The organism is Methanosarcina sp. DH1 (assembly GCF_020804205.1).
Classification (GTDB): Archaea; Halobacteriota; Methanosarcinia; order Methanosarcinales; family Methanosarcinaceae; genus Methanosarcina; species Methanosarcina vacuolata.
In genome coordinates, this window is record NZ_WJBJ01000005.1 from 319,456 (window position 1) to 377,126 (window position 57,671).

Annotated in this window: 47 protein-coding genes, 2 tRNA genes and 2 pseudogenes (2 of these 51 only partly in view); 30 read left to right on the forward strand and 21 right to left on the reverse strand. The window is 40.1% G+C overall.

Features of this window, described 5'->3' with window-relative positions:
* The 5 genes and pseudogenes from ade to FXW07_RS03085 form a co-directional block, all read left to right on the forward strand.
* Nucleotides 1–336 carry the 3' portion of an adenine deaminase gene (ade, locus tag FXW07_RS03065; protein WP_229393709.1) on the forward strand. 1,320 nt of this gene lie to the left of the window's left edge, so 336 of the gene's 1,656 nt are visible here — the last part of the coding sequence; its start codon lies beyond the left edge, outside the window; it ends in the stop codon at nt 334–336.
* A gap of 119 nt (nt 337–455) precedes the next feature.
* Nucleotides 456–728: a hypothetical protein gene (locus FXW07_RS03070; protein ID WP_229393710.1), complete on the forward strand. Its 273-nt coding sequence runs from the start codon at nt 456–458 to the stop codon at nt 726–728.
* A 357-nt stretch (nt 729–1,085) separates the two neighbouring features.
* Nucleotides 1,086–1,370 (forward strand): hypothetical protein, encoded by a 285-nt coding sequence (locus FXW07_RS03075; RefSeq protein ID WP_229393711.1) that lies wholly within the window; start codon nt 1,086–1,088, stop codon nt 1,368–1,370.
* A 187-nt stretch (nt 1,371–1,557) separates the two neighbouring features.
* Complete coding sequence (locus tag FXW07_RS03080; RefSeq protein WP_229393712.1) at nt 1,558–2,532, forward strand: acyltransferase; 975 nt, start codon at nt 1,558–1,560, stop codon at nt 2,530–2,532.
* Between the two features lie 62 nt (nt 2,533–2,594).
* A pseudogene (locus FXW07_RS03085) lies at nt 2,595–2,777 on the forward strand (IS4 family transposase); the annotation flags it as partial.
* 82 nt (nt 2,778–2,859) lie between these two features.
* Here the strand turns inward: FXW07_RS03085 and FXW07_RS03090 are convergent.
* Nucleotides 2,860–3,036, reverse strand: coding sequence for a 4Fe-4S binding protein (locus tag FXW07_RS03090; protein ID WP_082091042.1), 177 nt, complete (start codon nt 3,034–3,036; stop codon nt 2,860–2,862).
* 1,412 nt (nt 3,037–4,448) lie between these two features.
* On the opposite strand from FXW07_RS03090, the gene FXW07_RS03095 reads away from it, so the two are divergent.
* The 6 genes from FXW07_RS03095 to FXW07_RS03120 all read left to right on the forward strand — a co-directional run bounded on the left by FXW07_RS03095 (nt 4,449) and on the right by FXW07_RS03120 (nt 12,976).
* Nucleotides 4,449–6,707, forward strand: coding sequence for an RND family transporter (locus FXW07_RS03095; protein WP_346655615.1), 2,259 nt, complete (start codon nt 4,449–4,451; stop codon nt 6,705–6,707).
* Entirely contained in the window at nt 6,704–7,843 is a 1,140-nt protein-coding gene (locus FXW07_RS03100) for a hypothetical protein (protein ID WP_229393714.1), read from the forward strand. Before FXW07_RS03095 ends, FXW07_RS03100 begins: the two co-directional genes overlap by 4 nt.
* Complete coding sequence (locus FXW07_RS03105; protein WP_229393715.1) at nt 7,836–8,894, forward strand: COG1361 S-layer family protein; 1,059 nt, start codon at nt 7,836–7,838, stop codon at nt 8,892–8,894. The genes FXW07_RS03100 and FXW07_RS03105 overlap by 8 nt, the downstream gene beginning before the upstream one ends.
* Nucleotides 8,895–9,151: 257 nt before the next feature.
* Nucleotides 9,152–9,598, forward strand: coding sequence for a universal stress protein (locus FXW07_RS03110; RefSeq protein WP_229393716.1), 447 nt, complete (start codon nt 9,152–9,154; stop codon nt 9,596–9,598).
* A gap of 843 nt (nt 9,599–10,441) precedes the next feature.
* Nucleotides 10,442–10,930, forward strand: coding sequence for a MarR family transcriptional regulator (locus FXW07_RS03115; RefSeq protein WP_229393717.1), 489 nt, complete (start codon nt 10,442–10,444; stop codon nt 10,928–10,930).
* A 462-nt stretch (nt 10,931–11,392) separates the two neighbouring features.
* Nucleotides 11,393–12,976: a NosD domain-containing protein gene (locus tag FXW07_RS03120; RefSeq protein ID WP_229393718.1), complete on the forward strand. Its 1,584-nt coding sequence runs from the start codon at nt 11,393–11,395 to the stop codon at nt 12,974–12,976.
* Nucleotides 12,977–13,227: 251 nt separating this feature from the next.
* Here the strand turns inward: FXW07_RS03120 and FXW07_RS03125 are convergent, their stop codons facing one another.
* Nucleotides 13,228–13,731: an amino acid-binding protein gene (locus FXW07_RS03125; protein ID WP_048119286.1), complete on the reverse strand. Its 504-nt coding sequence runs from the start codon at nt 13,729–13,731 to the stop codon at nt 13,228–13,230.
* Nucleotides 13,732–13,888: 157 nt separating this feature from the next.
* Between FXW07_RS03125 and FXW07_RS03130 the strand changes: the two genes are divergently transcribed.
* From FXW07_RS03130 to hisE, 3 genes are all read left to right on the forward strand, one after another.
* Nucleotides 13,889–14,695, forward strand: a complete 807-nt coding sequence (locus tag FXW07_RS03130; protein WP_229393719.1) for a YkgJ family cysteine cluster protein — start codon at nt 13,889–13,891, stop codon at nt 14,693–14,695.
* A gap of 160 nt (nt 14,696–14,855) precedes the next feature.
* A complete protein-coding gene (locus FXW07_RS03135) occupies nt 14,856–16,142 on the forward strand; it encodes a 3-isopropylmalate dehydratase large subunit (RefSeq protein ID WP_229393792.1) in 1,287 nt (428 codons plus the stop codon).
* An 86-nt stretch (nt 16,143–16,228) separates the two neighbouring features.
* Complete coding sequence (gene hisE, locus FXW07_RS03140) at nt 16,229–16,543, forward strand: phosphoribosyl-ATP diphosphatase (protein WP_048119275.1); 315 nt, start codon at nt 16,229–16,231, stop codon at nt 16,541–16,543.
* A gap of 128 nt (nt 16,544–16,671) precedes the next feature.
* On the opposite strand, the gene FXW07_RS03145 is transcribed toward hisE, so the two are convergent.
* On the reverse strand, nt 16,672–17,547 hold the full coding sequence (locus tag FXW07_RS03145) for a CBS domain-containing protein (protein WP_048119272.1): 876 nt from the start codon (nt 17,545–17,547) through the stop codon (nt 16,672–16,674).
* Nucleotides 17,548–17,907: 360 nt separating this feature from the next.
* Here FXW07_RS03145 and FXW07_RS03150 point away from each other — a divergent pair, with 360 nt between their 5' ends.
* From FXW07_RS03150 to FXW07_RS03165, 4 genes are all read left to right on the forward strand, one after another.
* A complete protein-coding gene (locus tag FXW07_RS03150; RefSeq protein ID WP_229393720.1) occupies nt 17,908–18,909 on the forward strand; it encodes an NOG1 family protein in 1,002 nt (333 codons plus the stop codon).
* A gap of 791 nt (nt 18,910–19,700) precedes the next feature.
* Nucleotides 19,701–21,182 (forward strand): hypothetical protein, encoded by a 1,482-nt coding sequence (locus FXW07_RS03155; RefSeq protein ID WP_229393721.1) that lies wholly within the window; start codon nt 19,701–19,703, stop codon nt 21,180–21,182.
* Between the two features lie 546 nt (nt 21,183–21,728).
* Nucleotides 21,729–23,099 (forward strand): MBL fold metallo-hydrolase, encoded by a 1,371-nt coding sequence (locus FXW07_RS03160; RefSeq protein WP_229393722.1) that lies wholly within the window; start codon nt 21,729–21,731, stop codon nt 23,097–23,099.
* A 171-nt stretch (nt 23,100–23,270) separates the two neighbouring features.
* Nucleotides 23,271–24,455, forward strand: a complete 1,185-nt coding sequence (locus tag FXW07_RS03165; RefSeq protein WP_229393723.1) for a DUF1015 domain-containing protein — start codon at nt 23,271–23,273, stop codon at nt 24,453–24,455.
* A gap of 129 nt (nt 24,456–24,584) precedes the next feature.
* Here the strand turns inward: FXW07_RS03165 and FXW07_RS03170 are convergent, their stop codons facing one another.
* The gene (locus tag FXW07_RS03170) at nt 24,585–24,857 is read right to left on the reverse strand and encodes a DUF1294 domain-containing protein (RefSeq protein ID WP_048119259.1); all 273 of its coding nucleotides are present in this window, start codon (nt 24,855–24,857) and stop codon (nt 24,585–24,587) included.
* A gap of 198 nt (nt 24,858–25,055) precedes the next feature.
* Here FXW07_RS03170 and FXW07_RS03175 point away from each other — a divergent pair, with 198 nt between their 5' ends.
* Complete coding sequence (locus tag FXW07_RS03175; protein WP_229393724.1) at nt 25,056–26,123, forward strand: YbhN family protein; 1,068 nt, start codon at nt 25,056–25,058, stop codon at nt 26,121–26,123.
* A 150-nt stretch (nt 26,124–26,273) separates the two neighbouring features.
* Here FXW07_RS03175 and queD read toward each other — a convergent pair whose 3' ends face one another.
* Together queD and FXW07_RS03185 are read right to left on the reverse strand one after the other, a co-directional pair.
* On the reverse strand, nt 26,274–26,645 hold the full coding sequence (queD, locus tag FXW07_RS03180) for a 6-carboxytetrahydropterin synthase QueD (protein ID WP_229393725.1): 372 nt from the start codon (nt 26,643–26,645) through the stop codon (nt 26,274–26,276).
* Between the two features lie 279 nt (nt 26,646–26,924).
* The gene (locus FXW07_RS03185) at nt 26,925–27,422 is read right to left on the reverse strand and encodes a serine protease (RefSeq protein WP_229393726.1); all 498 of its coding nucleotides are present in this window, start codon (nt 27,420–27,422) and stop codon (nt 26,925–26,927) included.
* Between the two features lie 940 nt (nt 27,423–28,362).
* Here FXW07_RS03185 and FXW07_RS03190 point away from each other — a divergent pair.
* The gene (locus FXW07_RS03190; protein WP_048119253.1) at nt 28,363–28,713 is read left to right on the forward strand and encodes a DUF2173 family protein; all 351 of its coding nucleotides are present in this window, start codon (nt 28,363–28,365) and stop codon (nt 28,711–28,713) included.
* Between the two features lie 854 nt (nt 28,714–29,567).
* On the opposite strand, the pseudogene FXW07_RS03195 reads toward FXW07_RS03190, so the two are convergent.
* Nucleotides 29,568–29,729 (reverse strand): annotated as a pseudogene (locus tag FXW07_RS03195) (IS630 family transposase); the annotation flags it as partial.
* A gap of 354 nt (nt 29,730–30,083) precedes the next feature.
* On the opposite strand from FXW07_RS03195, the gene FXW07_RS03200 reads away from it, so the two are divergent.
* Both FXW07_RS03200 and nudC read left to right on the forward strand, forming a co-directional pair.
* On the forward strand, nt 30,084–32,744 hold the full coding sequence (locus FXW07_RS03200) for a calcium-transporting P-type ATPase, PMR1-type (protein ID WP_229393727.1): 2,661 nt from the start codon (nt 30,084–30,086) through the stop codon (nt 32,742–32,744).
* 472 nt (nt 32,745–33,216) lie between these two features.
* Nucleotides 33,217–34,086: an NAD(+) diphosphatase gene (nudC, locus tag FXW07_RS03205; protein WP_229393728.1), complete on the forward strand. Its 870-nt coding sequence runs from the start codon at nt 33,217–33,219 to the stop codon at nt 34,084–34,086.
* Nucleotides 34,087–34,477: 391 nt separating this feature from the next.
* On the opposite strand, the gene FXW07_RS03210 is transcribed toward nudC, so the two are convergent.
* Nucleotides 34,478–34,939 (reverse strand): hypothetical protein, encoded by a 462-nt coding sequence (locus tag FXW07_RS03210; protein ID WP_052727898.1) that lies wholly within the window; start codon nt 34,937–34,939, stop codon nt 34,478–34,480.
* Between the two features lie 457 nt (nt 34,940–35,396).
* The gene (locus FXW07_RS03215; RefSeq protein WP_229393729.1) at nt 35,397–36,587 is read right to left on the reverse strand and encodes a HEAT repeat domain-containing protein; all 1,191 of its coding nucleotides are present in this window, start codon (nt 36,585–36,587) and stop codon (nt 35,397–35,399) included.
* A 481-nt stretch (nt 36,588–37,068) separates the two neighbouring features.
* Here FXW07_RS03215 and FXW07_RS03220 point away from each other — a divergent pair.
* Nucleotides 37,069–37,140: transfer RNA gene (locus FXW07_RS03220), tRNA-Gly, on the forward strand.
* Between the two features lie 380 nt (nt 37,141–37,520).
* On the opposite strand, the gene FXW07_RS03225 is transcribed toward FXW07_RS03220, so the two are convergent.
* The 4 genes from FXW07_RS03225 to FXW07_RS03240 all read right to left on the reverse strand — a co-directional run bounded on the left by FXW07_RS03225 (nt 37,521) and on the right by FXW07_RS03240 (nt 43,053).
* Nucleotides 37,521–38,642: a PGF-pre-PGF domain-containing protein gene (locus FXW07_RS03225; RefSeq protein ID WP_229393730.1), complete on the reverse strand. Its 1,122-nt coding sequence runs from the start codon at nt 38,640–38,642 to the stop codon at nt 37,521–37,523.
* Nucleotides 38,639–39,403, reverse strand: coding sequence for a hypothetical protein (locus FXW07_RS03230; RefSeq protein WP_229393731.1), 765 nt, complete (start codon nt 39,401–39,403; stop codon nt 38,639–38,641). The genes FXW07_RS03225 and FXW07_RS03230 overlap by 4 nt, the downstream gene beginning before the upstream one ends.
* A 116-nt stretch (nt 39,404–39,519) precedes the next feature.
* Nucleotides 39,520–40,347 (reverse strand): hypothetical protein, encoded by an 828-nt coding sequence (locus FXW07_RS03235; RefSeq protein WP_229393732.1) that lies wholly within the window; start codon nt 40,345–40,347, stop codon nt 39,520–39,522.
* A gap of 90 nt (nt 40,348–40,437) precedes the next feature.
* Nucleotides 40,438–43,053 (reverse strand): hypothetical protein, encoded by a 2,616-nt coding sequence (locus tag FXW07_RS03240; protein ID WP_229393733.1) that lies wholly within the window; start codon nt 43,051–43,053, stop codon nt 40,438–40,440.
* A 1,102-nt stretch (nt 43,054–44,155) separates the two neighbouring features.
* Here FXW07_RS03240 and FXW07_RS03245 point away from each other — a divergent pair.
* Nucleotides 44,156–45,229: a hypothetical protein gene (locus FXW07_RS03245; protein ID WP_229393734.1), complete on the forward strand. Its 1,074-nt coding sequence runs from the start codon at nt 44,156–44,158 to the stop codon at nt 45,227–45,229.
* 33 nt (nt 45,230–45,262) lie between these two features.
* A complete protein-coding gene (gene mgtA, locus FXW07_RS03250; protein WP_229393735.1) occupies nt 45,263–47,791 on the forward strand; it encodes a magnesium-translocating P-type ATPase in 2,529 nt (842 codons plus the stop codon).
* Nucleotides 47,792–47,846: 55 nt separating this feature from the next.
* Here mgtA and FXW07_RS03255 read toward each other — a convergent pair whose 3' ends face one another.
* From FXW07_RS03255 to FXW07_RS03265, 3 genes are all read right to left on the reverse strand, one after another.
* A complete protein-coding gene (locus tag FXW07_RS03255) occupies nt 47,847–48,056 on the reverse strand; it encodes a hypothetical protein (RefSeq protein ID WP_229393736.1) in 210 nt (69 codons plus the stop codon).
* A 351-nt stretch (nt 48,057–48,407) separates the two neighbouring features.
* Entirely contained in the window at nt 48,408–50,117 is a 1,710-nt protein-coding gene (locus FXW07_RS03260) for a radical SAM protein (protein WP_229393737.1), read from the reverse strand.
* Nucleotides 50,118–50,308: 191 nt separating this feature from the next.
* Nucleotides 50,309–50,381, reverse strand: a tRNA-His gene (locus FXW07_RS03265).
* Here FXW07_RS03265 and FXW07_RS03270 point away from each other — a divergent pair.
* Nucleotides 50,359–50,514, forward strand: a complete 156-nt coding sequence (locus FXW07_RS03270; protein ID WP_229393738.1) for a hypothetical protein — start codon at nt 50,359–50,361, stop codon at nt 50,512–50,514. The two genes, FXW07_RS03265 and FXW07_RS03270, sit on opposite strands and share 23 nt — an antisense overlap.
* Nucleotides 50,515–50,545: 31 nt before the next feature.
* Here FXW07_RS03270 and FXW07_RS03275 read toward each other — a convergent pair whose 3' ends face one another.
* Nucleotides 50,546–51,328, reverse strand: a complete 783-nt coding sequence (locus FXW07_RS03275; protein WP_048123740.1) for a sulfide-dependent adenosine diphosphate thiazole synthase — start codon at nt 51,326–51,328, stop codon at nt 50,546–50,548.
* 530 nt (nt 51,329–51,858) lie between these two features.
* On the opposite strand from FXW07_RS03275, the gene FXW07_RS03280 reads away from it, so the two are divergent.
* The 3 genes from FXW07_RS03280 to FXW07_RS03290 all read left to right on the forward strand — a co-directional run bounded on the left by FXW07_RS03280 (nt 51,859) and on the right by FXW07_RS03290 (nt 53,083).
* Nucleotides 51,859–51,999, forward strand: coding sequence for a hypothetical protein (locus FXW07_RS03280; protein ID WP_155400473.1), 141 nt, complete (start codon nt 51,859–51,861; stop codon nt 51,997–51,999).
* A 21-nt stretch (nt 52,000–52,020) separates the two neighbouring features.
* Complete coding sequence (locus tag FXW07_RS03285; RefSeq protein WP_229393739.1) at nt 52,021–52,581, forward strand: toll/interleukin-1 receptor domain-containing protein; 561 nt, start codon at nt 52,021–52,023, stop codon at nt 52,579–52,581.
* Nucleotides 52,582–52,729: 148 nt separating this feature from the next.
* Nucleotides 52,730–53,083: a hypothetical protein gene (locus FXW07_RS03290; RefSeq protein WP_229393740.1), complete on the forward strand. Its 354-nt coding sequence runs from the start codon at nt 52,730–52,732 to the stop codon at nt 53,081–53,083.
* 238 nt (nt 53,084–53,321) lie between these two features.
* Here FXW07_RS03290 and FXW07_RS03295 read toward each other — a convergent pair whose 3' ends face one another.
* From FXW07_RS03295 to FXW07_RS03305, 3 genes are all read right to left on the reverse strand, one after another.
* Entirely contained in the window at nt 53,322–53,516 is a 195-nt protein-coding gene (locus FXW07_RS03295) for a CxxC-x17-CxxC domain-containing protein (RefSeq protein ID WP_048119218.1), read from the reverse strand.
* Nucleotides 53,517–54,010: 494 nt separating this feature from the next.
* The gene (locus FXW07_RS03300; RefSeq protein ID WP_229393741.1) at nt 54,011–54,199 is read right to left on the reverse strand and encodes a DUF2795 domain-containing protein; all 189 of its coding nucleotides are present in this window, start codon (nt 54,197–54,199) and stop codon (nt 54,011–54,013) included.
* Between the two features lie 18 nt (nt 54,200–54,217).
* Nucleotides 54,218–54,406: a DUF2795 domain-containing protein gene (locus FXW07_RS03305; protein ID WP_048119213.1), complete on the reverse strand. Its 189-nt coding sequence runs from the start codon at nt 54,404–54,406 to the stop codon at nt 54,218–54,220.
* 1,142 nt (nt 54,407–55,548) lie between these two features.
* Between FXW07_RS03305 and FXW07_RS03310 the strand changes: the two genes are divergently transcribed.
* Entirely contained in the window at nt 55,549–56,580 is a 1,032-nt protein-coding gene (locus FXW07_RS03310; protein ID WP_229393742.1) for a calcium/sodium antiporter, read from the forward strand.
* A gap of 410 nt (nt 56,581–56,990) precedes the next feature.
* On the opposite strand, the gene alaXM is transcribed toward FXW07_RS03310, so the two are convergent.
* On the reverse strand, nt 56,991–57,671 hold the 3' portion of the coding sequence (alaXM, locus tag FXW07_RS03315) for an alanyl-tRNA editing protein AlaXM (RefSeq protein WP_229393743.1). 51 nt of this gene lie beyond the right edge of the window; the window shows 681 of its 732 coding nt (coding positions 52–732); its start codon lies off the right edge, out of view; it ends in the stop codon at nt 56,991–56,993.

The window sequence follows — 57,671 nt, forward strand, 5'->3', positions numbered from 1 at the left end:
AATATAATTGCAGTCGGAGCAACGGACGAAGATATAGTTGAAGCTGTCAACAGGCTGGTGGAAAACCAGGGGGGAATCGTTGTCGGGACCAAAGAAAATCTTATTGATCTTCCGCTGGAGGTTTCAGGCCTCATGAGCACTCTGGACGGAAAAGAAGTAGCTGCAAGGTACGAGCAGTTAAATGAAGAAGCCAAAAAACTGGGAACCTCGCTTATGTCACCTTTTATGACACTTTCATTTATGTCGCTTCTGGTAATTCCTGAACTTAAATTGGGAGATAAAGGCCTGTTTGATGTGACAAAATTCGAATTTGTCGAACTTTTTGTGAGGGAATAAGCAAAATTGGCCTCCTCTTCAAATTGTACGTGTAAGGATAAAAGCAATAACATGTTTTCAACCGCATCAAAAATATAATAGTTGTTCTATTTTCCCTAATCACCTTATGGAGTACAAAAATGGAACTCGAAGCTTTAAAACAATTGCTTGCTTCACTGGATATCAACCTTGATGAAATTAAAGATGAAAGATATGCCAAAGCTTTTCGCATTTTGTTTGCTATCATTGAAACCCAGAATGAAGAAATTGAGTTCTTCAAGGCAGAGGTCCAGAAGCTTCGAGATGAAATCAACTTACTCAAAAGTGAAAAAGCCAAACCTAAGATTCGTGGCTCTAAAAAGAATGAAGATATTTCTTCTGAAAAAGAGAGAGAAAATATAAAACTTACATAGGATAAAGAGTCTAAATCTAAACTGGACAAAATAGAGGTTCATCAAACTGAAACATGTAACGTTGATAGATCCATTTTACCAAGTGATGCGTATCTTGAAGGTTATAGAGACATAACAATTCAGGATGTATCAATAAAGCCTGTAAACACCAACTGCAGGATAGAGATTTTTAATTCTCCTTCTGAGCACAAAACATATGCAGGAAAATTACCACAAGGTATCAAGGGTGAATTTGGTCCCGGGATCAAGTCTCTTATAATCACTCTTAATCATGTTGCTAATGTTTCAGAGCCAAAAATACATGAATTCCTGGAAAATATTGGTACTCATATATCTAAAGCCACTATTTATCGAATCTTGACAAAAGATATTGATCTCTTTCATCAGGAGAAAGCCGAGATTTTTCTGGAAAGTCTTAAGGCTACGCCTTATCAGCAGATTGATGATACAGGTGCAAGAGTCAATGGTATCAATTATTATACTCAGATTCTTTGTAATCCTCATTATACTGCTTATTTTACAGTTCCAAATAAGGACCGGAAAACCATTTTAGATGTGCTTTTATGCGGAAAAGAAAAAACGTACTGCTTTAATGCTGAAGCATTTGATATGATGAAAACATTTAATGTTTCTAAAAGCTGACTGGAAAAGCTCTCTTCTTTAAAAACAAAATATTCAGCGACGAGGAAATGCGTCGAAAACTTGATTGTATTTTTTTGCATGGTAGAAAAACTACCAGGAAGAAGGTTCTTGAAGCCGGTAGAATTGCGGCCTATCTTTCCGCTCAATTTGAAGAGAATACATAAGATCACATGGAGATAATATATAAATGGTTGACGAGCCTACAATAACAGTTAAAGAGCATTATTCTGGGATAGATATCCTCAAAGGAATTCTTGTAATTATTGTTGTTATCGGTCATGTGCTCACCGGCAGCCTGAACAACAACATTGTAAGGTATATAATCTATGGTTGTCACATTCCATTATTTTTATCGGTCTCAGGGTTCCTAATCCGTAAAGAATGGATCAAACAAGTATCTATCAAAAAGCTATATAAAAAATATCAGTATAGAATGCTCACTCCTTGGCTATTTGCTTCAATTACATACATTGTTATTACAGGAACAGTTTCATTCAACACACTTATTGACATTTTTTTTCGGCCATATTTCCATTTATGGTATGTCTTATCCTTATTTATAATGATAATTATATTGTGGATAACATATAAGCTACATACCCCCACCTGGTTCATTCTGCTTGGTAGTTCCCTCATATCCCTATGGTGGCTCTATTTTTTCTTTTTGGGGAAATATCCAATTTGCGGCCCTAATCAACCTAATCCTTTATACTACCTGGGAGATATGAGGACTTACGCATATTTCCTATTCTTTTATCTGGGCCATATTGGAAATAAATATCAAAATAAACTCGGTGGAATGCACATACTACCCGTTGCGGCTTTTACCGGTTGCATTTATATATTCAATTTTTTTGACAAACTACCTGCGATAGTTGTGGCAGGATCTTTTATCGTATTAAACATCTCGCTAGCCCAATATTTATTAAATTATGTTGTTAAACTAAAAGTTAAAAAAATAAGATTGTTACAACCTATCGGAGTGCATAGCCTGTCTATATATCTCTGGCATGATATGATAATATTGACCACAACGCACTTTATAAGTAAATATACAGATAAATCAATATATTACACAATCACTTTCTTGTCTCTTGGATTATTTATTTACCTCATTATTTCAAAAGGGCAAAAATTCGGGCACTTTCCCGACGAAATGTAGTTTTGTTTTTAGCGTTGCAGGCAATGGACCCTCTGGACCTTGCAGCTTACACTTGCCGGTTTGAAAAGAGATATGAAAAAGAAGCAAATAAAATCCTATGCGACAGCAACTGGTACTATCGGCTCACTCCTGAACTTGTTGAGTTTCTTCATCCGTGTGTTATTCACGGCACAGAGAAGCTTGCAAAAGATCCTGGAAAAAAACACAGCAAAATGCTCGAAAATTATCAGGATATTCTCATTCAGGTTGGTTAATATATTAACTTCGACAACTTGATCTTGGCTTGTTTCTAGAGTAGCCCATGCATTCATATAAGTTTTCAGGGTTTTATATGATGGTAATTGCCCCATGTACGCATACATCTAAACATACGCCGCAGTCATTGCATTTATCTTCAATCACAAATGAAACATCATCGTCATTGAGGGAAATTGCACATGCAGGACATTCGCCTATACAGCTTCCACAACTAGCGCAGGACTCGGGATTGATTTTTGCTACCATGTATTTTCACTCCCAGTTTTATCAGTATGTTAATTTCATTCACTGAATTTTATATAAAGACCGTTGTAGGTTCTGGTAGTCTGAAGGCTAAATCAAATTTTCAGAAAGCATAGATGGCATCAGGTATTTGTATATCCGGAAGCCCATTTCCTTATTCTGACTTAATAATATAAAAATTTATACATTTTATTAATATTCGAATATTCTACTGTCAGCAGGTGATGAAATGATAAAATTAGAATCCTCACCTGGATAGAAAGAAAATAATTCTGCAGAGTCTGCAGAGTATAAATAATCTTACAGATTCGATGTTATCTGAAAAAATATATTCCTGCGCAGACTTTACAGCACCCAGGACTTAAAATCGTCACCAATAAAGTGTTTTATCCCAAAAATCGTTCTGTTTAGTAATTTTTTACTGCAGATATGCATCGTATACAGGCGACCCACTATTTCGCTTCAACTTCTAAATTTGTTTTTTTATAGAATCATTCTATATTACCAAAATGAAACTTAAATTTACTCAACATTTAATTTCTTGCGTTGCTTGCTGATGTATCACATATTAAACATTAAAATATATTTAAATCTGCGAAATAATTTCAGGATACCACAATTTTCTCAACACTGTTCTCAACACTGTTCTCAACAATTTTCGCAATTAGTGTTACTTAAAATTTTTCAAATAAGTTTCATATAATTTTCCCATATGTACTGGACATAAGATTAAAATACAATAAATTAGTTGATAATATCAATAGTTAGGAATTTAACTATTGACATTGTTCATAGTTTAGGTCAAATATCAGACCTTGGAGGCTAAATATCCATTTAGAACTAAAATTGATGTGGATTTCAGATATGAAAAATTCCTTCCCCATCTAAAACCAGATGTAGAAGGACTAGTGGTATAAAAATATGAGATGAAACAACGCTGAAGAAGACATTTCTCTTTATGAAAAGGGATGTTCTTGAGAACATAATTTTGGAACAGAGTTTCCAGAAAAAATTTATGAATAAGTTCAGGGAACTGAGCACTTTCGGAAAATGATCAGGAATACCGAAGAAAAGTGCTTGTCTCCCTGACAGATAAAAGACTTGAGTATTGTGATTATCTTGAGGAAGTCTTCAACGAAACCCTTAGTTTAATAGATCAATATGATACCGAGGATTATTTACATAGATTCTAGACGATGACGATTTTTAAAAAAACTATGCATTGACGGATTTGAATTAGCACAGAGCCTTTGGAATCAATCGCTATTTGTAGGCTCATATATACTTTACAACTATCTCCAAAAAAGTAGTGAGAGGGATATGCTATTAAAAGTGTTTTTGAAAAACTTGGAGTATTTGTCCATAACAACCGCATGACCATACTTCTGATTTTTTTTCTTCTCATCTTGATATCAATGCAGGGTGCACAGAAAATTACTATGGAATCAGGAACAGAAACCTTTGTAAGCAAAGATTCGAAACTGTATCAGGATTATGATCACCTTTACTCAAACATATTTGGAACCAATTCCATTATAGTGATGGTAGAGGGGAACAATGTAGAGTCTGCTGACATAATGAAATCAGTAGATCGGCTTGAACACCAGCTAGAGTCAACAGAAGGCATTGTTGGGATCACAAGTCCGACTTCTATTATAAAGGAAATGAATTACAAAAATACAGGAAGGTCTCAGGTTCCCTATACAGATGAAGAAATCAAGGAAATTATTGATGAAAATCCGGCTATATTCGGAACATTGATTCCTGATCATACACATATGTTGATCTATGTAACGATGGCCGGGTCCACCACAGATAATAAGCAAAAAGAAATAATAACGGAAACCGAAGAAGCTGTCAAATTTTCTGATTTTCCTCCTTCTTATAATCTCATAGTAACAGGTGATCCAGCCTATAAGATTGAAATGAGCGAGGCGATGAGCACCGGTATGGGACCATTGCTAGGACTTGCTGCCGTTTTTATGGTAATTGTATTAAGTCTTGTTTTTCGGCATGTTCGCTGGTGCCTCCTTCCTTTACCAGTGGTTCTACTAGGCATTGTTTATACTTTTGGAGCTATGGGCTTTCTGGGAATTCCATTATCAATGGTTTCCATGTCAGCTTTCCCAGTACTGATAGGGCTTGGTATTGATTATGCTATTCAGTTCCATAACAGAATTGAAGAAGAACTGAATAAAGACGGAAACAAGTCAAAGGCCATCATATCAACAATAAAGCACACAGGACCTGCTGTACTCATAGCGCTTACCATGACTGCTCTGGGATTTTTTTCCCTGTTTACATCCACAGTTCCAATGATAAAGGATTTTGGAAAACTTCTTACGATCGGCATATTAATGTGCTATTTAGCAGCCATGTTTGTCGGGGTAGTCACAGTTTATATTTTTGACGATATCTCAAACAATTTCCAATCGAAGAAAAGGAAAAAAGAACCAGAAACGACAGAAATAGATGCAGACCATGTTTCTTCCGACAAGTCAAAAAACAATCTGGTAAAACACATTCTTGAAAAGGTTAATAATTTTTCAATAAAGAATAATTTATTGGTACTCGGGATAGCAACTCTGCTCTGTATAGGAGGTATATATGCCGATGAGTCGGTGGGTGCCCAGACGGATACAACATCTTTTGCTCCCCAGGATCTGCCAGCCCTTATGGACCTGAACCATATGAAGGATATTACGGGGGGAACTGATACACTTAACCTCATAATAAAAGTAAAGGATACTGCTGATCCTGAAGTTCTAGAGTGGATTGACAAGTTCAGCGAACATGAAACTCAAAGGCAACATATTGAAAGCACTTCAAGCATCGTGCCTCTAATAAAAGAGTATAATGGAGGTACAATCCCGGAAACCCGAGACGAAATAGAGGCAATATACAATGAAATTCCGGAATCCCAAAAGGATCGATATGTGTATGGCAGAAATATGCTTCTCTTAAATTTAAACATTGGAAATGCCGTGTCCGACATAAAGACTACAGGGATTGAAGAGTTAACCGGAATAATAGAGAAGGATATTCAGTGGATGCAGGTTCCTCCAGGCGTCACAGTTACGATCACAGGTAACCCGGTGGTTTACATTGAAGTTCTGGGTGCACTTACAGACGGAAGAATTCTAATGACCTACCTTGGGCTGTTCCTTGTTCTGGGAGGACTGCTGATAGTTTACAGAGACTGGCTAAAAGCTCTCGCTGCCATTATTCCAATGTTTATAGTAACTGGCTGGTCAGGGCTTGTAATGAAGTTTCTTGGAATTCTATACACTCCTATGACTGCAACTATGGGGGCACTGATCATTGGAATAGGCTGTGAGTACTCAGTCCTCATGATGGAAAGATATTTTGAAGAAAAGGATCACGGAGCTGATCCTCTGCAAGCTATATACAGGACGAGTGACAGTATCGGTGCCGCACTCCTTGCCTCAGGATCGACGGTTATTGGTGGGTTTGCAGCTCTGACAATATCGCCTTTTCCTTTAATAGGTGACTTTGGAACAGTGACAGTTATCGATATCGTACTTGTCCTTATTGCAACCTTCATGGTATTTCCTCCTTTTATTGTATTAATGGATACCTGGAGGGAAAAAAGGAGAGGAATACAGGCTCCACAAGCAAAAGCAAATAATGTCAAGGGGGCCGACACCCAATGAAGAAACCCCAAAAAAACAGGTTACAGAAGATAATTAACACATTCTTTGTAGTTACAATTCTTCTTTCAGTTCTCTCAGTAACTGCATTTCCAGCCCTGGGGGAGGAGGATGAAACCAATTTCATCGCTCTAGATCATGGGTATACTGTAGATTACTACAAGAGTTACGGGGCTCCAGTAATGCAGGCGTCAATTACAGGAGATCCCGAGTTTAAAAGAGGGGAAACTGCAGATCTGAAGATAAAAATCGCAAATACTGGAATTATATCCGGTTTTCAAAGGCTGAATGCAAACCAGAAAAGGATAAACGACTCTACTGAGGAAACAATTGCACTTGCTGAGTTGGAAGAAGAAAAAGGAGCCACTACTGCAAAAGATATTGAAGCTACCCTTCAATCGGGAACAAAATACGTTGAAGTAGAATCTACAGCCAGTCTCCAGAGCATTGAAGACCTTGAAACAGGAAATACAGCAACCCTTAGCTATATCATCAAAATAGATAGCGATGCACCAGCCGGTAATTATGAACTTCTCCTGCCAGTGACCTATGAATATCCGGCAAATGTCAAAACTGTAACTGCGGATGCAATAAATCTAGGGCTTACGGATGTAGAGTTTGCAAGAGAGTACAAAACGAAAACAGAAACTCTCAAAATACCAATTTCCATAAAAAGTGAACCTAAATTTGAAGTGACCAATGTCTCTGGCAGCCTGGTGCAGGGTGAAACTAAAGTTATTGAGGTCACTTATAAAAATACAAGAGAAACCGTAGCAAAAGATGTTTTAGCCCGAATTATTGTTATGAGCCCTCTGAGCACAGAGAAATCCATAGTAAGGATAGGAGATATAGGCCCCGGCAAAGAAAAGACTGCCAGTTTCGAAATTTCGGCAGATCAGGATGCAATTATAAAAAAATACGGGATTAATAGTGAGATAAAATACGTTGACAAAGATGGAGACACTACTTTATCAGAAGGTATGAAGGTGAACGTACCTCTTGAAGCTGCAGAAAAAAAATTTAGCATCACAGGAATAGCAATTTTACTGATTATAGTTATCGCCCTTTACCAGATAATAAGTGTACACCGGAAAAGAAACCAGAATGATGAGAATGTATCAGGTGATGAAAATGAATAATAAAAATGGATTATTTATTACTGTTACAACCCTTCTGATCCTTTGCTCTGCAGTCCTGCCAGCAGAGGCAGCCTTACCCGAAAATTTTGATATCAGTAAAAACTACTACTCAGTATACGGAGGGCCTGACCTTAATGCAACACTTGTTGGGGACAACCAATTCTCAAGAGGAGATACCGCAACTCTTAATATAAATATGATGAACAAAGGTGAAATTTCCGGCTTTAAATCTGAAAAGGATGCAGATATTGGAAATTATGCAGATGAGATGCTCCAGCAGTCAGAGATGCAGTATGAGGCTCAGGCTACGACAGCTGTAGGCATTCTTGCGACCCTTAAATCCGATAATCCTGACATTAAAGTTAAATCTGAACCTCAAGAAGCTGGCACTCTCAAGCAGGGAAAAGAGAGCTCAAATCCCACAAAGTTTACAATTGAGATTAATAAAGACACTCCTGCAGGTATATATCCCCTGACCCTGGACCTTTCTTATCAGTACCAGAATAATGTCCAGGTAGGCGGAGACGATTTTGACAGTGTTACAGGCCTCGTAACAAATAAGGAAGTAGGCATCTGGTATGAAAATAAGACCCAGACGCAGACCATAAACATTGAAGTCAAAAAGGAGCCTTACTTTGAAGTTACAAAYGTAACAGGTGACCTTTACCCTGATGAAGGTGGGATGCTTTATGTTACATATAAAAACACAGGAGARGAAACTGCAAAAGATTCAACTGTTAGAATTAGTGCATCTGATCCCTTCAGTACCACTGATGACCAGGCTTACCTTGGAACTCTGAAATCCGGAGACAGTGAAGTTGCTGTTTTTGATATGGATGTAGACGAAACTGCAACTCCAAAACCATATTCTCTGAGCAGCGAAATTTTTTATGAAGACTCTGACGGGCATGACCAGACTTCGGATACTATCAAGATCAATACCGAAGTTCTGGAGGGAAAAAATTCTCTCCCGGGATTTGAGCTTGTGACAGGCATTACAATGGCTCTAGCCGCATTTTTTGTAATGTTCAGGAGAAAGAAACAGCATTGAAATAATTATCAGCATATAAGTAATACCCAGGTAGCCATCTAAAAAGGCTACAAACTTATTTTTGAGCCTATCACAAAACTCAAAATTGCTTCTCTGAATATTGTATTCTGGATTATCAATAGAGCTTATGATTCTGAAAAAGAATCCTAAAACTCTTACTGATGTGGAAATAATATTGGTTTTGGGACGAGCTCTTGAATAAAGAAATTAATTTTTTCTATTGATGTTTTATGTATAAAGCAAATGGGGAATAACATATGGAGAGAGCTTTTTACCGAAATATATTGATTGCAACGGATGGATCTAAAAATACACAGAAAGCCATTTCTTACGGAATCGAGATTGCAAAACTCAGCGAAGCGGCTGTCCATGCACTTTATGTTGTAAATACGTCTCCCATAATTTCCGATTATTGGACTATTGGTAAAAAAAACATATATGAAATAATTAGAAGTGAAGGGGAGAAAGCAGTATCTGAGGTTAAGAAGATTGGCGAAGCTTCAGGCGTGGAGGTAAAAGAAATTGTTTTAGACGGTTATCCGAGTAGTGTGATTACAGATTTCGCCGAGAATAATAATATTGACCTGATAGTGATGGGTACACTCGGAAAAACAGGACTTGATAAACTCCTAATCGGAAGTGTTGCAGAGAAGGTAGCAAGAAGTTCAAAGGTACCAGTTATGGTTGTCCGGGGAAAAGAGTAGAGCTGAAACTGTCTATCAAAGGAAATCTTTTGGGAAAAGAAACAAATCAGGACTTGGAGGCAGTAGTGCAAGTTGGGTATTAAAGCAGACAGCTTAACAGTGCTTAGATTCAAAATCGATTCCTTACTTCCTGGAAAAATCCGAGATCATTGGATCTATTCAAAAGTCAAGTTTATAAACTTCTTTCAGAATCGCAGTCTTAGTGCATCGATTCCAAAGTATGTCAGAAATGAATTTTTTGAAAACCACTGAAAGCACAGAAGACACGGAAATCAGTAGTAAAGGCGTGTTTCTTCCGTGCTTTCCGTGTTTTCCGTGGTTGTAATATCCAGATCGAATCACTATGCGACCGGCTGTGTTTTCCGTGTTAAAGAATTCCAGTGACTTGAAAATAATATTTGAGTCGTAAGCCGTAATTATTTCCTTATTATGTAATTATTTGAGAATCGATGCATTAGTGCATTGAACCTGTTTGAAAAAAGATTTATTAAAAGAGGAAAATAATGGGGAGAAAGCAGTGGGCGAAAGATTCAAATTTTTGGGCGAATGATCTACAAACGTTTTGCATTATTTATTTTCTAGATATATTTCAGGTGGTTTACAGTCCTTCCTTTAATTATCTAATCATGAATTACGTCACTGCATAATACAGGCGGCATTTGGATTCATGCCAATTATAAAAATGAAAAAATATCCCAAAACTGAGATATAAAATATCCAAAAGTCTTGCATCGGTATATCATCATATACTAGAGTGGACCCTTATTCTATACCGAAGATGTGATCTTACTGGACATCCTTTGTCTGTATCTGCAGTTACACGTTTAACATCCTGGAGGAAGCATGTCAGATATTAATGAGAGGAGAGAAATGGGGCTATTGATACTGGAAAGGGAAGTACTATTTAACAAATTGGTTGAAAGAAAATACTCAGAAATGATATCCAAAGCGAGATCGAGCAGACCCGAAAAGCTAGGCAGACAACAGTTTAATGCTATTTTGATAATTGGCACGATGGGGGAAATGATTCCTTCATACCTCGGTCTGTGTATGAATATGGATAGGAGTAGCCTTTCAAGAATGATAGATTCCATGGAAAAAAAAGGAATGGTCTATAGAAAGACAGATATTGAAGACAGAAGAAAAGTCATGATAAATTTAACCGAAAAAGGAGAAGAGTACTATGAAATTCTTAAGAAGAAAGTGGAAGAGACTCAAGCTTCTACAACGGATCTCCTTGACGAACAGGATCTCAAAGAATATAAAGCCTGCATAAAAAAAGAGATAAGTATTCTGAAGAAAATCGATTCCAAACTGAATGCAAAAGAATGAATCTTGTATAAAAATATACGAGTAAAATAGCAATCTACTGTTTTAAGCGTTCCAATGACCAGTCTTTAAGCCATTTCATCTCAAATTCCCCCTGGCCTTCTACAAATCTCATCAAATTTGTTAGAACAAAAACCATTGACATGAATGACCAGGAAACCCCTTCCTCAAAACTCTGAGCTTTGCGAAGAGTTTAGGGAGGGGTAGTTCACACCTGACCCTGTAATTTAAATTTATAAATTAGAGAAAGTTTATACAAGATTTTAATTTTACATCTCACTCTAGAATTTTAGTTATGTGGTTGTTTGAACACAAAAATCTGGAAAGCCTCATTTTTCCAAATAAGTTTTTTTAAAAGCTTTTAATTAAAATTTCTATTTTTCAATATTTTTTTTAATCAACAATTTTATATGTATCCTTTTAAAAAATAATTCTGTAAATTCCTGGATTGAAATGTGGGTTAATATGACAAAAATTCGAACTATCAGGCGAGTCTGCTTATTTACAATATTTCTGGTTTTGGTTCCTATTTCAGAAACCGGCGCAGCAGAAAATATTTATGTTTCCCCAAGAGAATCGATTCAGGAAGCAGTAGATAATGCCTTGCCAGGCGATACTATCTTTGTGATGCCCGGAGAATATAATGAAAGCGTTCAAATCAATCAGGATAACCTAACAATAATCTCGGACTCAAAAACTCCTTACAATACAGTTATTACCGGAATGGATAAAGAGAGTGACGTATTCAAGGTAGTTGCCAGCAATGTGACAATCAGCGGTTTCTCAGTAACCAACAGCAAATGTGGAATTTACCTGAATGGTGCTCAAAACTGTATCATAAATAACAACATTATATCGGAGAACAAAATCGGGATCTGTCTGTCTAAGTCAGAAAATAACACCCTGAGCAATAACTCAGTAACTTCAAACGCCGATTGTGGCATCAAGTTGCTTACCTCTTCAGGCAACACGATATACAATAATTTCTTTAATAATACAAATAATGCCAGGGACGATAAACTCAATACCTGGAACCGGACCTCGGGCAACTGCTGGAGTGATTATACAGGTCAGGATGTGGACTCAGACGGTATTGGAGATACTGAATATGCCGTAAATCGACTCACAAAGAATATGGACTACAGGCCGTTGATGAATTTCACTCCTGAACTTCCCGTGATGCCAGAAGCAATTTTTACTTCCAACGTGACAGTAGGATACGCGCCTCTTACGGTCGAGTTTACAGATATCTCAGAAAACGCCAGCTCGCTGTTGTGGAGACTTGGAAACCAGGAGGTCTCGAACTCTTCTACTTTTTTACATACTTTTGTTACTGAGGGTAATAATAAGGTTATCCTGAATGTCACGAACGAGAATGGCAGCGACTCTACCAATGTGACCATAAATGTTTTAAAAGCTCTTGACCCCTCAGTTCCAATATTTCCTGAGGCTAAATTCGGTGCCAATGTGACAACCGGGCACGTTCCGCTTACCATCCAGTTTTATGATTTTTCTGGAAATGCAGATTCGCTTTCCTGGAACTTTGGGGATGGGAAGACGTCTTGTTGCCCGGGACCAAAACATACTTTCTGCTGCCCGGGAAACTACACCGTTTCCCTTACGGCAAGGAATGATAATGGCAGTTCTTCAGCCTGCGTTGTTATTCAGGTCCTGAACCAGAAAAACAAGTCATCTGCCGAAAATACTGTTATTCCGGAAGATGCCGCATACATTGTTAATCCGAAAGATACCGGAGATTCAGGCTCAAGCCGCAGAAACGAGAGTAGGAGTGCCGAGGAATTTCTGAACCGGAAAAGTCTTGAGCCTGTTGAGAACTTTGTCATGTCCTTTACTGGAACCCGAACGCTTGCAGATGTGGAACCATCGGTAGAGTACAAAATCCTCAGACTTGCGGATTCTGTTAAAAATTTTATAGAAGACTCAGCATCCATAAGTAAAGTAAGAAATATTTCTACGCATGCTATGTTTTTTGGATTCCTTGGAATAGCTCTGGGACTTTCCGTATTTAGAAGGGGAAAATATAAGTAAATAGTTACAGTTGAGATTCACAGTTGAGATTCACTATTGATATCCACAATTAATATTCACAATTGATATCCACAATCGATATCCACAATCGATATCCACAATCGATATCCACAATTGATATCCACAATTGATATTCACAGCAAACTCAAGGAAAGAACTTTTCTCAATTTCAATTGAAAAAACAGTATCTTAAGTGGAGTTTCCAATCTCGCTTCCATTTTGTTATGGTATCCTACTTTCTGGTAGAAGGTTCAGTAAATGCTTACTCCTTTGACTGAGGGCAGTTCCAGGATTTTGTCCACGAGTTCTCCAGGAACTTTCTTGTCGGTAATGATTGTAAGTCTTGGGTTATCAGTTAGATATGGGTCATCCGAGACAGCCTGGCGGATGCTTACCTTGCTTCCTGAAATCAGGCCTGCAACCTCCGCAAGGATGCCCACGTCAGCGGCATCTTCCGGGATAATAATGATTACTCCCAGGCCAAGAGAAGGAGCTACGTCTCTGAGGAAGGGGATGGAATGAACATTTTTAAAAATTCTGCTCAGAAGCTCGTCTGAAATAATGGTCTTTGTAGTTGCGTCGACTACTCTCCGGTCAACGCCTGCTTCTTTTGCAAGCTGGGTATGCGCGATCTCAATACTCCCGGAGGTGACCTTCCCTTCTTCATTTACCTGAAACCCGCGTTCAAAGAGCAACTTAAGCACTTTTGCCTGTGCAGGATATTTTTCAAACTTTTTGAGTAATGTCTGCCACATATAAACTTAAGTTTAAACTGGGTTCCCTGATATATAGTTTCTTATTATGGTCTATTGTCAGTAAGGTAAAGGTTCTTCAGGATGAGATTTCCAAATATTCCTGGCGTCAATTGCAATTTGCGTTAATTTGATGTACCAGCAGGGCACGAGTATTTGCATGGAAGCTTCCAGCACAGACAATAAGCCGGAGTTCGAAAAAACAAGTTATCAGCAACTTCTTATTGTCGATCTCAAGAAAGAAATAGAAATGGCTCGCGAACTTGACTCCGAAAAGCTTGCATCCGAAATCCAGAAAATCGGTTTCTCCTGCCAGCATTGTGGAAAATGCTGCAGGCGGGCTTTCGGGGACAACAGAGTAGCGGTGATTCCTTCCGAAATTGAAAGAATCCGGGAATATACCGACCTCTCAAAACTGGAGGTTGCAGGACCGTTTGTAACTGAAGGCTCTATCCCGGATGGGGAAGAGGAATCTGAAGAAGAACGTCCAGAAACTTCATTCGAGGCATTGGAGGAAAACGAAGAGTCTTTTTCTCCTGACCGTCTTGAATACTTTGAAGATTATATCGATTGTGAGGGCAAGGTACATGCCTTTGGATGGATTCTCAGGCGGAAGAGGAACGGAGATTGTATTTTTCTTGAAAGAGACACGTACAAATGCCGGATCTATCCCGTGCGTCCTATGCTCTGCAGCACTTATCCTTTTTATATCGAAGAGCTGAAATTACAGACCTGCGAATGTGAAGGTCTTGGATCCCCTATTTCTATAGAAGATAGCCGAAAAATGGCAGAGAATCTTCTCTTCAGATATATTTCGGAACTTGAGGATACGCTTGACCTGTATGAGAATTTCGTGGATTTCAGAAGAGGTGAACAGGGCCTCAAGCTTGCAAAAAAGAGCCTGGAAAATGGCACATTTACCTTTATAGTTCACGACAGCAAAGGAAGCACCGAAATTAGTGGTTAAGAGCAAAAATTGGCAGACCTTCAAATTTTACCAGTTAAAATGCTCTTGTGTTAGAAAACTCCGTTTTTACATAAGCTTGAAAGATTTTTTAGTTTTTATTGACCTGTATCATCAATTAAATTTATTTATTAGAAAGAGCCAGTTATTCCCCATGACCGGGATGTCTGGTAATGAAAGTTGTCCGATGACCGTTTCGGAAAAGATCTTTTCGAAAGCCTCCGGAAGTCCCGTAAAAGCCGGGGATTTCGTACTGGCAAATATAGACCTTGCAATGACTCACGACATTACAGGTCCGCTAGCAGTCAAAGGCTTCTATGAGATTATGAAGGGCAAAGAAGAGAAGAACGTATGGGATCCAAAGAAAATAGTGATCATATTTGACCATCAGGTTCCTGCGGACTCCATCAACGCCACCGCAAATCATATTATGCTCCGAGAATTTGCTGAAGAACAGGGCATTTTAAATTATGATGTATACGAAGGAGTTTGCCATCAGGTTCTTCCCGAGAAAGGGCATGTCCTGCCAGGAGACCTTATCGTTGGCTCGGATTCGCATACATGTGCTTATGGTGCACTCGGCGCGTTTTCTACAGGTATAGGGTCTACGGATATGGCAGCCGTTTTTGCTACTGGCAAACTCTGGTTCAGGGTACCTGAGACTTTCCGCTTTGAGGTGGAAGGCAACCTGCCAGATCGTGTTTACTCCAAAGATCTTATCCTCCACCTGATAGGCGACGTAGGAGTAGAAGGGGCCAGGTATATGGCAGCCGAGTTTGGAGGTTCAACAATTCACTCTCTCTCGATTCCCGAACGTATGACTATGTCCAATATGGCAATCGAGATGGGTGGGAAGGCAGGAATCATCGAAGCTGATGAAATAACTGCAAACTACCTCAAAGAGCGGATTATGTATTATGAGTTCGATCCATATTGGAAATCCGATGAAGATGCAAAATATGTGGGAATTAAGCACTACGATGTATCTGACCTGGAACCCCAGGTAGCCTGCCCTCACCATGTGGATAACGTAAAACCCGTAACCGAGGTAGAGGGTACGAAACTTGACCAGATATTTGTGGGTTCCTGCACGAACGGCAGATTCGAAGATATTAAAATCATGGCTGATATCATGGGCGATGAGCCAGTAGCCAAGGGTGTTCGCTTGCTTGTAGTTCCTGCTTCAAGGACTGAGTACATGAAACTCTTGAAAGCCGGGTATATAGAAAAGCTCATGAATGCAGGTGCAATCGTAGAATCACCGTGCTGCGGACCCTGTATGGGTGGCTCTTTCGGCTTGCTTGGCGCAGGAGAAGTGGGCCTTGCAACCTCGAATCGTAACTTTAAGGGCAGAGAAGGAAGTCCCGAATCTTTTGTATATCTGTCTTCCCCTGCGACTGCAGGAGCATCAGCCCTTACCGGAGAAATCACTGATCCAAGGAAAGTTTGAAAATTTCCTGTTTTTACTTTTTTGGATATTTTTTCTCTGTTTGAATTTTTAAAATGTTTGTCCGTGTTAATTAAACAGGTGTTAAAATGCCGGATGCTGACCTATCAATCTTAAACAGGGTATATGAAATCATACTGGACCGAAAACAGAACTATGACGAGCGCTCATACGTCTGCAAGCTTTTGAACCATCGTAAAGGTATGAACAAGATTTTAGAAAAAGTAGGCGAGGAATCAATTGAAACAATCCTCGCAGTCAGGAACGAAAATCATGCAGAGATCGTTTCTGAAAGTTCAGACCTTATTTTTCATCTTCTGGTAATGCTTGCGGCAAATAATGTTACCCTTGATGAAATCGCAGCCGAGCTCAGTGCCCGACATGAAAGCATGAAAAGGGATTGAAGACCTGGAGGTTTTTACCTCCTGGTTTGAGAACCCGGATAATTCGATATTTTATATACATCGAGTTTTCCAGCTATTCTACTACCTTCTTTCTTTCATTTAAAGGGTCATAAAAAAACCTTAATTTTTTAATATACTGCCAGCTCATTCAAAACATCGGTTTTTGACAGTGTGCCTTTGGGCACTCCATTAATGGTTACGATGAGCCTGCCTACGTTATACTTATGGAAGAGTTTTACAACGTCGTAGAGCTGCATATCACCATCAACCGTGATAAGTTCTTTTGTCATGATATCTTTGACTTTTACGTTGGGTTTTCCCTGAGCAATAGCATGGGCAATATCGGTGTAAGTAACGATTCCTATGATTTTTCCTTTATCTTCTACAGGAGCTCCATGAACGTTATTCCGGATAAAAAGCCTCGTTGCTTCCTGGATACTTGCATTGAGATTGACAAGCAAAGGGGGGTATTTCATATAGTGTTTGACATGTTTTTTAGGGAGTGAAATCATTTCCGTAATGTTGAACAGAATTGAATTGTTAGTGTCATCTCTTCCTGTAACTTCTCCACGGATTATCAGACGGTTTACAGGCGTGGGGCCTACCTGGAGCTTATCGTCCATTATGAAATCTTTTGTGTTTCCAATTACGCGGACAACTCCACTACAGGCATCCGGACTCCGAACCGTAGTAAAACTAATATCGGCAGCTGTAGCTCCACTAACTAACGCATTGTTCCTGTAAAGGGGAACTACGGACTCATTTTTCAGTTGCTGGATTCTTAATGCGTCATATGCTGCCCCTGTGGGCTTATAGCCTCCTTTTGGTCCCGGCACTCCCTCTACAAGACCAAGGGCCTTTAACAATTGCATCTGATTGCGGATAGTTCCAGGATTACGCTTGATTACCTCGGCTATTTCTTCTCCCTTTATTGCCCGGTCCTTTTGCCGCTGAAGGTTGATTAATGCAATAATAATATCTTTTTGAATCGGAGTAAGTTCCATATTACCACCATTAGTTTCATATACCTTTATAAGAATGATGTACAAAATCGATAAATAGATAATGTAAGCTGACGCATATATTTACCATAATTAATGATTATAAATCTTATTACAAATTAATGTTACAAATATAAATACAGTCCGGTTCTGCTTTAAATATTTACCTGGTTTTTCATTTTAGATCAATTTATCACCAGATTTTATGATTATAAATTCAAAACCGAGCAATAAATTTTCTCTCAGGGAATCGCCTTCAGGAATCTCTGTGAGACTCTCGCTTGCGAATTTATTTTGCTAAAAATACTTCGTCTATAATAACGTTTATATAACTTAGCAGAGTCCCCAGAGGGTTAGAACATAATGATCTTCGAGAAAATTCATACCGTCCCTACTTCCGAGGAATTAATCAATAAAGCCTTTAAACGGTCAGCGCGAGCTATGTCCGGGAAAACCATAGATAGCAGGGAAAGCCGATTAAGGGCCAATGAATCCATGCTGCTGACAGCTGCAAACATTCTGACGGATAATCTCGCAAACATAGTAAGGCGATTCCCGAGTTTCGAACAATTACCCAGATTTTATTATGAACTCACAGACATCCTTGTAGGCGTAGAAAAACTCAAGATGTCCCTTGCATCCGCGGACTGGGCCAGCAGGAAAATTCATGAGATTTCAAGAAGCTATGTTGGGAAAATTAGAAATTCAGATCTCCCGGAGCCTATCCGGAAAGAAGCATTTGGAAGGCTTGCTTCGATTATCAAGTCAATTAACAAGGATCTTCTCTTCCTGAACGAAGCCCGAAACATCTTGCGGAAACTTCCTGATGTGCAGGATGAGCCCACAATTGTAATTGCTGGCTACCCGAATGTAGGAAAGTCGAGTTTCGTCTCAAAAATTACAGGTGCAAGCCCTGAAATCGCTCCATATCCATTTACGACAAAAGGCGTAACAATCGGGCATTTCATACAGGACGGTGTGCGTTATCAGGTTATGGATACTCCAGGACTTCTTGACCGCCCGATGTCCGAGAGAAACGATATCGAAAAGCAGGCAATTACCGCGATTCATTACCTTGACGCGGTTGTGATGTTTATGATTGATCCCAGTGAAAGCTGTGGATACGAAATCGAAGCTCAGAAACACTTGCTTGCGGAAATTCGAGAGAACTTCAAACTTCCCCTGCTTGTGGTCTCAAACAAGGCTGACAGGTCCGAGTTCAAGAAACTGGATGAAGTGGAATTTAATATTTCCACAGTTACCGGAGAAGGAATTGAAGACGTAATGAACAGGCTCATGCAAATGATCGAAGAAAAACGCCTTTCCACTTCTTCCGAAGAGCTGGATACCGAACCAGCAATCTGATCCAGCCGAGTCACTATTCAAGTTCCGGTGCTCTAGTCCTCCCGTCTCTGGAGGAGGGGCCCTTTTTCTTATTTCGCTTGCTCAAGATGGTTGAATTATCCAGGTTCCGTCTCAGGAATACGGTTCCTTTTTTCTAATTTCTCTTGCTCAAGATGGCTGAATTACCCGAGTTTTGTTTAGGGAGTAGATTCCTTTTAATTTATTCTGGTTCCTCTCCAGTTTCAAACGAACAATAGAATTTCATTCAAATTTAAATTGAATTTTCTATTCGCACTTTATTTATCCATACTGAAATCTCGCCTCATCAATGGTGAAAATCCTGCCCATTTACCAGTGCAAAAATACAGTTTATTGAAGTTATATTGCCTTCAAATACCGTTTTTACCATTGACTTATTGATTGATTTGTTTCCTTTTGTCATAAAAAAGAATTTCTTTTAATAAAATTAAAATTTTATTGTTTTGCACGATTTAAAGTAAATCTGAAGAGACCAGAAAATAATAAAAAGTCTCTTCTAAGTTAAAATTCAAAGTTTTTGAGAAACAAACCCAGTGCAGATTTGCGAGCTCCATTGTAATTTTCATAAATATTTGCAAGTTCCATAAGTACTTTATAGGGGGACATATAATGAAATTATATACATTATAAAAAATGTTCATCCCCTCTGATAAATTAAAAATTATAGATTTACGGCACAGGAGTCTTATACTGCTGGTTTGCAGGAGATTGGAGAACCTGAGTGTATCGATTAGAAATGTATAATTCCTCACCAGAAGAAAGGAGCCAGAAACATGAGTAAAAGTACAGCATTGAAGGCAGCATCCAAGTTTTTTAGTTTATTGCTTTGCCTGATATTATTACCGGTTGCGTTTGCTCAGACAGAAGAGCTTAACGGAACAGTTACCTACGAGAACGGAACTTACGAAAGTAATATAGTTCCCGGACTGGAAGAGGCTTACGGCAATTATACCGTACATGATATAAAACCAAACTATTATTCGATATATCTCATGCAGGGAAAAAGTGAAACTTTCAATGTCAGTTTCAGAAACGAAGGTAATGAAACACTTGACATAACCCCGAAAGTTGTAGCTCCATCCAACGATTACTATGATGTTGTAAACGAAAGCTGGATTACGATTTCACCTGAAAACGTAACTGTAAGCCCTGACGTAGAGCAGAACTTTACCATTGAGGTAAGTGTTCCCAAGGATGCGGAAGGTGGGGAGTATGAAGCCCAGGTAGCCTTCACAAATGATACTTATCCAGAAGAATACGATGCTCCTGTATATATCCAGGAAACTGCTGAAGGATATAGTGATTCTACATCAGATGAAGGGTATAGTGATTCTATCTCTGCTGAAGGACATAGTGATTCTACATCAGATGAAGGGTATAGTGATTCTATCTCTGCTGAAGGATATAGTGATTCTACATCAGATGAAGGATATAATGATTCTACATCAGATGAAGAATATACGTATCCTATGTATGTCAATGCAATGCACCTTTGGGTCTCAGTACCTGTCAATCCGAAACTTGAACTTCAGACAAGTTATGTTTCTGACACCGTTGAGCCTGGACAGGAATATATATACGCCATAAAAATTAAAAATGTAGCAGGGAAAGATGTTACTATCGATCCGAAGGTAATGAGATACGAAGTATATGACTATTCATTTGACGAATCCGCTTTTAGTGATGATATAATAGAGATCTCCGCACCTTCAACCATAAAAGCCGGTGAAATTGCTAATATGACCATCAGGGTACCAGTCCCAGAGAATGCGAGCGGGAGTTATGATGCTTACATCGAAATGAATGCTGATGGGAAAGAGAATGACGGATCCGTCCCACAAATAAGCCTGAGCTTTACGGTTGATAAACAGCCTGAAGTCCCTTATGTAAAAACCTTTAATACCACAACTGCCGACCCAATAACGATTGACGTTTCGGCTGAAACTTCTGACCAGGGTGCATCTGTGCGTATCTCCCCTGAAAAGGAGGAACCAGGTTTTGAAATAAACCTGACATGCAACTCCAACCCTGTCAATCTATCCCTTGTAAAAACCGTTGATAGTAGTGCCGTATACTCTCAAGGATACATCTTCCCAATATGGGCAACGGAAACTAGTTCAAGCTATCAGAGTGGCAGCAGGAAATATACCGAAACGTATAGAGCAGCCGGAGCAATTGGAACATGGGAACTTACAATTCTCCCGAAAAACACAAACAATTTTGACTATTCAATAACTGTCGGGGAGTCAGAGTAAAAACACAAACAAAAAAACAGAAAATGAGGTTTGAAATGGAAAAAGTTAAGAGAAGCTGACAGGACTGGTTTTTAGTTATTTCAGGTTCTGCTGCTCTTTAATTTTTCATGTTTTCTATTTTTACAAATAGATTTTTACTTACTTTTTATATTTAGATTTAGATTTAGATTCCCTTTTGCCATTATATTTGGCATGAAAGTTCTTTCAAGTACTTTCATTTCTTTGTGCCTGTGATTAGAAGAATTTCATATGCGTTTTGTATATTACATTGGAATTTTACTTTCTGTATACCTATATGAAAGGCTATATTTTTCATAAAGATATGAGTATGCTTTTTTCATAATATGAGCTATTCGTCATTCCCCGTGGATAAGATGATTTTCAATTAAGATCGCATTGGTTTTTATGAGAATATTATGAGGATATCCACACAAAACAACGAAGAGCCAAAATAGAAATATACGGTTATATAATTAGATAAAGAGAAATCTGCAACAGGCAGAAATTTATTTCATAAAACATAATATAGAGCTGAGGGGGCTTAGCTTGAAATTTGAACGCATTAAATCTGAAGGTCTGGCTCATCTTTCCTATTTCATTGGTTCGGAAAATGAAGCCATAGTTATCGACCCTCGAAGAGACTGTCAGGTCTATGCCGAGCTTGCCAGAAGAGAGGGTATGAATATAAAATATATTTTTGAAACCCACAGAAATGAAGACTATGTAATCGGTTCACTGGAACTGAAGAAACTTACAAATGCAGAGATTTATCATGGCCATGGAGTAGATTTCAAATACGGGAACTACGTGAATGAAGGTCAGAAGTTTGATTTCGGCTCAATGAGATTGACGGCTTTACACACTCCGGGCCATACCGATGAGAGTATGTCCTACGTCCTGACCGACCTTGATACGGGAAAAGAGCCAGTAATGGTTTTTACAGGAGATGCCCTGTTTGTAGGCGATACCGGGAGGACAGATCTCTATGGCCCAGAGAAAGCTCCAGAGCTGGCAGCAAACCTCTATGAAAGCATATTTAACAAAATCCTTCCCCTGGGAGATGGAGTAATACTATGTCCTGCGCATGGTGCAGGCTCGGTTTGTGGGGGAGCTATCGCCAAACGTGACTACAGTACGCTTGGACTTGAGCGCGTACAGAATCCTGCTCTGCAAAAAACAAACAGGGAAGAATTTATCAAGTTCAAACTTGAAGAGCAGCTTGATTTTCCTCCGTACTTCAAGAAAATGGAGCAGTACAACCTGCAAGGACCTCCTCTGCTGCAGGGCCTGCCAGTTCCGAAGCCGCTTTCACCCGCGGATTTCAGGAAGGAAATGGAAAAAGGGGCAGTGGTCGTTGATACGCGCATGCCTCACTCTTTTGGAGGAGCGCATATCAGAAACTCCTATAGCATCTGGCTCGGAGGAGTACCTTCGTTCGCGGGCTGGTTTCTTCCTTATAACAAACCCATAATCCTCGTGCTGGAGGAAAAAGAGCAGCTTGAAACCGCTGTAAGGTATCTGGTCCGGCTGGGTTATGATAATATAGCGGGTTTTTTGAACGGCGGAATTTCAGCCTGGTATATGAAAGCCTTACCTACGGACGGACTTAGTTTTATATCGGTCCACGATCTAAAGAATAAACTGGAGAAGCAAGAGGAGATGACACTACTGGATGTGAGGAAGAAGAAGGAATGGGATGAAGGGCATATCCAGGGAGCCAAAAATATATACGTTGGAGAGCTTGAAGAAAATCTGGATAAGGTCTCAAAGGACTCTCAGGTAATTGTTTATTGTGACAGTTCCAGGCGTTCCAATATAGCAGCTTCGATCTTGAAAAAGCATGGTTATAATGATATACATAATGTGCTTGGCAGCATGACTGCATGGAAAAATGCCGGATACGACACAGTAAAATAAACTTTTTTATAAATTCACTTTTATAAACTCGCTTTTATGTATTCACTTTTATGAATTCACTTTTATAAACTTATTTTTTCTTTGAGCTGTGCACTCAAAAAGGAAATTTGGGAATCTACTCAAAAAAGGAATTTAGAAATCTTTATATTCTCTCTCTTTTTTTAACATACCATGGTTTTACATGTTCCACGCATTCTTCTTCCTAAAGATAATTGGGAAAAGTGGGCAGTGATTGCCTGTGATCAGCACACTCAGGATCCGGAATACTGGAAAAGAGTTGAAGAATTTATTGGAGATACTCCTTCTACTTTAAATTTAATTTATCCGGAAATATATCTTCCGCTAGATGAAAATCGAGTAAATAAGATTCATAAAACCATAAGTAACTACAAAAAACTTCTCGTTGACCAGGGCCCCTGTTTTATTCTCGTAAGGCGTTTAGTCTCAGGTAAGGAGAGAACAGGACTTGTTGTTGCAATAGACCTGGAAGAATACCAGTTTAACGGGTCCGATTCGTTTATCAAACCAACGGAAGGCACTATTAAGGAGAGGCTTCCTGCAAGAGTCAGGATAAGGGAAAACGCAGAACTGGAACTCTCGCATATCTTAGTGTTATATGATGACCCTTATTTTTCGGTTATCCCCGGAAACCCTGATGATTTTGTTTGTGAAGATAACAAGGTTTATGATTTTGATCTGATGGAAAACGGCGGCCACATCAAGGGTTACAGGATCAGTAATGAAAAGATAATTAAAGAAATTTCGGAAAAAATCCTTAACCTGGGAACCCTTCTTGTCGGCGATGGAAACCACAGCCTTGCTGCTGCAAAGAGCTTCTGGGAACAAATTAAAGGGAGCGCACCGGCCGATCATCCTGCAAGATACGCAATGGTTGAGCTTGTAAATGTTCACGACCCAGGGCTTTCCTTTGAACCTATTCACAGGGTTGTAAGCGGAATTGAGCCTGAAGAACTGCTCAAAAAATTCAATGCAAGGGTCGAGGAAACCAGTACCTCTCCCTCAAATGCCGATTTCCCGGTTGCAGGACATTCAATAGGGTTTATTACAAAAGATAGGTCTGGTGTGCTGATTTTTGATAATCCCGTTTACGATCTTGAGGTCGAAACCCTTGACGAGATAATTGATAATTATTCAATCGAATATGAACATGATCCTGAAGTCGTGGAAAAACTTGGAAAAAAACAGGGCAATATCGGCTTCTTCCTTCCCCCATTAAAAAAGAGCGATTTCTTTTCTCTAATTAAAAAGAAAGGGGTTCTTCCGAGAAAATCGTTTTCCCTTGGAAAGGAAAATGAGAAGAGGTATTATATCGAAGCCAGAAAGATTGTTCCATAAGGCTTCCTGTTATGTACTTCAGTTTTCTTTTTACTTCAGTTTTCTTTTTACTTTTTCGGACTTTTCTTTATTTTCCTTTAATCAAGGGGACAAAGAAATTACTAACAACATAGAGAGATCTCTTCAATTTTAGAGATTGATCCAGAGCACTAACAGGATGTGAATTCCTGCAAATGCAGGCACCAGGAATCTGAAAATCGGCTTCTGGGTTTTGTGCCTGAATTGCTGCATTCCAAGGATTGCACCGATTGGCCCAAAGAAAGAAACTATCAACAGGCTCTGTTCTGAAATTCTCCATTTATCCCTTCTTGCTTTAAATTTATCAATTCCATACAGGGCATAAGAAGCTGCATTAATAAGAGCATAAATAATGGGAAAAAGAAGATATACAGTCTCTGTCATGGGAAAGAATTCTCCCTAATAATAATTAAAGGCTGTGAAATTTTACTTGATTATACTTATTTGAGAAAGATAAATATAATTACAGTATTAAATAAATTATAAATAAGTGGCTGCCCAGATGTATAGCCGCATAAAATGCGTCTGATAGTTTGTGGGATAAAATTTTCGAATGAGAACGTATAGTATTGAGGATTTTAAATGAGTACAGGCTGGATCGAAGGTAAATCAGGGAATAAAAGCGAGAACAATGTCCACAGAAGTCTGCTATCTCCCCCACCCCTGGTCTTAAAAGTAGGCCGCTACTTTCCAACGCTTATCCTTATAGGGCTTGCTGTTAACCTTATTCTTCCGCAGCTTGCTTCGGTTGAAACGTCTGCGCATGTTATCAAAACAATGATTCCATGGGCTGTGCTACTGGCTGCCTTTGGCCAGGTTGTCAGTTACCTGGGAGCAGGTTTTCTTATGAATTCCATTGTAGCAAGAGTAAAACAGACAATCCCTATATTAAAAGGATCTATAATAACGCTTGCAGCTTCAAGTATAGGCATGCTGGCAGGAGGTCCTTTCGGAAATGCTGCAGCGACTTATCGATGGGCACGGAAATATGGTATTAGTGCCGAAGGCGCTGGGCTTGCTGGTACCCTGCCCACTATCTTCAACAATACGGTCTTGACAGTACTGGCTATATCTGGAATTCTCCATCTTCTGATAGCCCATAGCCTTTCTTCGGTGCAGTTTTTTGCCTTTATTCTAATCCTCACCTTACTTGGCCTGGGCTTTGCAGCAGTACACTGGGGATTAAAAAACAGGACAGCTTTCACACTTATTGTTGTCAGAATAGCAGCTTACTTTGCTCGGCTCTTGCATAAATCCTACACACCTGCTCCAACTCAGGCTTCAGTAAGCCGAATTTTTGCAGCCCTTGAAACTTTAAGCAACGGAGGCTGGGAGCGCCCGCTTCTTGGGGCTGTGATTTTTACGAGTTTTGATATGCTGACCCTTTATTTCTTCTTCATAGCCGCAGGGTTTCCTGTAGGGTTTGAGATCCTGGTCGTTGGGTATGGGCTCCCTATTCTCTTAGGAAAAATAGCTTTTCTCCTGCCAGGAGGAATAGGCGTTGTGGAGAGTTCTATGGCCGCTCTCTATACAGGCCTGGGAGTGCCTGGTTCAATTGCGGTTGTTGTTGTACTCAGTTACAGGGTATTTTCGTTCTGGATCCCAACGATAATAGGGTTTCCAATAGCGTTTTATCTTCAGAGAACATGAATACAACCAGTAGCGCCGATTCAAAGTTATATTAGTATGACAGATATCATTGTTGTATCCTGAAATGAGTTCGCAGATTCAGAACCATTTGAGAGTTCAATATACGTCTGCCCAAAGAGATAATGACTGAATGACTGACCTTTAAAAGAATTACGTTAAATATGTTGCACAGGCATTCTCCGATTCCCATGCCGTGACACTGGTAACCCTGATTTCTGGATTCTTTATCATGGTTTGAAGGGAGGTTGCTATGTACTGGGCAATGTTTTCCGAAGATGGCGGATTGCTGTCATTAAAGTATTCAAGCTCATTTAAAAAGTTGTGATCCAGTCTTGTCATGATTTCGGATACATTCTGCTTTAATTCTCCAAAGTCCACCAGTACTCCGGCTTCATTGAGTTTTTCGCCAGCCACACAAACTTCGACCTTCCAGTTGTGTCCGTGAAGGTTTTCACACTTTTTGGCCACCATTTTAAGCTGATGGGCTGCTGCAAAATGGGTAACAACTTTTAACTCAAACATAGTTACTAAATCTCCTTGTTGAACTTATGAGACAGTTACTTGATAAATAGCTTTCCAAATTTGTCGATATTTAAAAAATATGATGAAAAGCAACTTTTGCAGCAACTTTTGAAGCTTCAAAAGCCCTGGGGTACTTGATGAGAAAGTAAAAAATCAAATTGCGGGCGAACACCTCACCCTAACCATGCTGTCCGATAATTCAGTTTCAGAGAGAAAGCGTGGGAAAAATAAAGTATCTAAAGCCTTTAAATTAAAAAAAAAGGAGTTTTATAATTGATATTAGTGATGATTTTTTATTTTTTGCAGGCTGCGTAGAACCTTCGATGAAACCGCGATTCCCATGCATGTATCCAGGGTTGTTGAGGTCATCATTCCTATTACCTTTTCTCCCTGCAGGACAGGAGTACCGCTATCTTCAGGATCAGGCATATCATGGCACTGGAAGCCCAGAAAAAGCAAGGAAGCTCCAGAATTAGCCACCCTGCAGTAATTAATAGTGCGAGTATCGTTAACAAGAACAGCTAGCTCCAGCTCGGCCGGACTGCCAAATTCCGTGATCTCAACCGCAGTGTAAGGGGGAAGCTTTATCAAGGCTATATCGTAGCCTTTTAAAATTCTTGTAACAACGAGTTTTATTCCGTCAACTGTCAGATTGTCTCCTTCACCCCGAAATATATGAGAAACCGTAACCATGTAAGGTAATCCTTTGAGTAAGATAACTGCACCAGTAGTACAGCGCTTTCCATTGTGAAAAAAAGAACTACCTGCTTTTATCATAAGCTCCGTCAACCTGCAGATTTTCCCTGGGGATGTTTATGTTATTTCCGTTTTTACATTAAATAGTGATTTAATTATATTTAGCGTTATATATTTGGATGAGCATTTGCTTGTTGCCTGCTAGAGAATACTGGAAAATTTAGTTTTATTTGCCCTTAGTTTGGAGTGCAGAGGATAAGTTCCCAAGAAAATCAAACAAAAAGTTTGGAATGTTTCATATTCCAATATGCTAATTAGAGAAACTATGGTTATCGAAGACAACTTTACATTACATGAAACAAAATGCAAAAATGATAAGCTTCTCACTCTTAACAGCCATATTTCAGAAAGAGTTCAAACCTGGGAAAACCTGGTTTTGGATGAGCTCAAAAACAAAATGAACAAATTCTAATTGGAATTACAATAACATTACAATGACATTACAATAACATTACAATGACATTACAATAACATTACAATAACAAACGTGCATTTCGACCTTTTGCCCCCGTTAAAATCTTCCGTTACCTTTTTCCCGAAGCTTAATTTAAGATAAGCTTAATTTGAGATAATATATGCAGATTTTCTATTTATTCTCCAAAAGTTATAACAAGAAAAATGTTATTTTTTGAAGATATCTGAAGGGGTCGGTTTAAATTAAATGTTCAATTTTCTTTTTTTAATTTGATATTTTTATATAATATCATGCCAATCCCTTCTTATTCCTTTACGCAAAAAGCAGGCCTGAAGGAATGACTATCTTGCTGAACTGAACATTATTCACTGAAATGAGCGAATCATGCACAGAGGCATGAGGAAAAGCCTGCATGTCTATAAAAGCAATTTAAAGGACAAAACAGGAATTTAGGAAAAGCCTGAGATTTAGCAAACAATTCACGGTATAAGTTCACAGGTATAGACAGTTGATTGGCATATACTGAATTTAGTTGGGGGTTAGTATATGATTGTACAGGAATGCAATTTATCGTTAGATGAACTTCTGAAGTTTGACGGGGTAATGGCAGCCGGGATTTTCAGTCCCGAAGGAAAACTTGTGGAGTATAAGTCAAGAGATGAAATGCCAAAAGAAATGGCCGAGATGACTGCCAAATTCTGCGGAGCCGTGAACCTGATGTTCGATGCTCTGGCCAGTGCTTACACACAACTTTACAAGATGAACTGGGTACCTCAGCAAAACTGGATGTACAGCGGCGGAGACTGGACCGTTATGATCTCGGGAACGAGAGGGGTTTTTGTTGATAAGTCAAAAGCGGATTTAAAGAAGCTCTTTATGGCTCTGGGAATGTGTTAATGCCTTAATATTATTAATACCAAAACGACTCAGTACCAAAATCCAGTGATAAACGTGAAATTGAAAATCACTAGATTTTGTAATTGGTTATAATCCATTAAATACGTCCTCTCGATGGAAGTCTTTCGATATCAAATATTGAGTTTGATTGAAGAACGAATTCTTCCTGCAAGTTCATGATTTCAATCGAAAAATACAAAAATCACTAGATTTTGGACCAGAGTCACCAAAACACACATGATATTCTTAATAACAGGCACAAAGAAATGAAAGTACTTTTCACCCATCCTTTTTTGACTATTGATCTGTCATACCTTGAGTAGTAAGGTTTTCCTAACTATGTTTTTTTCTTGCCTGAAAGCTATCGGTTTTGCATTAGAAGCCGTCTTTAAACTTTTGCCTTTTACATGAAATAGATACCATGTCCCCCATGTTCCATTTAGCAATCTATTACAATATTTAATAAATATTTAGAAAATTAATGCAATTTGTCATGATTTCTCACTTAACCGAAGACACAATGTATACGGATCTCGATAAACGATTTCCTCTAATGCGGTTAATTTGTGCGGAAATACAGGTTCAAAACTCTTTTCAAAAAACAGGCTGGAACAACTAACTTTATTAATTATTTTCGCATTATACTCTGAGGGGGTGAAATATGTCACGTACTAATTTATGGGAAAACTTCTGGGATATAATGGGTGCGTTAATAATAACGATCATGATATTAATTGGAATTGCCAATTTATTATGAATTAAAACTTGCCCCATTTCTTATTTTTTGCTCATCTTCTAACATTTTAATAAGTAGTACATTAGGGAAAGTGATCTTCTTTACTTATTCTACAAAGCTATAGTCTCCATCTAACGGGTTTATCTTCCTTCAATACTCTACCATTCTTGAATGATTTCATTGACGTTAAGTCTTCTCGTCTCATTTTTCAGTAATATTCTGTTGTGTTCCTATGTGGAGCAGCTGGAGGGAAAAGCAATATTTGCAACCAATATTTGTTTTTTGAAAGAATGTATCCTCTTCAAATTCAATGGAGAATTTTCCAACTCAAAAAAATGTGCAACAATTTTATCATACAGTTATGAAGTTTAATGCGTTGTTTGATATTGGGATTCAGACTTAATTAAATTTTTAAAACTTTAGTAAATAAATGAAATTTACTTTTACCCATACAATTTGAAGAGGATACCTTTAAGGACGTTCTCAGAAAATAAATATCATTAGTAATTTTTTACATCCCAAGTTCTATATTCTATTAATATTATTACTACCTTGAATATTATATTTAGAACTGGCAAATTATGGACGCTTTAAAATTAAAGTGATTGCCTGATTGACTGGAGATAAAGACTAGATGTATTATGATGAAGCCGCAGATGCGGTTCTAAAAACTCTGGACACATCCGAAGAAACCGGACTGAGTTCGGAAGAGGCGGAAAAACGGCTTGAAAAATACGGAAAAAACGAACTTAAAGAAGAAGAAAAGACGTCAGTTGTAAAACTTTTTCTTTCCCAGTTCAAGAGTTTTCTGATTATAATTTTAATTGCTGCAGCACTGGTTTCCGCTTTTCTAGGAGAGTTTGTTGACGCTTTTGTGATCCTGTTTACTGTAATCCTTGCCGGCGTGCTCGGTTTTGTTCAGGAGTACAGGGCCGAAGAGTCAATCAAACTTTTGAAATCGTTGACCAGTCCTGAAGCCCTGGTTTTGAGGGACGGAAAAGAGGTAAAAGTCCTTTCTTCCCTGCTTGTCCCGGGCGATATTTTGCTTTTGCAGGCAGGAGACAGGATTCCTGCTGATGCGAGATTGCTTGAGGCGCTCTCCTTGCAGATAGACGAATCCTCCCTTACCGGAGAATCCGTTCCTGTAGAAAAAAACACCGCGATTTTCCCTCCTGAAACTCCGCAGCCTGACAGGAAAAATATAGCTTATACCGGAACCTCGGTCACTTACGGCAGGGGAAAAGCCGTTATTACGGCAACGGGCATGAGCACGGCTTTTGGGAAGCTGGCCGGGCTTCTTGAAGAAATTGAAAGGGAAAGAACTCCCCTTCAGGAAAAACTTGACCAGTTCGGGCGCTGGCTTGGGATCGCAACCCTTATAGTTGTGGCTTTTGTGGCTATACTCGGGATCATAGAGGGTTTTGATCCTTTTGAGATGTTCCTCTGGGGAGTTGCCCTTGCCGTTGCGGCAATTCCGGAAGCTCTTCCTGCAGTTGTGACAGTCGGGCTTGCACTTGGTGTCCGAAGAATGGTAAAAAGGCATGCCCTTGTAAGAAAACTACCATCGGTAGAAACACTTGGTTCAACTAACATAATCTGTACCGACAAGACCGGGACGCTTACCCAGAACAAGATGACTGTTGAAAAGGTGTACGTAAACGGAACCCTCTTAAAAGTTACAGGCGAGGGGTACAAACCCACAGGAGATTTTTTCAATGGAGACAAACCTGTTTCTGAAGATATTCACCTTCACAGGCTACTGGCTACAGGAACCCTCTGTAACGATGCAGGACTGTTTGAGAACGAAGGGGTATGGGATATCACAGGTGACCCTACCGAAGGTGCTCTTGTAGTCGCAGCAGCTAAAGAAGGCATCTGGAAAAAAGCCCTTGAGGAGAAACACGAGCGTAAAGGGGAAGTTCCTTTTTCTTCCGAGAGGAAGATGATGACCACCCTGAACAGTTCCGAAGATGGACTGTATGCATATTCCAAAGGAGCTCCTGAGGTTATTCTTGCTTCCTGTACGAAAATTTTCCTTGGAGGACATGAGGAAGAGCTAACCCCTGAAAGAAAGCAGGAAATCCTGAATGTTGTAAACGACCTGGCAAATCAGACTCTCAGGGTTATGGGATTTGCCTACCGCAAGGTCCCAGAAGACATCCTGCCTGAGGAAGCTGAAAAAGAAATGGTTTTCTCAGGGCTCATGAGTATGCGTGACCCACCAAGAGAAGAAGTAAAGGTGGGAATTGCCACCTGTACCAGTGCAGGAATCCGAACCATAATGATTACAGGCGACCACAAGACCACGGCTTTTGCGATTGCAAGGGAACTCGGGATTTTCCGTGAAGGAGACCTTGTCCTTACAGGTACCGAACTGGAGGCACTTGGCGATAGGGAATTTGAGGAGATCGTGGAGAAAGTTTCGGTCTACGCACGGGTTTATCCAGAGCATAAGCTGAGGGTAGTTGAGGCTCTAAAGAAAAAGGGATATATAGTTGCAATGACCGGAGACGGGGTAAATGATGCTCCTGCCCTGAAAGCCGCAGATATGGGCATTGCAATGGGCATTACAGGCACGGACGTCAGCAAGGAAGCTTCGAGTATGATCCTGACTGATGACAACTTTGCATCCATCGTGTCAGCAGTCGAAGAGGGCCGGAATATCCTGAAAAACATTAAAAACTTTATTGCCTACGGCCTTACCTGTCACATAGGCCTTGTTATCATTGTCCTTGTAGGAGTGCTTGCCTGGCATACTCTGCCTGTCATTGCGGTCCAGATCCTGTGGATCAACCTTATAACAGATGGCCTGCCTCCAATGGCGCTTTCCATGGAAGCTCCTGACAGAGGGCTTATGAAGCAAAAACCAACTAAGGCAAAAGAAGGACTCGTTTCCAGGAAAATGCTTACAGCAAGCCTTGGATTAGGAGCTTTGATTGCAATCCAGTCTATCTGGATCCTTCACGAGTCTCTCAATAATGGAGTTTCTCTTCCAAAAATCCAGACTCTGATCTTTACCCTGGTGGTTATTTCCCTGATGTTCAACGCCTTTAACTGGCGTTCTGAGAGGTATTCGGTATTCTCCTTGGGAATCTTTACTAACAGGTCCCTTATCTATGCCGTACTGAGCACTGTACTCCTGCAGCTTGCAGCAGTTTACGTGCCTATTATGCAGACGGCTTTCAGGACTGTTCCCCTCTCGCTTTCCGACTGGGCAATGATAATTCCACTGGCTTCGACCACACTTATAGCCATGGAGTTTATGAAGTATCTGGAATGGAGAATTCACAGGTAAAATCAAAAGAACAAAACAGTAAAACCAATAAATAGGGTTTGTTTTCAAGCATACCCTTTTTCTTTTTCATTTTCTTTTTCATTTTCTGTTTCTTTTTCTTTAGATTACCAGACATTGAGGCTTTTTTGATTTACTTTAATTTCCAAACGCTCACTCGCTTGACCACAGATACTCGTTTGCTTGATCACGGATGCTCGTTTGCTTGATCACGGATGCTCGTTTGCTTGATCACAAACTCTCGTTAGCTCGATAACAAACGCTCACTCGTTTGATCCACCGCTTTGTCTGGATTTTGTGCATGGATTTTGCTCTTCTGGTTCCTTTTTACAATGCTGGAATAAACGAAACACTTGTAGCCGAAAAAGCGGAAATAATAAAGTGGTTTTAAATTAGATGTCCTGAAATCAAATTGCTCCTGAAATAAAATGTTCCTGTAACCATATATAGAACAAAAACAATAAGTATGCACATTATGACCCCAGTAGACAGGGAAAATCCCATTTGCCCGGAATTCTTCCCGGAATTTATCATAGGCATCGAGCCGCCGGTTGACAGGACGGAAAAAGCGCTCTGGTTTATTTTCCGGGGCCGCGAGGTTCTCCTCAAGCTTAATAAAAACCCTGGAGCAATCCCAAAAATGCTGGACTTTGGAGAGCTCGGGCTTCTAGGAACTCGGGAACAGTATCTTGGAACACTTGAGGGAACTCACTGCTATTCCGTGGAATTGCCTGAAGATGCACAGGCGCCTGAGGGAATGAAATTCGCAGACCTCAGACAGGCGTATACGGAAATGAGTGAAAAGTGCTTTGCACTTGTGAATAAAGCCGTCCAGATTATGGAGTGGGATAGAACAAATCAGTATTGCAGCCGATGCGGGGCAAAAACTCGGCAAAAACCCGGAGAAAGAGGAAAGGAATGCCCTGACTGCGGGGAGCTTTTCTACCCGAGAATCTCGCCTGCCGTTATTGTACTTATTCGAAAAGATCATGAGGTTTTAATGGCAAGGTCACCGAATTTTATGCCAGGCCTTTACGGTTTGATAGCCGGTTTTGTTGAACCAGGAGAATCAGCCGAAGCTGCGGTAGTCAGGGAAACAAGGGAAGAAGTGGGAATTAAGGTCAAAAATATCAATTATTTTGGAACACAGGCCTGGCCGTTTCCGAATTCTCTTATGATCGGGTTTACTGCGGAGTACGATTCAGGGGATATCCAGCCCGATGGATTTGAGATCGAAGATGCCGGATGGTTTTCGGTTGAAAACCTGCCTGGGCTGCCTGGGAAAATAAGCATTGCAAGGAAGCTGATTGACCATTTCCTTAAAGAAGAAGGGCTGGAAGTTTAAAGCCAGATTGGGAATTCAATTTTCAATTCAGAATTTTATTCTTCCCGCTGCAACCTTTTTTAATTCTTTATATTAAATTTGGGATGTTCATAGGGCTATGGGGATTGCCATGTGCCCGATTTCTTCATTCCATAACCTGAGTTCAGGGATATTGTATCAATGGTATTAAGTGCCAATGAAATTTTTGCGAAATATAATGGAGTTAAAATTAAAGTTGCGCATTTTTAAGCACATAAATGTTGCATGATATCGATACATGTGCTTAGACTTAAGCACATCATATGCAAGGAATTTCTAAATAGAAATCATCTGACCTCACAGAGATACGAAAAAGTATATATGCGCCTAAAAAGCCGGAAGATAGGGTAGATAGTTCTTCCAGGTTATTCAATCAAAAAGACGAAGTCGTAAATTTATACACAAACTTCATGCCACATGAGAACAGTGCCAAACCAATCCCAACATAAAAGAATCCTATGTCAAAAGCTGGCAAAAGACTAAATTTCCGAATAGTAATTCCACCTAATATCATTACTACCATAATCAGGTACGACTTTTTATCAAAAAATTCCAGAACAAACATTTTCTTTCTATTATCTTTACTTATTCGAGTCGTGTGCTTCTCAACTAATTTAGAGAAAATGAAAAAATAAAATACTGAAAATACCGAAGCAGCTAAAAAAACACTAAAAATATATCTTCCTTGATTTATAAAATAGGGTAATCCAGTCTCTATTACCATTGTTCCAGCAAACATCCAAACGATGCCTGCAATCAAAATTAAATATTTATTAGGAATCGATGATTTCTGTTTGAAGCTGTTTTTCATATCACTATTTAAACTTGCATTCATGACATAAAAACTTATAGTATTATGGCTCTGTAGAAAACTTACATTTCAACTGAAACTGCAGTAAAAAAATATGTATGTAGACAATCCATCTACATTTATATGTGTCAATCTCCTGGTTTGTAACCAGGAAATGAGATTTCAACAGAAAATGCCAACTACTGTATCATTCCAAAGTATGTCAGAAATAATTCCAAAGTATGTAAGAAATAATTCCAAAGTATGTAAGAAATAATTCCAAAGTATGTAAGAAATGAATTTTTTGAAAACCACTGAAAGCACGGAAGATACGGAAATAAGTAGTTAAGGAGTGGTTCTTCCGTGCTTCCGCGTTTTCCGTGGTTGTAAATATCCAGATAAAATCACTCTGCGACCGGCTGCGTTTTCCGTGTTACAGAATTCCATGTGACTTTAAAATAATATTTGCGCCATAAGCTGCAATTATTTTCTTATTATGTGTTTATTTGAGAATATATGTACTGGAATTAGCAGCCTTTCTCAAAACTTCTGTCGCAAAAGGTGCTTTTTCGTCAGTGCGACTCATCAGTTCTGCGGCGTAATCACAATATTTGCTGTAGAAACTAAGCTCATCTTTCATTTCAGACAAGTCTAGATCTCCCATATTCTGGACTTCTTTTAATGCTTCTGCAAGGTATTGAACAGCTTCAAAAAGCTGTTTTTTGCCCTCAGAGTCTTCAGTTGCAGCTTTAGCTTCTTCCAGATATTTGTTCACTTCTTCTTTAGCTTCCTGTCTTTTGAAAATTATCGTATAGAATGAACGATAAAAAAGGAGACAAAATTGAGCAGGGTTACCATAAGATACTTCCTTTGTTGCAATTTCGAAATATTTTATTGCCTCTTCTAATTCTTTTTTGTAATTTTCCTCTGTTTCTGCCTGGGAAACCATGAATATTGAAACTCTTCCAAGAGAATGATTTGAGGAAGATCTAACATAACTGTTTTGATCATTGGTCAGTTTAAGTAAATCATTCCATGCCTGTCGCTTATCTGAAAAATGGGAAAACGCAGAACCAAGAGCATAGGCAGCACTAGACCTAACTTCATGGTCTTTATCATTGATCAGTCTAAGTAAATTATTCAAAGCCTGTTGTTTATCTGGCATTTGAGAAAATGCAGATTCAAGAGCTAAGGTAGCACTTATCCTCACAAAAATGTTTTCATCATTGATCAGTCTATGTAAATCATTCCATGCCTGTTGTTTATCTGGCACTTGAGAAAACGCAGAACCAAGAACTTCGGCAGCATTAGACCTCACTAGCCAGTCTTTATCTTTAGTTAGTCTAAATAAATCATTCCACGCCTTCTGCTTATCTGGCACTTGAATAAATACAGAATCAAGAACTCTGGAAGCACTAGATCTAACATCATGATCTTTATCATTGATTAGTCTAAGTAAATCATTCCATGCCTGTTGCTTATCTGGTATATCAAAAAATGCAGAATCAAGAGCTCTAAAAGCACTAGATCTAACATCATGATCTTTATCGCCGGTTAGTCTAAGTAAATCATTCCATGCCTGTTGCTTATCTGGCATGAAAAAAAAGAAATTCTTCAATTCCTCAAACGCATATACACGCGCCTCTGGATCATTGCTTAGACATCTATTGTGAATTTTTTCCTGATCAACCAACTTCCAAACACCATAAATATAATAAAAGTTAACGTTTAAAAATATTTCTATAAAACTGTCTAAAAACTACATTTGATTCTACAAACAGGATAATGTACTATACTTTAAGGCAAATACAGACCTGAAATTCAGAATAATTTTCGACCGGAATATAAAGTCAACAATTACAATTACCCAATTGTAGAAAGGAGTCAAGCTTTGAGACAAACTGCGATTTGGTTTTCGGGAATAATCTAATTCAGGAACTCCACTATGTTAATTGAGAGTTATATCTGGAAACCCATTAAATTAGTTCCATTTCATGATCACTACAAAAGAAAATAAACTAAAAAGATCTCTTTAAAGAAAAAAACGAAAATATATACTCTGCCTCTCGGATATAGGTGATATAAAACACATCCCCAAAAAATCTCATCGGGGTCAACTTAATTAGTTAGAAAAAATATAGTATAAAGCCGGCAGGGTATCCTGTAAACTTCGAACATCAGTAGTGTAGCGGTCATCACCGGGCGTTGCCAACGCTCGAACCCGGGTTCGAATCCCGGCTGATGTATTGCCCGAGTTCCGTCACCCGAGTCCCGTCTCGGGAGGACGGTGCCCTTTTCGCTCACTTTGTTCGCTCAAGAGGGATGAATTATGGCAAAGATAAACTGATTTTTAACTCCTTCATGGGACTATTTATCCAAATTTCGTAGAGGATTACCAGCGGGCGGGATCATAAGCCTTTCAAAAAAGCTTGCCTGCAAACTTTTATAGAAAAAGTTTGATTGAAAACGATTTACGTTTGAATTTGAAGAATCTTATCCCCGAACCCTATCGGCGTGATCAACCGGCGCAACGGTTGCGGGTCAACGGTTGTTTTAAAAAAGAAAGATAAGCAGCTTTGAAGGCTGCTTTAAATTGAAATCTATTTTGAGATTCAGTACTCTATCTTTACTTTCTTCTTATGATATAGTACACCGCACCAAGGACTCCCACAGATACTGCAGACTCAAAGCCCGGGATAGATCTCCAGCCAGAAGGTTTTTTCTCGTTAGCTGCAGGATTCGTATCAACATTTTCTGTGGTGGGAGTGGTTGTATTTACTTGGTCATCAGGTTCCAGTTCTATGCTCTTATCGGGTACTACAATTGTGAAGGGTCCGAAACCAGGAGTTTTGGACTCGAAGAAGACATAGGTACTGTCTTCACCAACTTTTGCGGTTTCAAGTTTGCTCCAGGATTTGTTGTAGTTCCAGAGAGCTACAGAAGTTTCGTCAGCTCCGCATTTCTCGAGCCAGGACTTTTCAACTCTGAAGCCGACAACTGCGTTTGCAATGTTATTGGAGTTTGCAATTCCTCCAGAACCTACCCAGATGTTCACGTTCTTATAGATCGTACCTTCTGGCAGGCCCGAAACCAACTTGGACTGGCCTTTCAGCATTTCAACGATAGTAGTTACTTTTCCCAAACTCTTTTTGGCATCAAACTCCACATACCTTATACAGGTTACACCCTGTGTGAACTCGAACCTTACACGTTCCCCAGCGTTGACAGATTTCTTAGATAGTTCTTTGGCCGCAACATTACTCTGAGGCTCAGCAGAACCGCCTCCGCCGCCTCCACCACCTGAGCTGCCACTTGAACCGCCACTTGAACCGCCACCTGAGCTGCTACCACTGACAGTGATGGAACAGTCGGCAGGAAGGACAGAAAATTCAGCTTTGTTGATATCTCTTAAAATTCCCACAATTTTGTACGTACCGGTTGTTGCTGGAGCTTTCAGAGTGTAGCTGAAGCTCTTTTCAGTCATGAGCAGGAAGGAAACTTCGCTTCCATTTACAGCTACAGCTCTTTCCGGCAGGGTAGAACTAACAAATGTGAAACCAGCAGGAAGCTTTTCAAGTACCTGTCCGGCAGCACCGTAGTCCGATACATTGACTGTTACCTTGAATTCCTGATTGGGACTAACCGAGGAAGGGAAAGTCCTTTCTGCACTGCCTGCAGAAGCCGGGACGGTAAACAAAGTCAGGGCCAGGAGCAGTATAACAACAAATCTTAACTCAGGCCGTTTCATATCCGATCCCACCCATCAGCAAAATACGCACCCAGAACTGCATACTTGATCCCACTAGATACGTCATTATTGTTTACAAGAGCCTCAATTTCCTCAGGAGAGAAAACCCCATCAGAACCTCCAAACGTTGTTGCGAGTTGACTTTCTTTCAGTACAATTATGGAAATGCTGTCTGTATCTACAACACTGTTTCCTGATGGGTTCGAAGCTGTGAATTTGAATTTGAACTCGCCTGGTACAGTACTGACTACATTACAGGCATACTGATCTCCACCCTCTGAGTTTAATGAAACCACACCCTGTTCTATACTGGTGAGGTCGATCGTCACTGATTTGATACCAGAGTCGTCTACAACCTTTGCCGTGACAGTAGAGAAATCTTTTCCGTCATTCAGGATGTATTTTGGGGATGCAGATAAAGCCTGTATTTCAGGAGGTATAAAGTCTCCATAAAATGTAAGGTCAAGTTTAACTGGATTAGCTCCGTGTTTATAAGTTACGGAAACAGGCTCGGATGCAATACCTCCCAGCTTGAAGATTATCTCTTTTCCGTTATCTTGCTCGGTACCATTAACTGACACCTTGTACTGCCCAACCTTTGTAAGAGTGTACGAGCCAACAAGCTTTGAATCTATATATGCAGAGATTACGAGTCCGGGACCCGCTTGTGCAGCATCTCCTTTCAAACTTCCTTCAAACGCGTTGGGGAGAGAAGGAATAGTAGAAGAAGAACTGGCAGATGCGGCCGGAACAAGGGACATGCCCAGTATCAGAATAACCAGGCATAATAAAATTCTTAAATGTTTGTCCTTGATCGTCATCATGTCACCTTGAAATTTTACCGTTAATCATGTAGACTTTTTTTTGAAAAAGTCCTTCAGCGATTCCTTCTAGATCCCCTCCCGAAATCGGACCCGAAAACAAGCAGAAGTATGCCTGCAACCGCATAGACAATAAAGAAACCTGGAGCACTTTCGGATTTAAGAGAACTTTTGGAAGATCCTGCTGCCTCTTTAGCCTCGGAATTTTCGCTTGAACCTTCCGAAGCCGAAATGTCCCGCTCAAGAACTGAACTTTCAACGGCATCAGCTTTGGAATCCTCTGTGGAAATTATCTGTTCTTCATTATTTGTCAAAGGTTCTGAATCTGTTTTTAAATTTGAATTGCTATTTGAATTGCTATTTGAATTGCTATTTGAGTTACTATTTGAGTTACTATTTGAGTTACTATTTGAGTTACTATTTGAGTTACTATTTGAATTGCTATTTGAATTGCCATCTGAATTGCTATCTGAATTACTACCTGAGTTACTTACAGTAGTAGTCTCGGAATATACCGCCTTACCATCAGGCAGCTCAAGGGTAACTATAACTCCAGATTTCCAGGCAACACTGCTTGCAGCATCCTTTCCGTTCACCTTAAAAGTAATCGTTTTTCCTTCATCTTCAGCAGTACCAGGAATAAATAGGGAGTAATTTCCTGAGGAAGTATCTGCGAGATACTCCTTTTCATTAAGATAAGCTGCAACAATAGTCCCGTCGGGAGCAGGCGTACCGTCAATGAGAGCAACTCCTATTACTGTCATCGGAAGTATCGGGGGGGATGGAGGGACGTCCTCAGCTGCCATACAACCCTGGGAGAAAGCCAGGAAAAAAAACAGTAGCATGGATGTTCCTAAAAGTCCATTTTTTAATTTTTTATTCATTGTAGACCTCCAGTTATATGTGAACAACAAAAAGAAAAAGAGCTATTCAGCCTGAACAGGCTGAACAGTCAATTGTTTCAGTAATTGCACTTACTCCATACTCGAGTAGTCGGACATCTCCGGTTTGTACGAGTTTTCGATGGATGCGTAGGTACCTGCATCCTTCATGAAGATCCAGTAACCCTGTCCGGGTACCATACAGCCATCGGTTTGAAGTGCTCCAACTGGTCTTGGATCAGTGCTACTCAGGTATTGAATAGACGTAGATCCATTTCCAAGTAGGCTATCTGTCATGCTAGGAATTATGCCGCCCCAACCCTCACTGGAACCATAAGTCATTAGGTTGGAGAACCTGTAGTCTCCAAGAAGCTCAAAGTCATTGAGCGAAGACAAAGTTGTGGACCAGGGTGCATAATATGAAGAGGTATGCCCTATCATGTGCCATCCAGGAGTGAGCTCAAGAGAAGCAGGCACTCCAGGGTCAGTACTAGATGACATTCCCTTGAACTGGACATTGGTCACGCGAGACTTTTCAGTGTAGACCCAGTAACCCTTGCACGGCTCAATAGTCTCAGGGAACTGCCAGCATGAACCGTCCCAGTAGAGGACTGTGCTGCCATTGCCAAAGACATCTTCAGTACAGGCTTTCGAAGAAACAAGTGCCTTCGGCACGGATTTCAGGTTCCAGCCTTCCTCAAGCGTGATAGTCATATCTTCATATGTCCTTACAGGCCCACACATTGAGAAATTAGAGTTGTAGTTGCTTGCGTTGTCCCGAGCAATTACAGCCACCCAGTAATCCTTTCCGTAAATAAGGTCTTTCCCGTCGATTGCTTCAATGCACAGATCCGTAACACTTGAGTTTTCTAATTTCTGGTTTGGAGTCTGTGACCCATCTGTATGAGTTTCTAACCCGGTTGTGTTTACCTTCTGCATATCCTCAATACAGCCTGGCTTAGATGTGCTGATATAAACCTCGTATGGCATATCGGCAAGATCTGCATCAGTGCTTGCATTCCAGCTAACCATCAGCCCTGGATAATCATTCACATACTGCCAGTAAGTTAAACCAAGTGCATCTACAACATTCAGGTTTGCAACACAAGCCGGAGCAACACTGTCAACTGAGAAAGATTTCACATCAGGCTGGTAAGTCCTGCTGCTTGTAGAGTCGGTGATAACTACTGTCCAGTTTTTGTTCACTCCATCTTTTATTGCAGCTGTTATTGAATAGTTGTCTTCACCAACAACGAAGTCGCCAATATCGCAATCTTCGTCGTCGCAGCACGGTAAGTCCTCATCTTCCTGGTCGCAACTTGCATCTACTTCCTTACCATCAATGAGAAGCTTGTAGTTGAAAGGCAGTCCTGCCCCCTCCCCATTCTGTCCTGCAACAGTGAAGGTAAATGTCGGGTTTGAGGAAACGTATCCTCCATCCGGAGAAACGAGAGAGACACTAAGCCCGTCAAGGCTCACATAAAAGTCCCGAACTTCACTTGTAGCTTTGTTTCCAGCTCCGTCTTCAACAGAAACCGACCAGTTGTGGACGCCATCAGGAAGTTCAAGTTCCTTAGATATGGATTCGTCAGCCTTTGCAGTCCCAGAAAATTCATCCCAGGAATAGGCAGAGAAATTCTCAGCAAGTTGTCCATCTACATACAGCTGGTATGACAGATCAAGATTATATTGAGCAGCTAAATCATCCTTACAGGTAAAGTTGAACTTAGTAGCACCTATTACCTCTTTGTAGCAATCCTGAGGAGAAATAAGTGTCACACTGGGACATTTAGTGTCTACATACAGAGTACGAGACCCGGTTGTGTGCGTGTTTCCGTAACTGTCTCTGGTACTAATTTCCCAGGTGTGATAACCGTCAGCGAGTTCAAACTCAAGTTTTTTATATGCACCAGAGGTTATAACCCCACTACTCTTTTGGGCGCCGTCGAGAGAGAAAGCGTAGGTAAGTTGACTCCCAGACTGACCGTATGAATCGTATGCAGTGAAGTTAAAGGCGACACACTTTTTGGCAGCAAACTCGGAGGTAGGGCTAACTATCGTTATGTACGGATCACTAACGTCAAACCCATCATCAAAAGATTCATCTCCCAGCGGATTACCTGAATCGTCAAAGGCAGATATGTCTATATCCAGAGGACCGCTTACATCATCTGGAATCTCAAAGTCATAAGCAAAGGTGTCATCATCTATTTGATCCATCGGATCATCAGTCACAAAATCAGCGCCTACTAAGTTTACATTACTAACTCCGGATAAACCGTCGCTAATCGATATAGTGGCGTTATCAACAGGCTTGCTGAAATTTGCGATGATGTTTACAATGTCTCCCGGTCTAAAAGGACCGGTCTTGTTATATCCGAGACTGATGTTCAAGTAGTCATCAACGCTAAACACAAATGCGTCAGGGTCTGTCAGGAATTCATCACCCAACAGATTATTTCCCTCGGCGTCAAGTGGAGCTATCTTTACACCCAAAGAACCACTTACGATTTTCAATGGAATGACATACCCATAAGTAAAGGAATCTTCATCTATTTTTGTCATCGGCGTCGCAGGCCCTAAATCTGAACCAGAAACGTCAGTAAACGATATATTGGATTTATCAACAGTTTTATTGAAATCGACGGTGATATCTACAACGTCTCCCGGTATAACATTGGTTTGGTTGTAGGTGACATTAGCACTCATATTTTGTATATCAAAATGTACTGGTTCTGCAAATGCGCATCCTATCCCTAATAAAAGGGATATAACGAACATCGCACTAAATGGTATCAATCTTTGTTTCATATTTTACACCTAGATTCCGCAAATATCCAATTTTCTTCCAGTTTAAACATTGAACAGATCTTTTTCAATAATATTGTTAAGTTGAAAGATATAGCAGATCCCAGCTATTAAAACATCTTCAACAAACAGCATAAAAATATTGAGTTATTTAATGGCTCAATAGTTAAATAAATGAATACTGTTTGACAATCATCATCTACAATTTACCCCTATTTTTCAACCCAACCCCCTCTATATAATTAAATTGATATTATTATCTGTTCGGTTGACAAGAAACCCAACGCTTCTCCGAAATCGTTTTTGGTAGAAGTGGGGTAACATTTGGTCCTGATGCGGCAAGTATTAGCCTCTCTGTTCTTGCTGCTCAGGGAAGTGATAATCCTGTTTTTGAATCAGTGCTGACTGTACAGCCCTGAACATCATATATGTGCCCGCTAGCGAAAGGTGAAAATTTGTTGTGAGCTAAATTTCCACCGACTGCAATATTTTGATCTTAATGTACGGCACACATCTTTGTATATTATCTTAGGATGATAATATAGCTAAGATTACACGATAACTAATATAAATCTTTCTGACAGAATAGAATAATTAAATTTAATTAGTGTTAAAAAAGAATTTAATGTATATTAATAAAAATTCTTTAGAATGTAAAGTGAAAAGATTGCGATTTTTTGAAGCACATTCCAAAATTGTTAAATATTGGTTCTTAAAAAAGTAATACCTGAAAAATATAAAAATACAAGGGGTAGAAGATTCAGAAACTAAAAATTTTTGTTTTAAAAGACATTTTAGAGATTTTTCAAGGCTGGAAACAAGAAACTCCTGAGAGAAAGAAACCACGTTATCTTTATTGAAATCAAAGCTGATAAACTTGAAATGTGGAAAGCGCATATTTAAATAAAAACATTTTTTATACGAAAAACGCGGGGGTTTTAAAATTCGATATACTTTCCAGAATTCTACCGAACTTTCAGTTCAGAGAGACTTTGTTCAGGATATGCAGGATTTTATAGCGATTTCAAAGGAAGTCATACCTCTGGAAAAATCAGCTATAATGATAAAAAATGAAAACCGAGAAAGGCGTGCAATCTTCGAAAAAATGATTCAAGAAATAGATCTGTTTGAGAAGGAAATGAGGGAATGTATTGAGACCCTCGCAGCCGGAGTAGATTCACCTGAGATTCTTGAGGTAAAAGAGAAAACTCTTGAGACTTCCTCAAGCGTGGCGCTGGCAAAGAAAAATGAAAAACTTGCCGAGATTGACAGTGAGAATAAACTGGACCTCATGGAAATACAGCAGCTTGATACAAGGATACTCGCAGCTCTTAGCCCCTTTTTTGAAGACAGCATATATGGAGCCCAAAATGAATATTATGCCTTCATAGAAGATAAAACACTGAAGGGAAAGCAGGTTGGTTTTGTTGACAACCTGCAGTATGAGTTTGAACTTCTTTTTACACAGGACACCTTGAAGGTAAAAGACCTGCAAAACCTGACCTTGCCGATATGGTCAAAGGGCGGAATCCTATCCAGAGAGGAGAAAGTAAAAAAAATCGATGTATCCGACTTTTATATAAAGAACATTAATTATGAGAAAAATAACCTGAAAACCGTACTTGAAGATAAGGATGCGGAAAATAAGTTCACAATCTCCTCGGACGAGAAAGCTTTTCTGATTATATACAGGGACTACGAGATAACACGGGACCAGGAACTGGCTGCCGCCTTAAACAGGGAATCGGTTGATTCGTTCATAACAAAGCTAAAAGGGTTCTTCACCGAATTTGTGGGATCGAAGAAACTCATTAATATCACATTTGACGGGAAAAACGTGATGGAAGAAAACAGAGTTTTTGAATGTCTGAAACTAATTGCTTCCATATACGGAAGACTGGTAACGGAATGCCTTGAAAAAGGATATACTGAAGGGGAAATAACTATCAAAATTGAAGAGCCAGGTGGGACGAGGACAGAAAAATATCTTGAAAAATCGGAAATTTCGAAAGAGCTGTCAACTATCGGAAGGGAAGGAGAAGATCTGGCTACACTCCTGAGGGTTAAGGAGGGTTAAGAAAAGATAGGCAGGCGAGATGGAGAGATCCTGTTGACGCAAGGCCAGAGTAACGTTGAGTTCTGGAGCGTTCCTGTGCCAGAAATGCTCCAGAAGCTCCAAACAACCTGCGAAGGCTTGAATAGCTCGGAAATTAGTGAACGCCTTAAAAAATATGGTGCCAATCTCCTTAAACCAAAAAAAAGTTCAAATACCCTTAAAATTTTACTTTCCCAGTTTAAGAGTCCAATTATTCTTATTTTGCTTTTTGCAGCAGGATTATCTTTCTTTCTTGGAGATACTACGGATACTGTAATTATTATAACCATTATCCTGATTAGCAGTTTGCTTGGTTTCTGGCAGGAGAAAGGAGCTGCAGATGCCTTTGAAAAACTGCTCAGTTCAGTCGAGGTGAAGTCAACAGTATTAAGAGATGGAGAAGGAAAGGAAATTCCTGTCGAACAAATAGTACCTGGAGACGTAATAATCTTCGGTGCAGGCGATATAGTTCCTGCAGATTGCCTGATTATGGAATCAAAGGGGCTTTTTGTCAATGAATCTACTCTCACCGGAGAAACTTACCCGGTGGAAAAATCAACAAAAACCCTGAAAGCAGAAACTCCTCTTGCAAAGCGTGAAAACTCACTCTGGATGGGAACCAGTGTGGAAAGCGGAAGTGGAAAAGCACTGGCAGTTGCTACAGGGAAAAAAACAGAGTTTGGGAAGATATCAGAAGAGTTAAGAACCAGTGCTCCTGAAACTGAATTTGAAAGAGGTATTGCAAAGTTTGGCCATTTTCTGATGGAGGTTACCATGTTGATGGTCATTGCAATCTTTGCAATCAATGTTTATCTTCAGCGCCCGATTCTGGATTCTTTTCTTTTCTCCCTTGCGCTTGCAGTCGGGCTTACACCTCAACTTCTACCTGCAATTATAAGCGTTAACCTTTCTCACGGCGCAAGAGAGATGGCGGAAAATAAGGTAATTGTCAAGAGACTAGCCTCTATTGAAAATCTCGGCAGCATGAATCTACTATGTTCCGACAAAACCGGAACTCTGACCGAAGGAGAACTTCAGCTTCATTCTATTCGGGATGTGAAAGGAGATCAGAGTGAGAAAATCCTTTTTTACGCCAGTCTCAATGCCTATTACCAGAAAGGTTTTAAAAACCCTATAGACCGAGCAATCCTGGCACATAACAAACTAGATGTGGGAGAATATAAGAGTCTGGACGAAGCCCCCTATGATTTCATACGCAAGCGATTAAGCGTCCTTGTCTCAAAAAACGGGAATAGCCTGATGATCACTAAAGGTGCGCTCTCAAATATTCTTGAGATTTGCACCTTAGCAGAAGTAGAGCCTGGAAAAATTGTAGAAATATCAGAGGTCAAGGAAAAAATAGAGCAACAATATAAGGAGTTCAGCGAAAAAGAGTTTCGAACACTTGGTGTTGCATACAGGGATATGGACAAGCAGACTAAAATCGAAAAAGACCAGGAAAAAGGAATGACCTTTCTCGGATTTCTCTTGTTTTTTGACCCATTGAAACCAGGCATTGCAAAAACGATAGAAAACATGGAGCAACTTGGAATTTCTCTGAAAATAATTACCGGGGATAACAGGCTTGTGGCTGCCAGTATTGGCAAGGAGATAGGGTTTAAAGCCTCAAGAATTCTAACCGGAAGCGAAATTTACCAGATGACAAGCGAGGCCCTTATAGGAAAAGTAAATGACATTGATATCTTTGCTGAAGTTGAGCCGAACCAGAAAGAACGTATTATCCTTGCACTCAAGAAGAGAGGGAACGTTGTAGGATATCTGGGAGACGGTATTAATGACGCGTCTGCTCTTCATGCAGCCGATGTAGGAATTTCAGTTGACAGCGCCGCAGATGTCGCCAAAGAAGCTGCACAAATTGTGCTGATGGAAAAAAGCCTAGATGCACTTGTAGAAGGTGTCAAAGGCGGAAGAAAAACCTTTGCCAACACCCTGAAGTATGTTTTCATGGCTACCAGCGCCAACTTTGGGAATATGTTCAGCATGGCAGGAGCATCCCTTTTCCTTCCCTTTCTTCCCCTGCTGCCCACACAGATCCTGCTAACCAATTTATTGACTGATTTTCCGGAAATGACTATAGCCACGGATACTGTTGATAAAGAACTGATTGAAGAACCACACCGCTGGGACATAAATTTCATCCGCAAGTTTATGATGGTATTTGGCTTTACCAGTTCGGTCTTCGATTACCTGACCTTCGGGACTTTGCTTCTCCTGCTACCGGGTATGATAGAACAATTCAGAACAGGCTGGTTCATAGAATCCGTTGTTTCGGCATCAATGATAGTGCTGGTAATCCGAAGCAGAAAGCCTTTCTTCAAGAGCAGGCCAGGAAAATATCTACTAGTGGCCACTATTCTCATTGTAGTCCTTACTCTTTGCTTCCCACTCACGCCTTTTGCAGCCCCCTTTGGGTTCAAACCCCTACCTTTACAGGTCATTTTAATTCTTGGAGCCCTAATAGTACTTTATATCATTACGGCTGAGGCGATAAAGAGAATTTTTTATAAAAAAGTAAAATTTTAAGAGCTACCTGTACTGACAGCTATGCTGACAGGAGAAAAACTGGTTTACCTTGAAGTTACTCAGGCTCGCCTTCATCATAACCTGTCCCATCCGGCAGAAAAGGAGTGAAGATAGCTACCGTAAACAGCAACAAAAAAGTGCCGTACATTTTGATCGTTGCCTCAAACGTAGCATAGAAAATGAAAACCACAAGCATGACCCAGACAATGAAACTGAGCTGAAGAGCAATTTTTACTCTATATAAATTTTCCGCGCTTTCGCTCAACAAAATCCCCCTTAAAGAATCCCTTAGAAATCCCAAGTAAAAATGATTCCCGATTGGATAAATAAGTGTTGTCAAAAAGAACGATCAAAAGACATCTCAAAAAATCGGAATGTAAAACATCTCCCTTTAAAGAGCTACCTGATATCCCGGTAATCCTGAGCCCGGTAATGCTACATGCTGCGAATCTTCAGTATCCAGCATAATGAATCTTCAGTATATAGCATAATGAATCTTCAGTATCCAGCATAATGAATCTTCAGTATCCAGCATCAGGTAGCATGAATAATAACTTCAGAAACGTAGGCTGATTCTATAAGTATTGAAACTTAATAACTCGAATCCAACGGAGTATTAAATATCAATAAACCGGAGCAATTTATCTCCTTCACTCACACGCCTGAGAAAGTCTTCTCTGTCAATATAGGGGACTCCGGCAATTATTGAATCCGCGGCTTTCTTGCCAAGCCCGGGAAGCTCCCGGATGAGATTGGGAGAAGCGGCGTTAATAGGCAGGGGATACGGTATGCCAGTAATCGAGCGCATCCCGTGCCCTGTGACCGTAACATCAGTAAATTTCCGCAAAAGCAGAGAAGCAGGAATTCCAACTAGTAGTGGATATGAGCCAAGCTGCCTCCCAAATGTGATTCCTTTTTCCCGGACCTCACACATTACATCCCTGAGCACGGTACCTTCAGGCACCACACGCCGCAACATTGGGAGGTCAATATTCTTCCTTACCCTTTCCTTGTAGTCCAGAAAGAGCTTCTTGTGCTTCCTCGCAGCTTCGTCTCTTCCGTACATCGGGGTTCCGGGAAAAGCCATAACCTGACGGATATTGATCCTGCGCAGAAGCAGGTCCGAGTCGAGTACTTCTTTCAGGAAATCGTAATTGAGCTGGAAAGTTTTCCTGGACTCACCCATCAGCCCATGCACGAAATTGATGCCCGGAAGGATTTCGGGAAGCCCGTTTGCTCCTCGAACGGCTCCAAGCCTGTTCACAAGTTTGATCGCCTCAAAGACCTCTTCAGAGGTTGCCTTAAGGGAATTGGCTTCAATTACTACCATGTCGGCACTCTCCATCCCAAAAGCTGCCACGTCCCCTGCTGTATGATATTTAATTATCGTCTTCAGGATCTGTTCAGATTCTTCAGGATAAGTTGCAAGCGTAATCGGGTTTGCATTGTCCATATGGAGCACGGACAGCTCTGGAGCCGAGTTTCGGATTCCTCTATAGAGCCTTTCAATAGCGACTGGATCAGGCTTAGGAACAGGCCCCCCAGCGTCCTTGCCATGATAGGAAAAAAGATCCGGCTGCCTACCTATCCTGAAGTAGCGGGCTCCGTGGGAGTAGAGGGCGGACGCTTCGGAAATTACATCGTCTATGGGCCGGTAGTCGGAAGCCCCATAAAAGGGCTCTGTACAGAAAGAACAGTGAACCTGCCTGCCACAACCTCTGTAGGTCTCAAGCTCGCACATGCAGTAAGGATAATCAGGGTGCTGACGAATCAAAAAAGCACCCCTGGGCCCCCAGCGCCCGATTTCATCTGTTGTCCTGAAGCGTTGCTCTACAGCCTCAGGGTTTCTGAGCTTCGCAGCAGAACTTCCGTTAAAGCCGTCCTTAAAAAGATCATAGACAAAAGCTTCAAGGTCCATTCTGGCAAGCACTGCACCTGAAAAGTTTATCCTGCTTTCAGTACCTTTTGCGGCCTTCCCGCCTTCGCCACTGAAACCGAGCCTGATGGGCCCGCCTATAACTTTTACTCCATGCGCTGTCCGGAAAATTGTCTCGATCTCCCCGAGTGTAATTGGGGAAGCCCGAAGATATTTGCCTGGCACCGTCGTGCCTGCTATAATAATAACAAGGTCTGCTTTCCCTGTAAGTTCCCCTGCTCCAGGTGGGTTTTCTCGCAGGGTGTCAATGGTAATGTAATGAATGTCCTTTTCGGAAAGCCCGCGTTCTCTGAGAGCGCCTGCTATATAACGCGGATAAGGAGAAAGGTAAGGAGGAACCCCAAGACAGGCAGGTTCATCCACATAGCCGTCTATAATAAGTGCTTTCATGTAAATTCTTGTTTCCATTTGCTTGATAGTCGAAAGTATACAGTCCAGTCAGATATAAGTTACAGGTGAATTACAGATGTTAAAACAGTTGAAAGATATCTATTCAAGAGAATAAAAAAGTAAAAAACACTTCCACAGAAACAAAATAATCTGTTAAAAGATAAGAGAATGAAAATTTAAAAAATAATTAGGGCCGGGACCGAGAATCGAACTCGGGTCGTAGCCTCCACAGGGCCACAGGATGGACCTCTACCCTACCCCGGCCACAGGGGTCTGGTACTTCAGATTGAAGCAAGCTATAGAAGGAGTTTTTTTATATAAAGTTTTTGCCGGAAAAGGCAGGAGACCCTTCTCAGGAAAAGAACATCTTCTGTTTTCCGGCTTTCAAAACACATAAAAATTGGCTAAAAGTTCTTTATGGATCGGTATCAGAGTTCCTTAAGCTTTTCAAGGGCAAGTTTTGCAGCCTTTTCTCCCGAAAGAAGCATACCTCCGAAAACTGGGCCCATTCTTGGGGAGCAGGTTGCGGCATTTGCAGCCATGCCCGCAACGATTAGGCCCGGATAAATTTCTTTGGTTGCATCAACAGCCAGGCGCTCGCCAACCTCTGACCACATAGGTTTTTCTCCTAGCTTTCCGAGGTTTCCGATTTTTGCATTGGGAATTTTCCTGAGAATTGTATTACATACAACCGCTTCATGCCCTGTACCGTCAATTACGAGTTTTGTTCGGATCATGAGAGGATCGACATGCAGGCGCTGTGCCGTGACAGGTCCCCAGTTGATGACGATTCCGGTAACCCTATCGTTTTCCCGGATCATGACATCTTCAAAACTTACAAGGTTAAAAACCTCAGCCCCGGCTGAAGTTGCCCCTGAAATAAGCTTCCCAACGGACTCTACGGAATTCGCTACATAGTACCCGGGCTGGTACTCTTTATACCTGATCCCGAAGTCGTCAAGGATGCGGCAGGCTTCTTCCTGTAAAACGATACGTGGGAACATCATGCCTCCAGCCCACATGCCACCTCCGAGCGATAACTTTTGTTCGTAAATGGCAACCTTTGCTCCGGCCTCTGCAAGATACTTTGCAGCCACCAGATTTGCAGGCCCTCCTCCTATAAGTGCCACATCAACTTCCGTGTAGTCAAGGAAGGTTTTAGAATACTCATCAAAAATTGCTCGTGTGATTATGACTTCGTCGAGTTCCATTTTAATCTCTCGTAAAGCTTCTAAATTAAAAGCCGGAAGAATATCCCGGCTTTTTATAAGGAACAAACCGGGAATTGTAAACCCCAATTTGTCATCATGAAAATTCACATTTTGATTATAGGCATTGCTTTTAAAGTTGTTGGAATCGGTGGAGTAGAAAGGAAAAATCGATGATGAATGTACTCGAAGAAAGTTTCCTCAAAACGAGCCGTTATGCGAAGATTTCAGGGAGAGAACACCAGTCGAGATAAAACTACAGTTATTAAGCAACTGAACTTTCCCCGAAAAAAACAGAGTTGAGCTGGGGAACCCCGCAGCAAGCTCGCAGGGTATTCAACTGAAATAAAAAAAGAAGGTTTATAACCCGCTCACTGTTTATTCTTTGAATAAGATGGACAACCAATAAAAGTGCTTGCAGATGGCAGCATTTTCATGCTAAACAAGTTATTTAGAAAGTAATTAGAGATTAAATTCCTTGAAAGTTATAGTACTTATAGAGGAGAAGTTATTATTATAAAGGGGGATTTATTTTGCCAGAAAAAGACAAAGAACCATCTTTCCAGCCTGAACCGATACCTGAACCTGAGCCTGAACCTGTTCCTCCACCTGAGCCAATACCTCATCCGGAACCGGAAATTGAACACGATAAGAAACCAAAGAAAATAGAGTAATTCCGGTAAAGTGCGGCAGCTATGATCTCGAAAATTTATATAGCTCACTGCGAGCAGGACGAACCACTTGCTCAGGAACTTTCCAGAGCTCTATGGGCCGTGGAGATGGAAAGTTTTTCATCCCTGTACAGGAAAGCTAGAATTCTTTCCCGGGGTGAAAGGATACGTTTTGGTATTCGCCAATCAGATTGTTTTATCCCGATTCTCACACAGAAAGGTGCAGGGTCTCCAGAAGTAAATCAGGAGATTGGGTTTGCAGTCGGAGCCGAACCGCTTATAATTCCACTGGTAGAGTCGGGAGTCGAATTACCTATCCTGATACACCATCTCCAGCCCATTGTCTTTTTTCCTGAAACTTATGAGGATGCTCTGGGAAAAATAATACAGAACCTGAGAGAACTGACAAGGCTTGACTGGCTAAAGATAAAGTGCCCCTATTGTGGAGAGGAGATGACGCAGTACATCTCACCTCAGGAAGAGGTAGAGAGAGCTCTTCTCGCGGGGACGCACCTTGAGACAAGATGCAGTTACTGCCAGAAAAATATTTACCTGGACCCAAGAACCTTCAGACCTATACTCTAATTATACTCTAATTATTGATTAGCAACCAGGTTGAGAATATTGATTTAGCAACCAGGTTGGGAACAGAGAAGAGGGTAAATTGACGGGAAGAAAGGAGCAAATTGATCGGGAAGAAAGGGGCAAATTGACGGGAAGAAGGGGGCAAATTATGGGAAGAAAAGCAACAAATGAGATAAAAGATGAGCCTGGAGAACCAATGACAGCTCGATCCAAAATGGGTGAAGCGGTTGTAAGTGAATTAGAGGTAAAAGGAATCGAAAATCTCACCCCGACAGAAAAGAAACACCTGCTTTTACAACTTTCCCGAGATAAGGTTAAAGACAGTTCTGCCGGCCCATGGGAAATTGTTGATGTCTTCAGGGAAAATTGGAGAACCATCAAAGCTACATTAGCTCAACCAGTAAAAATTGATGTAAGGGATGTAGGAAGGGATGCTCTCTTTCGGGTGTCTCTGGATATAACACAGTTAGAAAGAGAACTCGAAACACAGGAACTGAAATAACACTCTTAGAATATAGGGCTGTGTCACTTTTAGATTTTATTTATTTTTAATATATAAACAAGCTTATAGTGTTTTTAGAGTGACATAACAAAGAAAACAAGAAAACAGGAGAAAAGAGAAAAATAAAGCAGAGTAAAAAGATAAAAACTGAAGTAAGAATCGTAACCTCAGCAAGTGTAACCTCAGCAAGTTAATGATCATCAATCAAAATGAAAACATAAGGCTTGATGCGAATAAATTAATACCTTTTTGGTTTGCGCTTTGCGTAACACTCCCTGCAGTAGACCGGCCTATCCGGGTCCGGCTTGAAAGGCACCTCTGTTTCTTCGCCACAATCTGAGCACTTGGCTTTGTACATCGTCTGTGGCCCTTTACCATAGCTGCGTTCTCTGCTGGAACCCCGATCCCTACTCTGGGAACTTTTTCTTTCCATTATCATTTCCCCTATTTGATATCTCGTTAAAGCTCACACAAAGAGAAGTATCAAATAATTCAAAAAGAACCTCAGTTATGAACATATTATTATCTGGGGATCTCGATGAACTAATTGAATTATTAATATCTAGTATAATGATATTTATTCTTACTGCATTAAACTTTATTAAGCTTCAACAAATTTTTTCATTTTTAACCGAGTGTTTCGTAATTTATTCAATACAGAAAAAGCAACAAAAATAACACATTTATTATAGATCGTATCTGAACCAAATACAAATAACAGTACTTTTTATCCTTCAAATTTTAGCACTGGAGCCATCACAGAAATCATAGTCAAATACTGCATTCCGGGGAAATCATCACAGAAATACTGATTAAATACTGCATTCCGGAGAAAGAAAGGAGGTTTACTAGCCTCCTTTTTTATGGATAAAGGGAGAGCCTTTTCTACTCGCCCCCCATTTAGTGCCTTAGTGCCTTAAAGTAAGATTATTTTCCTTGGAATTCCTTGCTGACAGCTGCAGCATTGGTGTACTCCTTTTCTGGAAGATCTTCGAGAACTTCAATTACTTCATTGCTGGCGTCATGTTTTTTAGCGTGCGCAATAAGTTGCTTTTTATTTACGGGATAATCTATATCCTTTAAAGCCTTCTGAACTTCAATTGGACTGGTTTGCATAAATTCCCCCCTTTATGTTTATTTTCCTTGGAATTCCTTGCTGACAGCTGCAGCATTTGTGTACTTCTTCTCAGGAAGGTCTTCCAGAACCTCAATTACCTTATCGCTAGCATTGTGCTTTTTAGCGTGCGCAATAAGCTGCTTCTTATTTACGGGATAATCTATATCCTTTAAAGCCTTCTGAACTTCAATTGGACTGGTTTGCATAAATTCCCCTCCACTTTCTGTAGATTTTATCTAGTTTTCTCGGTTATATTGACTATATGATGTTCAATAACCTGCCTCTTGCAGAGGGTAAGCCACTATTTCGATACCATCTGGAACTAGAGGTATTGTTCTAAAACACCCATTTAGTGAATCAGTACTCTTTTGGGTTTGGCGATTTGATGCGTTCGCTTTTCAGACGCTTGATTTCTCTGGTAACCACTCAAGGCTGTTATGCTCTATTATCCATTCAGAAAATCCAGAACATTATTACTTGCCTGTTCACCCTTGGTAAACTTTACAAAGCAGTCTTTGCTTGCAGGATAATCTATTCCCCGCCGGGTATAGATTTTTCAGCCTGACGTAGATTACTTATTACACACTTCCCTGAATTCAGGTAGCTATCGCCTTTCCCAATTAGTAGCCCACCCACCATTGAGTATTATGTAAAATATAATATAAAAAAGAATTCAACTCAAACGTTTGATAGAAGATGACTATTTAGATCTAGAAACTTAGATATTAATTTTAGAATTGAAGAATGGATGTGTCTGTAAACCAGGGTTTTTAGTTAGCACCTTTTGAAAAGTAGACCCCCATGATAGCTTGATTTAAAACAGGTAAATTGAAGAAAAGATCCCCTTCAATAGAGGAAGTCAATACCGAAAAACTACTCCATGAGGAAATAAGTTTGCAACATATATAGAAAAACTTTCTTGAAAGCTACCGAAGCTCAGATTGATCATATGAAAATAAATCAATATGAAAGAAATCAATATGATTTCAGTTTATAGTTTTGAAAAGTAATTTTATAATATAAAACTAATGAAATGAAGTTGCGTTTTTTGGAAGATGTTGAAATGCAAGTTATAAAAGTACCAGATAAATAATTTGCCTGCTACGGAAAAATACTCAATTGCCTGAATATGGAAGATATTCTGGCTCTTCACCATTCCCTATGGATAAGATGATTTTCAATTCAAGGCCGCATTGGTTTTTATGGGGACATTATGAGGATATCTACACAAAAAAAGAAGAGCCGAGATTTTTTTCGTCTTCTAATTGAAAACCTTTAATATAGGAGTTTCCAGATAAGAGACCAGATCAATATCAGTAAATCCAGAACAAACAGACCGGACGTAATTATGATAGCAGAAAATCTTTTAATCTTTCTACTTGGCCTTGTTCTTTTGGTCAAAGGTTCAGATTACTTTGTAAAATCAGCTTCAGCAATTGCAGAGAAACTTGGTGTTTCCGAATTTGTTATAGGCTTGACACTTGTTGCAGTTGGAACGTCAATCCCTGAACTTGCTTCATCAATAGCTGCTTCTCTCCAGCATGCAAGCGGTATCGTAATAGGGAATATCGTTGGATCAAACATCGCAAATATAGGGCTTGTTGTCGGTCTGGCTGCAGTTATCTCTCCAGTGAAAACCGAAATAGAGATGCTCAGGAGAGATGGCTATGTCATGCTCTTTGCATCTTTGCTCTTCTTTGTTTTTATCCTGAACAGGGAACTCTCAATACTGGAGGCAGCCTTTTTCATACTGGTCTTCATCGCGTATGTGTTTTTCCTGTTTGAAGAAGCCGAGAAATACGAAGGGAAACTGCATTTTAAAGAGTTTTTGATATACTTTTTTAAGTGTGAGTATATAAGCAGTGCAAGGGAAAAGATCAATTGTATAAAAAATGGAAACGCTAACGGAGAAAACTGCCAGTCCAGAGAAGGTTTCACAAAAGATATACTGACCCTGGTATTAAGTTGTGGAGCAGTTATAATCGGGGCAAAGTACTTTGTAGGCAAATCAATCTTCTTTGCAGAACTCCTTGGAGTTCCTGAAACTATAATAGGTACCACTCTAGTAGCAGTTGGCACATCCCTTCCAGAGCTTGTAGTGACACTATCTGCAGCAAAGCAGGGTTTAGGGAACATAGCCCTTGGTAATGTTATAGGCTCAAATATCGCAAACATATTTTTAATTTTAGGATTTTCCGGGTTGATCTATCCGGTAGCCATCGAACAGATAAGTCTATTATTTACGACTCCGGTTATGATTTTGATAAGTATAATACTCCTTGTGTTTATCAGCACAGACTGGGAAATAAAAAGGTGGGAAGGAATGACTTTAGTAGCCTTTTATGCATCTTTTTTAATAGTACTGCTCAGAATGGGCTAAAGAAGTATAGGGAAAGTAATAGGAAAAGTTGGGAAAAGTATAGGAAAAGTAATAGAAAAAGTAATAGGAAAAGTCGAAAACTGGAATCTCCTGAAAAAAAAGATTCAGGCTTAACTCTGTTTTTTTACAAAAAATTCCAAACTTTTTAAAGGTTATAAAAAGAAAATCAAAGTTGCGCTGGCGCACCCCGCTGCAAGCAACGGGGTATGTTCGCGCCACCGCTCGATATTTCGTCAAAGGAAATAGTAACCCTAAACGGTTTAGTTTGAGCAGAAGTTAACAACCAAAAAATGGAATTGATAATTATATAGTCATCAACGGTTACCGGGGAAGTTTCCATCCCCGCAGCAAGCTAGCGGGGTATTCGACTGAAATAAAAATGAAGGAAAAGCTCAGGTTTGTTCTTGAGATTAATCCACGAGTGTAAAGTACATTCTCCTGTTGCTCTTCCCTTTATTCTGAAGTTTTATGATTTTTATGCCTTTTATTTCCTCAGTATTTTTAACATGGGTCCCTCCACAGGCTTCAATCGTGACTCCTTCGATTTCAACGATGCGCACTTCTTTTATTTCGTCGGAAAAGCCTTTTGCCAGCGTGGTTAACCGTGAGAGCTTTTCTTCGGCTTCTTTGCGGCTTACAAGGTAGAAATTAACAGGATTTTTCCGGGCTATAATGTCATTGGCAATTTTCTCATATTCAGCAAATTTATCCCTGTCAAAGACCTCAAGACTGAAATCCACCCTACTCTGGTCAAGACCAAGCTGGTTTCCGGTTATCTGAGCCCCTGCCTCCTTTTCAATTACGTTTGCTATTACGTGAGTCGCCGTATGCATACGCATATGCCTGTAACGTCGATCCCAGTCTATAAATCCTTTTACTTTGTCCCCTGCTTTTAATCCGTTAGAAACATTTTCACCATCTATCTCGTGACTGATATCTCCATTGAACTTACCCACATACAGGACATTAAACTCAGCCCCATCGGATTCACGAACCAACTTTCCGGCATCGCTGGGCTGGCCCCCGCTTTCGGGATAAAAGGCAGTACGGTCAAGAACCACAAATCGATTATCTGTAACTTTTTCGACAGT

What these genes read in the sequence shown, in the direction of transcription:
- FXW07_RS03310 (WP_229393742.1), top strand. Translation starts at nt 55,549, where the DNA reads ATGATAGCAGAAAATCTTTTAATCTTTCTACTTGGCCTTGTTCTTTTG.
- FXW07_RS03120 (WP_229393718.1), top strand. Translation starts at nt 11,393, where the DNA reads ATGACAAAAATTCGAACTATCAGGCGAGTCTGCTTATTTACAATATTT.
- FXW07_RS03290 (WP_229393740.1), top strand. Translation starts at nt 52,730, where the DNA reads ATGGGAAGAAAAGCAACAAATGAGATAAAAGATGAGCCTGGAGAACCA.
- FXW07_RS03235 (WP_229393732.1), bottom strand. Translation starts at nt 40,347, where the DNA reads ATGAATAAAAAATTAAAAAATGGACTTTTAGGAACATCCATGCTACTG.
- FXW07_RS03300 (WP_229393741.1), bottom strand. Translation starts at nt 54,199, where the DNA reads ATGCAAACCAGTCCAATTGAAGTTCAGAAGGCTTTAAAGGATATAGAT.
- FXW07_RS03145 (WP_048119272.1), bottom strand. Translation starts at nt 17,547, where the DNA reads ATGGAACTTACTCCGATTCAAAAAGATATTATTATTGCATTAATCAAC.
- FXW07_RS03115 (WP_229393717.1), top strand. Translation starts at nt 10,442, where the DNA reads ATGTCAGATATTAATGAGAGGAGAGAAATGGGGCTATTGATACTGGAA.
- FXW07_RS03125 (WP_048119286.1), bottom strand. Translation starts at nt 13,731, where the DNA reads ATGTGGCAGACATTACTCAAAAAGTTTGAAAAATATCCTGCACAGGCA.
- hisE (WP_048119275.1), top strand. Translation starts at nt 16,229, where the DNA reads ATGCCGGATGCTGACCTATCAATCTTAAACAGGGTATATGAAATCATA.
- FXW07_RS03165 (WP_229393723.1), top strand. Translation starts at nt 23,271, where the DNA reads ATGGTTTTACATGTTCCACGCATTCTTCTTCCTAAAGATAATTGGGAA.
- FXW07_RS03090 (WP_082091042.1), bottom strand. Translation starts at nt 3,036, where the DNA reads ATGGTAGCAAAAATCAATCCCGAGTCCTGCGCTAGTTGTGGAAGCTGT.
- FXW07_RS03190 (WP_048119253.1), top strand. Translation starts at nt 28,363, where the DNA reads ATGATTGTACAGGAATGCAATTTATCGTTAGATGAACTTCTGAAGTTT.
- FXW07_RS03275 (WP_048123740.1), bottom strand. Translation starts at nt 51,328, where the DNA reads ATGGAACTCGACGAAGTCATAATCACACGAGCAATTTTTGATGAGTAT.
- FXW07_RS03130 (WP_229393719.1), top strand. Translation starts at nt 13,889, where the DNA reads ATGGAAGCTTCCAGCACAGACAATAAGCCGGAGTTCGAAAAAACAAGT.
- FXW07_RS03295 (WP_048119218.1), bottom strand. Translation starts at nt 53,516, where the DNA reads ATGGAAAGAAAAAGTTCCCAGAGTAGGGATCGGGGTTCCAGCAGAGAA.
- FXW07_RS03270 (WP_229393738.1), top strand. Translation starts at nt 50,359, where the DNA reads ATGGACCTCTACCCTACCCCGGCCACAGGGGTCTGGTACTTCAGATTG.
- FXW07_RS03245 (WP_229393734.1), top strand. Translation starts at nt 44,156, where the DNA reads ATGCAGGATTTTATAGCGATTTCAAAGGAAGTCATACCTCTGGAAAAA.
- FXW07_RS03230 (WP_229393731.1), bottom strand. Translation starts at nt 39,403, where the DNA reads ATGTCCCTTGTTCCGGCCGCATCTGCCAGTTCTTCTTCTACTATTCCT.
- FXW07_RS03150 (WP_229393720.1), top strand. Translation starts at nt 17,908, where the DNA reads ATGATCTTCGAGAAAATTCATACCGTCCCTACTTCCGAGGAATTAATC.
- FXW07_RS03080 (WP_229393712.1), top strand. Translation starts at nt 1,558, where the DNA reads ATGGTTGACGAGCCTACAATAACAGTTAAAGAGCATTATTCTGGGATA.
- FXW07_RS03225 (WP_229393730.1), bottom strand. Translation starts at nt 38,642, where the DNA reads ATGAAACGGCCTGAGTTAAGATTTGTTGTTATACTGCTCCTGGCCCTG.
- FXW07_RS03305 (WP_048119213.1), bottom strand. Translation starts at nt 54,406, where the DNA reads ATGCAAACCAGTCCAATTGAAGTTCAGAAGGCTTTAAAGGATATAGAT.
- FXW07_RS03155 (WP_229393721.1), top strand. Translation starts at nt 19,701, where the DNA reads ATGAGTAAAAGTACAGCATTGAAGGCAGCATCCAAGTTTTTTAGTTTA.
- FXW07_RS03260 (WP_229393737.1), bottom strand. Translation starts at nt 50,117, where the DNA reads ATGAAAGCACTTATTATAGACGGCTATGTGGATGAACCTGCCTGTCTT.
- FXW07_RS03285 (WP_229393739.1), top strand. Translation starts at nt 52,021, where the DNA reads ATGATCTCGAAAATTTATATAGCTCACTGCGAGCAGGACGAACCACTT.
- nudC (WP_229393728.1), top strand. Translation starts at nt 33,217, where the DNA reads ATGACCCCAGTAGACAGGGAAAATCCCATTTGCCCGGAATTCTTCCCG.
- FXW07_RS03240 (WP_229393733.1), bottom strand. Translation starts at nt 43,053, where the DNA reads ATGAGTGCTAATGTCACCTACAACCAAACCAATGTTATACCGGGAGAC.
- FXW07_RS03100 (WP_229393714.1), top strand. Translation starts at nt 6,704, where the DNA reads ATGAAGAAACCCCAAAAAAACAGGTTACAGAAGATAATTAACACATTC.
- FXW07_RS03210 (WP_052727898.1), bottom strand. Translation starts at nt 34,939, where the DNA reads ATGAATGCAAGTTTAAATAGTGATATGAAAAACAGCTTCAAACAGAAA.
- FXW07_RS03170 (WP_048119259.1), bottom strand. Translation starts at nt 24,857, where the DNA reads ATGACAGAGACTGTATATCTTCTTTTTCCCATTATTTATGCTCTTATT.
- FXW07_RS03175 (WP_229393724.1), top strand. Translation starts at nt 25,056, where the DNA reads ATGAGTACAGGCTGGATCGAAGGTAAATCAGGGAATAAAAGCGAGAAC.
- FXW07_RS03070 (WP_229393710.1), top strand. Translation starts at nt 456, where the DNA reads ATGGAACTCGAAGCTTTAAAACAATTGCTTGCTTCACTGGATATCAAC.
- FXW07_RS03185 (WP_229393726.1), bottom strand. Translation starts at nt 27,422, where the DNA reads ATGATAAAAGCAGGTAGTTCTTTTTTTCACAATGGAAAGCGCTGTACT.
- queD (WP_229393725.1), bottom strand. Translation starts at nt 26,645, where the DNA reads ATGTTTGAGTTAAAAGTTGTTACCCATTTTGCAGCAGCCCATCAGCTT.
- FXW07_RS03095 (WP_346655615.1), top strand. Translation starts at nt 4,449, where the DNA reads ATGCAGGGTGCACAGAAAATTACTATGGAATCAGGAACAGAAACCTTT.
- FXW07_RS03200 (WP_229393727.1), top strand. Translation starts at nt 30,084, where the DNA reads ATGTATTATGATGAAGCCGCAGATGCGGTTCTAAAAACTCTGGACACA.
- FXW07_RS03135 (WP_229393792.1), top strand. Translation starts at nt 14,856, where the DNA reads ATGTCTGGTAATGAAAGTTGTCCGATGACCGTTTCGGAAAAGATCTTT.
- FXW07_RS03110 (WP_229393716.1), top strand. Translation starts at nt 9,152, where the DNA reads ATGGAGAGAGCTTTTTACCGAAATATATTGATTGCAACGGATGGATCT.